At 46.9% G+C, this 57671-nt stretch carries 50 protein-coding genes and 1 pseudogene (2 of these 51 cut by a window edge); 27 read left to right on the top strand and 24 right to left on the bottom strand.

Annotated features, from left to right (window positions below; all coding sequences use genetic code 11):
* The 6 genes from add to glnA all read right to left on the bottom strand — a co-directional run.
* Positions 1-794: the 5' portion of an adenosine deaminase gene (gene add, locus CCZ37_RS00300; RefSeq protein ID WP_094499477.1), read on the bottom strand. The gene continues 211 nt to the left of window position 1, outside the view; 794 of the gene's 1005 nt are visible here — the first part of the coding sequence; its start codon is at positions 792-794; its stop codon lies off the left edge, out of view.
* A gap of 91 nt (positions 795-885) precedes the next feature.
* Entirely contained in the window at positions 886-3435 is a 2550-nt protein-coding gene (gene gepA, locus CCZ37_RS00305) for a phosphodiesterase GepA (RefSeq protein ID WP_479688295.1), read from the bottom strand.
* Positions 3436-3540: 105 nt separating this feature from the next.
* Positions 3541-4944: a nitrogen regulation protein NR(I) gene (gene glnG / locus CCZ37_RS00310; RefSeq protein WP_010319739.1), complete on the bottom strand. Its 1404-nt coding sequence runs from the start codon at positions 4942-4944 to the stop codon at positions 3541-3543.
* A 39-nt stretch (positions 4945-4983) separates the two neighbouring features.
* Positions 4984-6030 carry a nitrogen regulation protein NR(II) gene (gene glnL, locus CCZ37_RS00315; RefSeq protein ID WP_094499479.1) on the bottom strand — a complete coding sequence of 349 codons (1047 nt, stop codon included), beginning with the start codon at positions 6028-6030 and terminating at the stop codon, positions 4984-4986.
* Positions 6031-6164: 134 nt separating this feature from the next.
* Positions 6165-6722: a DUF4124 domain-containing protein gene (locus tag CCZ37_RS00320; protein ID WP_244187273.1), complete on the bottom strand. Its 558-nt coding sequence runs from the start codon at positions 6720-6722 to the stop codon at positions 6165-6167.
* Between the two features lie 172 nt (positions 6723-6894).
* Positions 6895-8304: a glutamate--ammonia ligase gene (gene glnA, locus CCZ37_RS00325; protein WP_017043509.1), complete on the bottom strand. Its 1410-nt coding sequence runs from the start codon at positions 8302-8304 to the stop codon at positions 6895-6897.
* A gap of 500 nt (positions 8305-8804) precedes the next feature.
* Between glnA and typA the strand changes: the two genes are divergently transcribed.
* The 4 genes from typA to CCZ37_RS00345 all read left to right on the top strand — a co-directional run bounded on the left by typA (position 8805) and on the right by CCZ37_RS00345 (position 13085).
* Entirely contained in the window at positions 8805-10628 is a 1824-nt protein-coding gene (gene typA, locus CCZ37_RS00330) for a translational GTPase TypA (protein WP_094499481.1), read from the top strand.
* 193 nt (positions 10629-10821) lie between these two features.
* Positions 10822-11676 carry a virulence factor BrkB family protein gene (locus tag CCZ37_RS00335; protein ID WP_425275057.1) on the top strand — a complete coding sequence of 285 codons (855 nt, stop codon included), beginning with the start codon at positions 10822-10824 and terminating at the stop codon, positions 11674-11676.
* Complete coding sequence (gene dtd / locus CCZ37_RS00340) at positions 11648-12082, top strand: D-aminoacyl-tRNA deacylase (protein ID WP_010319745.1); 435 nt, start codon at positions 11648-11650, stop codon at positions 12080-12082. The genes CCZ37_RS00335 and dtd overlap by 29 nt, the downstream gene beginning before the upstream one ends.
* A gap of 70 nt (positions 12083-12152) precedes the next feature.
* Complete coding sequence (locus CCZ37_RS00345) at positions 12153-13085, top strand: bifunctional GNAT family N-acetyltransferase/hotdog fold thioesterase (protein WP_010319746.1); 933 nt, start codon at positions 12153-12155, stop codon at positions 13083-13085.
* Here CCZ37_RS00345 and CCZ37_RS00350 read toward each other — a convergent pair.
* The 4 genes from CCZ37_RS00350 to hslR form a co-directional block, all read right to left on the bottom strand.
* The gene (locus CCZ37_RS00350; protein ID WP_094499482.1) at positions 13046-14974 is read right to left on the bottom strand and encodes an AsmA family protein; all 1929 of its coding nucleotides are present in this window, start codon (positions 14972-14974) and stop codon (positions 13046-13048) included. The genes CCZ37_RS00345 and CCZ37_RS00350 overlap by 40 nt on opposite strands.
* A gap of 107 nt (positions 14975-15081) precedes the next feature.
* Positions 15082-16710 (bottom strand): phosphoenolpyruvate carboxykinase (ATP), encoded by a 1629-nt coding sequence (gene pckA / locus CCZ37_RS00355; protein WP_010319748.1) that lies wholly within the window; start codon positions 16708-16710, stop codon positions 15082-15084.
* Between the two features lie 336 nt (positions 16711-17046).
* Complete coding sequence (hslO, locus tag CCZ37_RS00360; protein WP_010319749.1) at positions 17047-17922, bottom strand: Hsp33 family molecular chaperone HslO; 876 nt, start codon at positions 17920-17922, stop codon at positions 17047-17049.
* A 31-nt stretch (positions 17923-17953) separates the two neighbouring features.
* A complete protein-coding gene (gene hslR, locus CCZ37_RS00365) occupies positions 17954-18340 on the bottom strand; it encodes a ribosome-associated heat shock protein Hsp15 (RefSeq protein ID WP_010319750.1) in 387 nt (128 codons plus the stop codon).
* A gap of 328 nt (positions 18341-18668) precedes the next feature.
* Here hslR and gspC point away from each other — a divergent pair, with 328 nt between their 5' ends.
* The 12 genes from gspC to CCZ37_RS00425 are packed head-to-tail and all read left to right on the top strand — an operon-like array spanning position 18669 to position 29907.
* Entirely contained in the window at positions 18669-19580 is a 912-nt protein-coding gene (gene gspC / locus CCZ37_RS00370; RefSeq protein WP_422641337.1) for a type II secretion system protein GspC, read from the top strand.
* 38 nt (positions 19581-19618) lie between these two features.
* Positions 19619-21649 (top strand): type II secretion system secretin GspD, encoded by a 2031-nt coding sequence (gene gspD, locus CCZ37_RS00375; protein ID WP_094499484.1) that lies wholly within the window; start codon positions 19619-19621, stop codon positions 21647-21649.
* The gene (gspE, locus tag CCZ37_RS00380; protein ID WP_010319323.1) at positions 21646-23145 is read left to right on the top strand and encodes a type II secretion system ATPase GspE; all 1500 of its coding nucleotides are present in this window, start codon (positions 21646-21648) and stop codon (positions 23143-23145) included. Before gspD ends, gspE begins: the two co-directional genes overlap by 4 nt.
* Positions 23145-24365, top strand: coding sequence for a type II secretion system inner membrane protein GspF (gene gspF, locus CCZ37_RS00385; RefSeq protein ID WP_010319322.1), 1221 nt, complete (start codon positions 23145-23147; stop codon positions 24363-24365). Before gspE ends, gspF begins: the two co-directional genes overlap by 1 nt.
* Positions 24366-24415: 50 nt before the next feature.
* Positions 24416-24859 carry a type II secretion system major pseudopilin GspG gene (gene gspG / locus CCZ37_RS00390; protein ID WP_010319321.1) on the top strand — a complete coding sequence of 148 codons (444 nt, stop codon included), beginning with the start codon at positions 24416-24418 and terminating at the stop codon, positions 24857-24859.
* 34 nt (positions 24860-24893) lie between these two features.
* Entirely contained in the window at positions 24894-25472 is a 579-nt protein-coding gene (gspH, locus tag CCZ37_RS00395) for a type II secretion system minor pseudopilin GspH (protein WP_010319320.1), read from the top strand.
* Positions 25456-25818, top strand: coding sequence for a type II secretion system minor pseudopilin GspI (gspI, locus tag CCZ37_RS00400; protein ID WP_017045697.1), 363 nt, complete (start codon positions 25456-25458; stop codon positions 25816-25818). Before gspH ends, gspI begins: the two co-directional genes overlap by 17 nt.
* The gene (gene gspJ / locus CCZ37_RS00405; RefSeq protein ID WP_010319318.1) at positions 25805-26458 is read left to right on the top strand and encodes a type II secretion system minor pseudopilin GspJ; all 654 of its coding nucleotides are present in this window, start codon (positions 25805-25807) and stop codon (positions 26456-26458) included. The genes gspI and gspJ overlap by 14 nt, the downstream gene beginning before the upstream one ends.
* Positions 26445-27464, top strand: coding sequence for a type II secretion system minor pseudopilin GspK (gene gspK / locus CCZ37_RS00410; protein ID WP_094499485.1), 1020 nt, complete (start codon positions 26445-26447; stop codon positions 27462-27464). The genes gspJ and gspK overlap by 14 nt, the downstream gene beginning before the upstream one ends.
* Entirely contained in the window at positions 27433-28644 is a 1212-nt protein-coding gene (gene gspL / locus CCZ37_RS00415; RefSeq protein WP_094499486.1) for a type II secretion system protein GspL, read from the top strand. The genes gspK and gspL overlap by 32 nt, the downstream gene beginning before the upstream one ends.
* Before the next feature lie 10 nt (positions 28645-28654).
* A complete protein-coding gene (locus CCZ37_RS00420; protein WP_094499487.1) occupies positions 28655-29152 on the top strand; it encodes a type II secretion system protein M in 498 nt (165 codons plus the stop codon).
* Complete coding sequence (locus tag CCZ37_RS00425) at positions 29149-29907, top strand: type II secretion system protein N (protein WP_010319314.1); 759 nt, start codon at positions 29149-29151, stop codon at positions 29905-29907. Before CCZ37_RS00420 ends, CCZ37_RS00425 begins: the two co-directional genes overlap by 4 nt.
* Positions 29908-29988: 81 nt before the next feature.
* On the opposite strand, the gene cysQ is transcribed toward CCZ37_RS00425, so the two are convergent.
* The 4 genes from cysQ to CCZ37_RS00445 all read right to left on the bottom strand — a co-directional run bounded on the left by cysQ (position 29989) and on the right by CCZ37_RS00445 (position 32930).
* Positions 29989-30816: a 3'(2'),5'-bisphosphate nucleotidase CysQ gene (gene cysQ / locus CCZ37_RS00430; RefSeq protein WP_094499488.1), complete on the bottom strand. Its 828-nt coding sequence runs from the start codon at positions 30814-30816 to the stop codon at positions 29989-29991.
* Between the two features lie 24 nt (positions 30817-30840).
* Positions 30841-31386: an ADP compounds hydrolase NudE gene (gene nudE / locus CCZ37_RS00435; protein ID WP_010319312.1), complete on the bottom strand. Its 546-nt coding sequence runs from the start codon at positions 31384-31386 to the stop codon at positions 30841-30843.
* A 155-nt stretch (positions 31387-31541) separates the two neighbouring features.
* Positions 31542-32129 (bottom strand): Fe-S biogenesis protein NfuA, encoded by a 588-nt coding sequence (gene nfuA / locus CCZ37_RS00440; protein WP_013855425.1) that lies wholly within the window; start codon positions 32127-32129, stop codon positions 31542-31544.
* A gap of 99 nt (positions 32130-32228) precedes the next feature.
* Complete coding sequence (locus tag CCZ37_RS00445; protein ID WP_094499489.1) at positions 32229-32930, bottom strand: phosphoribosyltransferase family protein; 702 nt, start codon at positions 32928-32930, stop codon at positions 32229-32231.
* Positions 32931-33076: 146 nt separating this feature from the next.
* Here CCZ37_RS00445 and bioH point away from each other — a divergent pair, with 146 nt between their 5' ends.
* Together bioH and CCZ37_RS00455 are read left to right on the top strand one after the other, a co-directional pair.
* Positions 33077-33841 carry a pimeloyl-ACP methyl ester esterase BioH gene (gene bioH, locus CCZ37_RS00450; protein ID WP_010319309.1) on the top strand — a complete coding sequence of 255 codons (765 nt, stop codon included), beginning with the start codon at positions 33077-33079 and terminating at the stop codon, positions 33839-33841.
* 172 nt (positions 33842-34013) lie between these two features.
* Positions 34014-34484, top strand: coding sequence for a hypothetical protein (locus CCZ37_RS00455; RefSeq protein WP_010319308.1), 471 nt, complete (start codon positions 34014-34016; stop codon positions 34482-34484).
* A 167-nt stretch (positions 34485-34651) separates the two neighbouring features.
* Here the strand turns inward: CCZ37_RS00455 and CCZ37_RS00460 are convergent, their stop codons facing one another.
* Positions 34652-36982: a Tex family protein gene (locus CCZ37_RS00460; RefSeq protein WP_094499490.1), complete on the bottom strand. Its 2331-nt coding sequence runs from the start codon at positions 36980-36982 to the stop codon at positions 34652-34654.
* Between the two features lie 343 nt (positions 36983-37325).
* On the opposite strand from CCZ37_RS00460, the gene greB reads away from it, so the two are divergent.
* On the top strand, positions 37326-37808 hold the full coding sequence (gene greB / locus CCZ37_RS00465) for a transcription elongation factor GreB (RefSeq protein ID WP_010319306.1): 483 nt from the start codon (positions 37326-37328) through the stop codon (positions 37806-37808).
* A gap of 48 nt (positions 37809-37856) precedes the next feature.
* Here the strand turns inward: greB and CCZ37_RS00470 are convergent.
* A pseudogene (locus tag CCZ37_RS00470) lies at positions 37857-37964 on the bottom strand (AbrB family transcriptional regulator); the annotation flags it as partial.
* 98 nt (positions 37965-38062) lie between these two features.
* Positions 38063-38413, bottom strand: coding sequence for a GlpM family protein (locus CCZ37_RS00475; protein ID WP_010319305.1), 351 nt, complete (start codon positions 38411-38413; stop codon positions 38063-38065).
* A gap of 181 nt (positions 38414-38594) precedes the next feature.
* Here CCZ37_RS00475 and CCZ37_RS00480 point away from each other — a divergent pair, with 181 nt between their 5' ends.
* The 3 genes from CCZ37_RS00480 (at position 38595) to envZ (ending at position 41807) form a co-directional block, all read left to right on the top strand.
* Complete coding sequence (locus CCZ37_RS00480) at positions 38595-39305, top strand: tRNA (adenine(22)-N(1))-methyltransferase (RefSeq protein ID WP_208613920.1); 711 nt, start codon at positions 38595-38597, stop codon at positions 39303-39305.
* A 397-nt stretch (positions 39306-39702) separates the two neighbouring features.
* Positions 39703-40422, top strand: coding sequence for an osmolarity response regulator transcription factor OmpR (gene ompR, locus CCZ37_RS00485; protein ID WP_010319303.1), 720 nt, complete (start codon positions 39703-39705; stop codon positions 40420-40422).
* An 80-nt stretch (positions 40423-40502) separates the two neighbouring features.
* Positions 40503-41807 carry a two-component system sensor histidine kinase EnvZ gene (envZ, locus tag CCZ37_RS00490; RefSeq protein WP_094499492.1) on the top strand — a complete coding sequence of 435 codons (1305 nt, stop codon included), beginning with the start codon at positions 40503-40505 and terminating at the stop codon, positions 41805-41807.
* Positions 41808-41908: 101 nt separating this feature from the next.
* On the opposite strand, the gene CCZ37_RS00495 is transcribed toward envZ, so the two are convergent.
* From CCZ37_RS00495 to gmk, 5 genes are all read right to left on the bottom strand, one after another.
* Positions 41909-43300 carry a uracil-xanthine permease family protein gene (locus tag CCZ37_RS00495; RefSeq protein WP_094499493.1) on the bottom strand — a complete coding sequence of 464 codons (1392 nt, stop codon included), beginning with the start codon at positions 43298-43300 and terminating at the stop codon, positions 41909-41911.
* 232 nt (positions 43301-43532) lie between these two features.
* Entirely contained in the window at positions 43533-45611 is a 2079-nt protein-coding gene (gene recG / locus CCZ37_RS00500) for an ATP-dependent DNA helicase RecG (protein ID WP_094499494.1), read from the bottom strand.
* A gap of 204 nt (positions 45612-45815) precedes the next feature.
* A complete protein-coding gene (gene spoT / locus CCZ37_RS00505; protein ID WP_094499495.1) occupies positions 45816-47936 on the bottom strand; it encodes a bifunctional GTP diphosphokinase/guanosine-3',5'-bis pyrophosphate 3'-pyrophosphohydrolase in 2121 nt (706 codons plus the stop codon).
* A gap of 39 nt (positions 47937-47975) precedes the next feature.
* Positions 47976-48248: a DNA-directed RNA polymerase subunit omega gene (rpoZ, locus tag CCZ37_RS00510; protein ID WP_094499496.1), complete on the bottom strand. Its 273-nt coding sequence runs from the start codon at positions 48246-48248 to the stop codon at positions 47976-47978.
* Between the two features lie 103 nt (positions 48249-48351).
* Complete coding sequence (gene gmk / locus CCZ37_RS00515; RefSeq protein WP_010319297.1) at positions 48352-48975, bottom strand: guanylate kinase; 624 nt, start codon at positions 48973-48975, stop codon at positions 48352-48354.
* 391 nt (positions 48976-49366) lie between these two features.
* Here gmk and CCZ37_RS00520 point away from each other — a divergent pair, with 391 nt between their 5' ends.
* Entirely contained in the window at positions 49367-50041 is a 675-nt protein-coding gene (locus CCZ37_RS00520; RefSeq protein ID WP_157729191.1) for a 7-cyano-7-deazaguanine/7-aminomethyl-7-deazaguanine transporter, read from the top strand.
* 105 nt (positions 50042-50146) lie between these two features.
* Here the strand turns inward: CCZ37_RS00520 and gppA are convergent, their stop codons facing one another.
* Positions 50147-51640, bottom strand: coding sequence for a guanosine-5'-triphosphate,3'-diphosphate diphosphatase (gene gppA, locus CCZ37_RS00525; RefSeq protein WP_094499498.1), 1494 nt, complete (start codon positions 51638-51640; stop codon positions 50147-50149).
* Between the two features lie 7 nt (positions 51641-51647).
* The gene (gene rhlB, locus CCZ37_RS00530; RefSeq protein WP_026027733.1) at positions 51648-52958 is read right to left on the bottom strand and encodes an ATP-dependent RNA helicase RhlB; all 1311 of its coding nucleotides are present in this window, start codon (positions 52956-52958) and stop codon (positions 51648-51650) included.
* A 111-nt stretch (positions 52959-53069) separates the two neighbouring features.
* Between rhlB and trxA the strand changes: the two genes are divergently transcribed.
* The 4 genes from trxA to ubiD all read left to right on the top strand — a co-directional run.
* Complete coding sequence (gene trxA, locus CCZ37_RS00535) at positions 53070-53396, top strand: thioredoxin TrxA (protein ID WP_010319293.1); 327 nt, start codon at positions 53070-53072, stop codon at positions 53394-53396.
* A 199-nt stretch (positions 53397-53595) separates the two neighbouring features.
* Positions 53596-54855 (top strand): transcription termination factor Rho, encoded by a 1260-nt coding sequence (gene rho, locus CCZ37_RS00540; RefSeq protein WP_010319292.1) that lies wholly within the window; start codon positions 53596-53598, stop codon positions 54853-54855.
* Between the two features lie 108 nt (positions 54856-54963).
* On the top strand, positions 54964-55959 hold the full coding sequence (locus CCZ37_RS00545; protein ID WP_094499499.1) for a hypothetical protein: 996 nt from the start codon (positions 54964-54966) through the stop codon (positions 55957-55959).
* A 77-nt stretch (positions 55960-56036) separates the two neighbouring features.
* Positions 56037-57671, top strand: partial view of a 4-hydroxy-3-polyprenylbenzoate decarboxylase gene (ubiD, locus tag CCZ37_RS00550; RefSeq protein ID WP_094499500.1) — the 5' portion only. It continues 222 nt past the right edge of the window; 1635 of the gene's 1857 nt are visible here — the first part of the coding sequence; its start codon is at positions 56037-56039; its stop codon lies off the right edge, out of view.

Below are 57671 nucleotides of genomic sequence, written 5' to 3' on the forward strand. Positions count from 1 at the left end.
TGTTTTATAGGATGATGAGCAAGAGAGTTTACTGTGCTCGTTTGGAAGTTTGACGTTAGGCAAGACTCAATTCCAATACGATGTTTGGCAAGATAATCCATTAGCTTAGAGTCATGGACGGCTTTTACTCCGTGTCCAATACGTTCTGCACCTAGCTCTTTAATTGCCTGCCACATACTCTCTGAGCCTGCAGCTTCGCCAGCGTGTACTGTAACTCTTAGCCCTGCATCTCGTACTTGTTTAAAGTGAGAAATAAATCGCTCGCCCGGCTGCCCAAGTTCATCGCCCGCCAAGTCGACTGCAACAATGTGCTGCTTTTGTGTCAAAATGGCGTCTAGCTCCTGCTGACAAGCATCGGTGCCAAAAGTGCGGCTCATAATCCCTATTAGGTTGGCCTGAATACCAAAGTCTCGAACGCCCGCTTGTATCCCATCAATTACCGCTTCAACAACGCCAGCGATAGGTAGTTGATGTTTCATCGCCATATAGTAAGGAGAGAATCTCAGCTCGGCATAATCAATTTGAGCATTTAAGGCATCTTCGACATTTTCGTAGGCGACTCTTCGGCAAGCATCGAGATCACCCAATACGGCAACTCCCCAATCAAGTTTTGATAAAAAGGCGACCAATGATGGTTCTGCTTCGACGATTTGTACATGAGGTGTGAGTTCTTCTATGTTGCCAGCTGGCAGCGCTACACCAAATCGTTGCCCTAGTTCTAAGATAGTTTTGGTTCGAATGTTGCCGTCAAGATGGCGATGCAAATCAGTAAGCGGTAGATTTTTAGTTATCATTATGTTTTTCCGAAAGTGTGTATGGCATCAAGTATAAAAATCAATGTGGCCAGTGTCAGCTAGCAAAGAGTATTAAATCACCCAATTCTGTTTATTTGGCTTTTATGTTTACCATATCTGTTGACCATTCGTTAAAAGGGATGGCTTTACTAAACAGAAAGCCTTGCCCCTGAGTGCAGTTAAGCATGGTTAGGAGATGGACTTGCTCTTTGGTTTCAATACCTTCTGCTACAATTTCGACATTAAACCCACGAGTCATGTTGATGATTGCCGCAACGACTGAGCTACTGAGATTTGTCTGTTCGAGCTGCGATACAAACGCCCTGTCTATTTTTAGACAATCGAATGGAAGTTGATGTAAATAAGAAAGGGAGCTGTATCCGGTACCAAAATCATCTATCGCGATATGGATGCCCAGCTCTTTGAGTTTGTTCATGTTTGCTAAAATAACTGGGTCGTTATCAACAATTCTTGATTCTGTGATCTCTAAAGCGAGATTATTGGGTTCAAGCCCCGTTCTTTCCAAAGTCGCTATGAGTTCATGAACAAACTGAGGTTGAGATAGCTGGTTCACTGAGAGGTTGACGTGCATTTTAAACGTCGATCCCCATTTACCCATCTTGATGCCTTGCATCGTGTCGAAACACGCTTGATACAAGATTTGCTCACCAATCAGGCCAATAAAGCCGCTTTCTTCCGCGATAGGAATGAATGCCAAGGGGGGAATGATATCACCGCTTGGTGTTACCCAACGCGCCAAAGCTTCTGCTCCTATGATATTTCCCGTTGATAAATCTACAATCGGTTGATAATACGGAACATACTCTTGGTTCTCAATGGCAAGCTTAATTTGAGTGAGCATTTGCGTGCGCTTACGAGAAACATCGTCCATTTCTGGAGAGTAATAGCAGATTCTTGAACGATCTTGTTTGGCGTGGCTGAGCGCGATGCTACCATGACGTAACCATAGCGTCATAGTATTGAGTGTGTCACTAGGGAGTACTATGCCAATAGAGGCATTGACGACCACTTTTTCATTGTGCATCGAAAATGGAACGGCAAACATTTGTAATATACTGTTAGCCGCGGATTGGGCTTCATTCTTTTGCTGTAAAGAGGGGATGTAAATAGCGAATTCATCACCACCTGTACGGGCAATACATGAGGTGCTTGCAAATAGTGTGCGTAATTTTTCAGCAATAATTTGTAATAGTAGGTCACCTTGCTGATGCCCCAAGCTGTCATTAATATCTCTGAATTTATCGATGCCGATAAGCAGTAGGCTGCCATTCAGTTGATTTAATTGACTAGAGTTATCAATTAAACCTTCACGGCTATAGAGCTTGGTTAGGGAATCGTAGATCAATTGGGAATGCAGTGCTTTAAATGAGGCTTTTAGGTTATTGGCCATTTCATTGAATGAATAAACCAGCAAACTCGTCTCATAAATATTGCCAGCTTTCGGCATGTTACTTTCCCAATCCCCTTTTGCTAGATGCTGAGCAGCAGCAGCGGTAGCGGTAATTGGAGTGGTGATTCGATTAAAGGCAATGAGTCCTATGCCGATGCCGATAAGGCTGACAATGCCGCCAATAATCCAACTGTTTTGTTGGTTTTCTGGCAATTGACCAAGTAGATCGGTTTCTGAAATCGAGATGCCAATAAACCACTCGATACCATGTTTATCTTTAAAGGAAGTGAGATGATTAAAATAGCGGGTGCCATCAACTACCGTTTCGAATTTGTTGAGTGTTGCTGACAGCATTGTTTCATGGCTATCAATATAATGTGCACTGGCTTGGATTACTGGGTTGGCATTTTCGATGGCCAGTAGTCGTTCTCCTTTTGGTGATAGTACTGTCCCCCAAGAGACAACTGTGCTGGTATTGGAGTGAGCCACCAACCTTTTTTCTGGATCAATAATATACACGTTGGCATTAGTTTTCTGTTGCAGTGAGGCCAGAAACGCATTGAACGTATCGATTTTCACATCAGTCACCAAAACACCGATGAATTTGCTCGTAGAGAAAACGGGTGCTAAAGCAGAGAGTGTGATCTCTTGGCGTTCATCAACATTAGTGTAGATTGGCGACCAACTTGGGCTTAAACTTTGTGCAACTGGAGTATACCAGGGGCGAGTTCTTGGATCATAATCGGCAATGGTGGAGCGAATATCTTGATTGATGGTTTTCCCTGAGTAGATCACCAAGTTTTGCTGAGTTCGATTATCTTTCACCATTAAGGTAAAACTATCGCCAATCTCTTTGCGAAAGCCCACGTACTCTCCCTGAGCGCCACCAAATCCGATCGCATCAATTTGTTCTAGCGATCGGTAAAGCGTCTCAAAACTGGTAAGTAGGTATCCTTCTATCTTACTGACATCACCCGCGGAATAGAACTGACTAAAGCCAATGGTATGACTTAAGGCGAGGCTGGCTTGAAAGGGTTCATCGAGAAAACTGATCAGTCGCTGCTCTACATTGGCATTTAATGATGAAAGCTGTTTGCTGCTAATGTCATCAACCATCTCTTCATAACTGTATTTTTGTACACCCACAATCACTCCAATCGTTATGAGGAAAATCATAACAAATGGTAGAACAACGGCTGTTTTCAACGTTATTTGATTCGTAAATGACATGTCGTGTCTTCTGCATCCATACAAAATATCGGTAAAACACGCAAGGTGGTGGGTGATTGCATTGTGCCAGAAAGTGAATCACTACACCTGATCATTAAAAAATTATCAGTAAAGTTCTTTTAACTTCCTTGTCAACGTATTGCGCCCCCACCCAAGCACCTTAGCTGCGTCTTGTTTGTGACCATTGGTATGATGAAGTGCTGCTTCCAGAAGTATACGTTCAAATTCAGGAAGTGCATAAGAAAGCAGCTCTGTTTCTCCTGAAGCTAATGAAGATTTAGCCCAACTTGCGAGTTGTTGTTGCCAACTTATAGCACTATCAAAGTCACTATTTTTCTTTTCCGACAATAATTCGGAAGGAAGATCACTGGGTAGCACCTCGCTGCCACTGGCCATTACCGTCAACCAACGGCACATATTTTCAAGTTGTCGTACGTTTCCCGGCCATTCAAGACGATTCAAAATTTCAATGCTTTTAGGATGTAGTGTTTTCATTTCTACGCCTAATTCTTTTGCTGCAGAGGCGAGAAAGTGCTTAGTCAGTTTTTCTATATCTTGGCTTCGCTCACGCAGCGCTGGGATATGGATACGAATGACATTGAGGCGGTGGAAAAGATCGTCACGAAACTTTCCTTGATGAACGAGCTTTTCTAAGTTTTGGTGAGTGGCGGCGACAATGCGGACATCCACTTTGATTGCTGAATGCCCTCCTACGCGGTAAAACTGACCATCGGCTAAAACACGCAGTAGCCGAGTTTGAATGTCGAGCGGCATATCGCCAATTTCATCTAAGAACAGGGTGCCCCCATTAGCCTGCTCAAAACGCCCTTGGCGGATACTATTTGCGCCAGTGAATGCACCTTTCTCATGGCCAAACAGTTCAGACTCGATGAGATCTTTTGGAATTGCGGCCATATTGAGTGCAATAAACGGTTTTTGGGCGCGTGGGCTATGGCGATGAAGCGCGTGAGCGACTAACTCTTTTCCGGTTCCTGATTCACCATTGATCAAGACTGAGATTGAGGAACGTGATAAACGGCCAATCGCCCGAAATACCTCTTGCATTGAAGGGGCTTCTCCAATGATTTCCGGTGTACTATCAACGCCAGTCTGTTGATTGGATTGTTCTTTGCGCTGCTCCTGACTATGCGCAATGGCACGTTCAACCAAGGTGAGGGTTTCATCGACATCAAAAGGTTTAGGCAGATACTCAAAGGCACCTTTTTGATAGGCATTCACCGCCGCATCAAGATCTGAGTGGGCAGTCATGATGATGACGGGCAACTCAGGAGATCGTGAATGAACTTGGTTTAGCAGCTCAATACCATTCATGCCCGGCATGCGAATATCGGAAACGAGCACATCGGGCGTTTCTCTTTCTAGCGCCAGTAACACACTTTCGGCATCGGAAAACGTTTCGCATTTTATGTTGGCTGATGAGAGCGTTTTTTCCATCACCCAGCGGATCGAGCTATCATCGTCCACCACCCAAACGTATCCTTTACTCATAATGTTTATTCCTTAGCAGCAAACCCAATCTGACATCGGTCAAATGGGTAAATAAATAGTAAATGTGGTTCGACCTGGCCAGCTTTCAACATCGATTTTTCCATTGTGCTGATCGATCAGGTTCTGTGAGATAGAAAGCCCCAGCCCTGTACCACCTTCACGGCCGCTGACCATGGGGTAAAACAGCGTGTCTTGTAATTCGATAGGAATACCTGGGCCGTTATCGCTGATTTCGATGCGTGCCACTAACTTATGGCGCTGTCCGTGAATATTGGCTTGGTGCACTGTTCTGGTGCGAAGTGTGATTTTACCATGCGGATCATGAGATAAAATCTGTGCCGCATTGCTGACGATATTCAGTAATGCCTGCTCGATTTGATCGGTATCCATCAAAATATCGGGCAAGCTGGGGTCATAATCTCGTTCAATCACCAAATGTGTGCTGGCTTCTAACTCAACCAATTGACGGACTTTTTCCAAAATTACATGGAGATTTTCAGAGCACTTCTTGCCCGGTTTTTGTGGGCCGAGTAAACGGTCAACGAGCGCGCGCAGTCGATCGGCTTGTTCAATAATAATTTGGGTGTACTCAGTGAGACTGTGATCCGGCAACATCTTTTCTAACAGTTGCGCTGCGCCGCGTAGCCCACCTAATGGATTTTTAATTTCATGCGCCAGCCCGCGAACTAAGAGTTTTGCCGCTTGCTGTTGCGCGTGCTGATTGAGCTCTTGTGTTAACCGTCGTTGTTGGCCAATTTTGCGCATTTCGACCAAAAGCATCAGCTCGCGTTGCCAAGATATAGGGCTCACGGTCACTTCCAGCATCAGTGGCTTACCATCGACCACAAACGTAACATCGCTATCAGTAATACTTTGGCCACTTTGCAACGGCTGAGAAAGCAGCGCTAAATCTAGCGAAGCGTGCTGGATGAGTTTTGACAGTGGTTGGTTGATAATTCGCTTAGCACTTTGAGAGAAGAGTTGTTCAGCCGCTGGATTGGCATAACGAATACAAAGAGACTCATCGAGCATCAAGGTAGCGGTAACGATATTATTTAAAATCGTTTGGCTTAGCTCACAATTCACATTTTCATCCTTGTCCGTGTTCCCAAATGATGCGATGCACAACTTTGGTGCATCGCATGGCTAAGTATGGCGCATCGGTGTCAGAAGAAAAAGTGAAACCTGTTGTTATATCGAGCTTATTGGCGAAGAGTTCATCACTTGATGCTGGCTCGATGTAAATGCACCGTCACAGGGTTAGACGATGCAATAATCTTGCCGTTTACAACTACTTGAATTAAAAAGCGATGCGTTCCTCTGTCTAGATTTTTCAGCGTCCAAGTAGGTTGAGTGGTGGGGGCGCCATAGGCCTTGTCATTCATGACCAATTGCAACTGTTCATTGACGGTTAAGTTGCGATTGAGCTCGGCGTTGATTGAAATAACGCCCGCATTGCTGCGTAAGGTTTCATCCTCAGCCGGAGAGTGAATTGCAATGGTCAGCGGTTCCATTTTGTTGATATTGGTTGCGGATTTTTCCAGTGGCAGCTCTTTGGTGAGGTTAGTGACGGGGTGAGAGGTTTCAAAGGTTGGCTCAGGCGCATCGGCCTGAAAATCAGGAATCGAAATTTGCTTTGCTCCCTTATCTTGTGGGACATCGCTAAGATGCAACACGCCGTTCGCATCCACCCACGTATAGACGTTTTGTGCAATTGAAGTCGCGGAATAAAGCATGATGATTGTTAGGAGTAAAGTTCGGATCAGATTCACAGTCATCCCCCTATATAGAGATGTTTTCACGTTAAGGGTATCGGCTTTTGAGTGCCGTTATTGTTGTAACGCTAATGTTACGACGTCCGGAATTAACCCCAAATATGAAAAAGGCTCACCTGCGAGGCGAGCCTAATAAATCCGTAACCTAAGTTACATTTTGTACTAAAGCTAAGAATTATACCGAGTAGTACAATTCAAATTCTAGTGGGTGAACGGCCATGTTGACGCGTTCTACATCTTTTGCTTTTAGCGTGATGTATGAGTTGATGAAATCATCAGAGAATACGCCGCCAGCGGTCAGGAATTCGCGATCTTCATCCAGTGCTTTCAGTGCCACTTCAAGTGACTCGGCTACTTTTGGAATCTCAGCGGCTTCTTCTGCTGGTAGGTCGTACAAATCTTTATCCATCGCCTCTCCTGGATGGATTTTGTTCTTGATACCATCAAGACCAGCCATAAGAAGAGCGGCAAACGCTAGGTATGGGTTCGCTGCTGGATCTGGGAAACGAGCTTCGATACGACGTGCTTTCGGGCTTGGTACCACTGGAATACGGATAGACGCAGAACGGTTACGAGCCGAGTAAGCTAGCATTACCGGTGCTTCAAACCCAGGGACAAGGCGCTTGTACGAGTTTGTTGATGGGTTAGCAAATGCGTTGATGGCACGCGCGTGCTTGATGATACCGCCAATGTAGTAAAGCGCTAAGTCAGATAGACCGCCGTACTTGTCACCAGCAAATAGGTTTACACCATCTTTTGCAAGAGATTGGTGAACGTGCATTCCTGAACCGTTGTCGCCAACAAGAGGCTTAGGCATGAAGGTTGCTGTTTTACCAAAGGCGTGCGCAACGTTGTGCACCACGTATTTGTAGATTTGGATCTCATCGGCTTTCGTGGTTAGCGTATTAAAGCGAGTGGCGATTTCGTTTTGACCTGCGGTCGCTACTTCATGGTGGTGAGCTTCAACGACGAGGCCCATCTCCTCCATGATCAAACACATGGCTGAACGGATGTCTTGTGATGAGTCAACCGGTGCAACAGGGAAATAACCCCCTTTCACACCAGGGCGGTGACCTTTGTTACCACCTTCAATTTCAGCGCCAGTGTTCCAAGCCGCTTCGATATCATCAATTTTGAATGAGGCACCAGACATATTGTTGGTGTATTTCACGTCATCAAAAAGGAAGAACTCTGGCTCTGGACCGACAAGAACGGTGTCTGCGATCCCTGTTGAACGCATGTAATCTTCTGCGCGTTTTGCGATAGAGCGTGGGTCACGATCGTAGCCTTGCATGGTTGCAGGCTCTAGAATGTCACAACGAATGTTAAGTGTTGCGTCTTCTGTGAACGGGTCAAGAACTGCACTTGATGCATCAGGCATCATCACCATGTCAGACTCATTGATTCCTTTCCAGCCAGCAACGGATGAACCATCGAACATCTTACCTTCTTCGAAGAAGTCTGCGTCGACTTGATGAGCAGGAATAGAGATATGTTGCTCTTTGCCTTTCGTGTCGGTAAAGCGCAGGTCAACAAACTTAACTTCGTTTTCTTGGATCAGCGATAGAACGTTTTCTACTGACATCTTGGATAACCTCCAGTGTTATTAAAGCGGTAATGGCCCGAATCGAATTGAAACTAGCATTGATTAATTTCATTCTAAACTTATTAATCGATGCTGTTTCTAACAAAGCTAAATTCGTGCCAATTAAATTAATCCTTTAATTTCAAGTGCTTTGGTTGTTCTTTGTCGAATTTAAATGCTTCTCTGCACCAAAAGGATCCTTGTTTGCACTATTTTGGTGCCTTGAGTTTTATGTTGCACCATTAACTACCAAAGCGCACACTATTCAGCCTAGGTTTACTAGGCTTGTCAATGCTGATTTAGTCCATTTTGATGCAATTTGTTTTAAAGCAAGTAGCGGACTAAGCTTGTGGTGAGCGAAAATCAGCGCGATAGATCACATATTTCTAGGTTTTTCGCCAAAATCTGGTACATTATTGACCGTTTTTTTAATCAAGTTCTATGCTCGTTGCGGCCTCATGCCGAAGCGAGTTACTCCCTTAATAAGTGAAGCAAAATCCATGGCTACTCCACAGATTGATAAATTAAGAAATATCGCGATCATCGCACACGTTGACCACGGTAAAACAACGTTGGTTGATAAACTGCTGCAACAGTCAGGTACGTTAGAGTCTCGCGGTAATACGGAAGAGCGGGTCATGGACTCGAACGATATCGAGAAAGAGCGCGGTATCACTATCCTTGCAAAAAATACAGCCATTAACTGGAATGATTTCCGTATCAACATCGTAGATACTCCAGGACACGCCGACTTCGGTGGTGAAGTTGAGCGTATCATGTCAATGGTTGACTCTGTTTTGCTGATTGTTGATGCGGTTGATGGCCCAATGCCACAAACTCGCTTCGTAACACAAAAAGCCTTTGCTCACGGTTTGAAACCAATCGTTGTTATTAACAAAATTGACCGTCCTGGTGCTCGCCCTGATTGGGTTATGGATCAAGTGTTCGACCTGTTCGACAACCTTGGTGCAACAGATGAGCAGCTCGACTTTAAAGTGGTTTATGCTTCTGCACTGAACGGTTGGGCGACACTTAACGAAGGTGAAGTTGGCGAAAACATGGAACCTTTGTTCCAAGCGATCGTTGACAATGTAGAGTCACCACAAGTTGACCTTGATGGCCCACTACAAATGCAAGTTTCTCAACTTGATTACAGCTCTTACGTTGGTGTTATCGGTGTTTGTCGTGTGACTCGTGGTAGCGTAAAAGCGAACCAACAAGTAACAGTTGTCGGCGCTGATGGTAAGAAACGTAACGGTAAAGTTGGTACAGTTCTGGGTTATCTTGGCCTTGAGCGTAACGAAGTTGAACAAGCTAACGCTGGCGACATCATTGCGGTAACAGGTTTAGGTGAGCTGAAAATTTCAGACACCATTTGTGACCAAAACTGTGTTGAAGCCATGGTGCCGCTATCCGTTGATGAACCGACAGTGACCATGACTTTCCAAGTCAATACCTCACCGTTTGCAGGTAAAGAAGGTAAATACGTGACTTCACGTAATATCCTTGAGCGTCTGCAAAAAGAGCTTGTTCATAACGTAGCATTGCGTGTTGAAGAAACCGACAACCCAGATCGCTTCCGCGTTTCAGGTCGTGGTGAACTTCACCTATCAATCCTGATTGAGAACATGCGTCGTGAAGGCTTTGAGCTTGCGGTTTCTCGTCCTGAAGTTATTTTGAAGGAAGAAGACGGCCAGAAAATGGAACCGTTCGAAACCGTAACGATCGATGTGATGGAAGATAGCCAAGGCGGCGTGATGGAGAAAATCGGCCTACGTAAAGGTGAGCTGACGAATATGACTCCAGACGGCAAAGGCCGTGTGCGTCTTGATTTCATGATGCCTTCTCGCGGTTTGATTGGTTTCCAAACAGAATTCATGACCTTAACCTCAGGTTCAGGTTTGCTTTATCATACGTTTGATCATTACGGCTTACACAAAGGCGGTAACATTGGCCAACGTAACAACGGCGTGTTGATCTCTAACGCGACAGGTAAAGCGTTGACTTACGCTCTGTTCAACCTACAAGAGCGCGGTCGCCTATTTACTGAGCACGCAGATGAAGTGTACGAAGGCCAAGTGATCGGTATCCACAACCGTTCTAACGACCTAACAGTGAACTGCTTGAAAGGCAAGCAGCTGACAAACGTTCGTGCTTCTGGTACCGATGAAGCGCAAGTATTGTCACCTGCAATCAAGTTTACACTTGAGCAAGCACTTGAGTTTATTGACGACGACGAACTAGTTGAAGTGACTCCACAGAGCATTCGCATCCGTAAACGTCATTTGACTGAAAATGATCGTAAACGTGCAAGCCGTGGCTAATACCACCATGGTATAAGTTAACGAGGTAATCTAAGGGCGAGGAGTGTACTTCTCGCCTTTTGCTTATCTGCAACATAGCCAGTTTTAGGTATAGAATGGTGATTGATGATAAAAATAAGCAGGGAGAAGGCATTTGAAAATCAAAAAGCTTGGCAAACAATGTTTACTGTTTACGCGTTATTTACTCAGCCGGATGGATCATGACCGCGTCAATGTTAATGCGGGCTATTTGGCTTATATCACGTTGCTGTCGATCGTACCTATGCTTACCGTGCTGTTATCAATTCTCTCCTCATTTTCTATTTTTGCCAATGTCGGTATGGTTATTCAAGATTTTGTGATCACCCATTTTGTGCCTGCCGCAGGCGATGTAGTGCGAGAGGCGTTGCTCGAATTTATCGCGAATACAGGTAAGATGACGGCTGTAGGCGGCGCCTTTTTATTCGTTGCAGCTTTAATGCTGATTTCCAATATTGACAAGAATTTGAACTACATTTGGCGGGTTAAAAATAAACGGCGCATGGTGCTCTCTTTTTCAATGTATTGGATGGTTCTTACGCTCGGGCCAATTTTAGTCGGCGCGAGTATTGCGGCAACCTCGTATATTACCTCACTCAAGGTTATTGACAGCGAAGCACTCTCCGGTGCTTATAATTTGTTGCTGCGCTGGCTACCTTTTATTTTGTCATTCTCTGCTTTTGTCGGTTTGTACCTGCTGGTGCCGAATAAAAAAGTGCATCTTTCACACGCCTTGGTCGGGGCAATGGTGGCGGCTATTTTATTTGAGTTCAGTAAAAAAGGGTTTGCTGCTTATATTACTCAGTTTCCCTCCTATCAACTGATTTACGGCGCACTGGCGGCGATCCCTATCCTGTTTGTGTGGGTCTACTTATGCTGGATGATTGTGCTCGTTGGGGCGGAGGTGACGGCGACTTTGGGTGAAAAAGAGCACTGGAGCAATGAGCAAGAAATGCTAAACTCATTGCCTATCTCCGAGCAAATGATAAAGGGAAATCAGAGTGATAGCGTTGATCCAGAGAGTGAGTGAAGCGGCGGTACGTGTTGATGGAGAAGTGGTTGGCGAAATCAATCAAGGCTTACTGGTGCTACTTGGGGTCGAAAGAGATGACGATGAGGCAAAGGCCAAACGTCTAGTCGAACGTGTGACTCAGTACCGCGTGTTTGAAGATGAAGAGGGAAAAATGAACTTGAACGTGCAACAAGTGAACGGTCAGGTTTTAGTGGTGTCTCAATTTACATTGCCAGCCGATACCAAAAAGGGGACGCGTGCCGGATTTTCAAAAGGTGCACACCCTGCTGATGCTGAGCGTCTGTATGATTACTTTTCGGATTTGTGTGAGCACCTTTTGCCAACTCAGCGTGGCCGTTTTGCACAAGATATGAAAGTCTCGCTGATTAATGACGGCCCAGTGACATTCTGGCTTCAGGTTTAATAAAGAAATGGATAGAGCCTCCTTCGTTGGGATCTCGCGGAGTATGAGGCTGTGATTTAGGGATAACCAAATGTTTAAACTGATTACGCCAAGTACCGACAACCAATTGAATAAATACTACCATTTTCGCTGGCAAATGCTGCGTGAGCCATGGCATCTACCGATCGGCTCGGAGCGCGATGAGTACGATGGCATGAGCCATCACAGGATGATTGTCGATGGTCGTAACCGACCGATTGCCATTGGTCGTTTGTACATTACGCCAGATTGCGAAGGACAAATTCGCTATATGGCGGTCAAAAGTAGCCGTCGTAATAAGGGTATGGGCTCTTTGGTGCTGGTGGCGCTAGAGTCGCTAGCTCGTCAAGAAGGGGCAAAGCGCCTAGTGTGTAGCGCCCGTGAAGATGCGATTGCATTTTATGAAAAGAACGGCTTTGAACGCCGGGGCTCGCTCAATGATGAACGTGGTCCGGTTCGACATCAACAAATGGTCAAGCCGCTTGATCCCATGGCCAATGTGATTCGCAAACCTGAATGGTGTACTGAACTGCAAGAACGCTGGGCAACTCACATTCCTATCAGCGAAAAAATGGGCATTAAGGTGACTCAATATACGGGCTACCAATTTGAGTGCAGCGCTCAGCTTAACCCTAATTTGAACCCACACAACACCTTATTTGCAGGCTCGGCATTTACCCTCGCTACCTTAACCGGATGGGGAATGGCGTGGCTATTGATGCGTGAGCGAAGCCTGAATGGCGATATTGTTTTGGTTGATAGCCGTATCCGTTATCGTCAACCTGTGATACATAACCCTTTAGCCTTCACTTCATTGGATGGCATCAGTGGAGATTTAGATCGCTTAGCCAGTGGACGCAAAGCGCGCATCGTCGTTAATGTTACTATCACTAGTGGTGGCCAACCTGCGGTCGAATTTACGGGCACCTATATGTTGATCCCCAATTACAAGGCATTATTAGCCGCCGCATCATGGTCTGAGTAAGTGTCGGCATCGCATGAATAGGCTGTGCGCTGCGTATCATGAAGCAGCTCAAAGTGCATTTTACGACACTTTTGTTGAAGGTTGAGGTTAATTTCCCCTTGACCCAATTCGACTAAATCCACGTGACCATCAAGGTTTGCCTTGAGCGTCTTTCCAACCAGCGGCGTCGTATTTATTACAATCCGACCTCTGTCTGAGCGAATAGCTAAACCTTCGAGCGTAAACGGCTCATGGCTGAGGTTCTGCTCAGGATCGCTTAGCGTCAATACGCCTTGTCGAATATTAAGCGTTGCTTCGCCAGCGAGGGAGTGGGCGAAGGTGGCGTAGTCTCCGGCGAGACCGTTGAACTGCGCTTCTAATTCACTGATCCCCTCTATGCTAAAGGGAAGCTGAGTGACTTTATTGAGCACTGTTAATGGTAGCCCATCGGCATGAATGTTGGCCTGCCAAGGCTGACTTAACGTTTGGAAATTCCAACGCGCAGTGGCATCGATATAGCCGCTTTCTAAAGGCATGAATAAACGATCTAGGTACCATTGGCCTTGCTCGCTACGCATCTCAACCACACTTTGTGTGCTCAACAGTGAATCATAGCTGGCACTGTTTGCACTGATGTTCAGCGCACCTCGCCACAGTCCTAAATGTCCCTCTTTCACAAGAGTCAGATGTTGGCCTTTGGCGTAGACACCAGATAATTGCCAATAAGGTGGCACAACTAATTGAATGAGTTGGCTATTAGCGATGGTGAGTTGCTCTATGATGAGGTTATCAACCCACGGCCAATGCTGGCTCAGCGAAGTAAAATCATCCTTATTCTCGCTTACCCATTTTACGCCACGAATAGTGAGCTGTTGCAGTGATGCTGAGGTCGGGGTAATAGCTCCTGACCATTGAATATCACCTTGTTTAAATTCACTACTGAAATCCTCAACAATGAGTACTTCCGGCTCGGCACGCAGACTAAAAATAGGCTCAATCCATTGTTGACCTAGCCAAGTTGCATCGTCGGCTCGTAGCGAGAGTTTGCCTTGTTGCTGCTGCCAAATATTGGCGTGTGGATAAATGTTCTCCAGCGAAATGTCGACGTTACGCAAGCTGATGTCCGCAAGCTCGATCTGACTGTTCAAAACATCTAAGCTATTGATATGGTTTATTTTGTCAAAGATCTGAAACCAACCCGATTGGCGTAAGGAGTGCCTCATCTCTCGGCTAAGATTGAGTTTTTCCAGTGTCACATTGATCAGCGACCAACCTTGAGGATACTGCTCGGCTTGACCCGAAATGGCCGCTCCGCGCCATGATAACGAGAGCCCATAGACGGTGCTGTTTTCAGGTTTGTAATCCATATCGAGCAGTAGATTATTTAGCGCCTCTCCTTGCCAATACCATTGTTCGACAGAGAGTTGTATCTCGCCGAAAGGTAGGCCCGTTGAGTCATCCAACCAATATGGATTTTTAATCTGCAGGTTAACGCCACGCGCGACCCAGCCTTGTTGAGCGATGTCGGCGTGATTGAGCGCGATTTGGCTAACCGAAATGGGCCATGATCGCAAATCGGTAGGAAGGCCATTTTGTAGGTTGATACCACGGAGAAGGATACTATCAACGGCGATTTTTTGGTCGCGAATGAGCTGTGGGCTGAGCCAAATATCGGCTTGCTCTATCGGTATGTACTGCTTATTTTGCCGCAGCGTTAGTTGGTTGAACTGAAAATGCAAAGGATACTGATATTGAAGAGATTGAAACCTCACGTTTCCTTTTGAAAGCCGTTCAACGAGAGTTTGAGCAACAGGAGTAGCATAAGAGGTATGTAGCAGCGCAAACATACCCAGCATGAAAGTGAGAAATAGCGCAATGATCGCAATCAGCAATGCCAAAGCCTTGTTCATGGTGTCCCTACTCGTGAATTGTTATCTGTGACAGAGTGAAACAAATTGCCTCACGCAGCAACAAAAAAAGCCCCTTTTAAAAGGGGCTTGGTAGTGACTTATCAGTTTTAGTCGAGTTGTGGACCTGCGGCCACTAATGCTTGACCTTCTGCGTTATCAGTATACTTGGCAAAGTTATTGATAAAGCGCGAGGCGAGATCTTCGGCTTTGCTTGTCCATTGTAGAGGATCGACGTAAGTATCGCGCGGGTCGAGGATTGCAGGATTCACATCGTGTAGTGAGGTTGGTACTTCAAGATTGAAGATTGGAATATGTTTGGTTGCTGCCTTCTCAATAGAGCCATCCAAGATAGCGTCAATGATGGCGCGGGTATCTTGGATCGAGATGCGTTTACCGCTACCGTTCCAACCTGTATTAACTAAGTAAGCTTCGGCGCCCACAGCTTCCATACGTTTTACTAGCACTTCGGCATATTGTGTTGGGTGGAGCGTTAAAAACGCTGCACCAAAACAGGCTGAGAAGGTTGGTGTTGGTTCGGTGATGCCACGTTCAGTACCCGCTAGTTTTGCCGTAAAGCCAGACAAGAAGTGATACTTGGTCTGTTCTGGAGTCAATTTAGAGACTGGTGGTAGCACACCAAATGCATCAGCGGATAAGAAGATCACTTTATTGGCGTGACCACCTTTCGATACGGGCTTAACGATGTTCTCGATGTGGTAGATAGGATAAGAAACACGAGTGTTTTCGGTTTTAGAGCCATCATCAAAATCAATCGAACCATCACGACGCACTGTGACGTTTTCCAGTAGTGCATCACGGCGGATCGCGTTATAGATGTCAGGCTCAGCTTCTTTGGATAGCTTGATGGTTTTCGCGTAGCAACCCCCTTCAAAGTTAAACACGCCATCATCATCCCAGCCGTGCTCATCGTCGCCGATTAATGCGCGTTTAGGATCAGTAGAGAGTGTGGTTTTTCCTGTACCAGACAGGCCAAAGAAAATCGCCACATCGCCCGCTGTACCCATGTTGGCTGAGCAGTGCATTGAAGCAATACCTTGCAGTGGAAGGAAATAGTTCATCATTGCGAACATTCCCTTCTTCATCTCACCGCCGTACCAAGTGCCGCCGATCAACTGCATCTTTTCCGTTAAGTTAAACACGGTGAAGTTTTCTGAGTTCAGGCCTTGCTCTTGCCATTTGTCATTGGTGCATTTGGCACCATTCATGACCACAAAATCAGGTTCGAAGTTGGCTAGCTCTTCTTCTGTTGGGCGAATGAACATGTTTTTGACAAAGTGCGCTTGCCACGCCACTTCAGTAATGAAGCGCACGCAAAGGCGCGTATCTGCGTTAGCACCACAGTAACCGTCAAGAACGAATAGACGCTTACCTGAGAGTTGACGACCAACCAATGTTTTCAGATCATTCCACACTTGTTGGTTAATCGGTTTGTTATCGTTTTTCGCTTGTTCAGATGTCCACCACAGAGTGTCGCGTGTGGTGTCATCTTTGACAATGAATTTATCTTTTGGTGAGCGGCCAGTAAAAATGCCAGTATCCACGGCTACAGCGCCAAGTTCAGTGACGATGCCTTTTTCGTAGCCTTCAAGGTCTGAGCGAGTTTCTTCGGCAAATAACAGCTCATAGCTTGGGTTACGAACCACTTCTGCTACGTTGGTTATTCCGTATTTGGTCAGGTCTAGTTGTGCAGCCTTTGTATGTTCCATGACGGTCATAGGTGCTCCTTGTAAGAGATTTTGTAGGGATTTTGTAATAATTTTTGTAATTGTTATCTGCTCACCATGCTAGCAACGGGTGGGTGATAAAACAGGGACGCAGCTCAAAAATCGCCCATGATACTCCTGTGGTTTTAGGTGTCCCGTCACATATTGGCGTAACTATTTTATCGCGTACGCAAACCTTTGCGCTAGATCAATAAGATTAATACTTTTAAAAAAATAAGTACGACATTCTGTTTGCTTTAGGCTTGATTTTACTAGGTTTTGATCACAAAAAAGCCAGCATAAAGCTGGCTCTGATACGTTTTTTGCGTGCTTGTTAATTCATGCAAATTAATGAATTGTGTCACTTCCTGAGGAGGCTTGTGCGTAGAGTGTTGCGATTTCAGCTTCTTCAAATGAGTAGTTGGTACCACAGTAATCACAATGTAAAGAAACGGATCCTTCAGACGATAAAATGTCGTAAATTTCCTCTTTGCCTATTGTGATGATGGCCGCCCCACTGCGTTCACGTGAACAACCACAATGAAATTCGACGGGTTGTGGGGTGAACAGCTGAACTTTCTCTTGGTTATACAGGCGATACAACAGATCGGTGGCTTCTAAGGTGAACAGCTCTTCATTTTTTACGGTGTTAGTTAACTGCTCTAAGTGCTCAAAATCATCGGGCGTACCCGTTCCATCTGGAATGGTTTGCAACAACATACCAGCGGCACAGGCTTTTCCATCTTGCTTACCAATGCGTATCCAAAGGCGTGTTTTCAACTGTTCAGAGCGGATGAAGTAACCTTCCAGCACTTCCACTAAGTTATCACCCTCTAAACCGACCACACCTTGGTAGCGCTCGCCTTTTTTGGGCTCGATAGTGATAACTAAATGGCCTTTACCCATCAAAGTGTGTAGGTCGGCATCATCGGCAATATCGCCTTTCCAGCGTGCGACACCACGCACTTTCTGTTCATTATCGCCATTGATAACGACTAAGGAAACTGGGCCATTGCCTTGCAGTTGCATGGTAATTGAGCCTTCAAACTTTAGCGTTGCGGTTAGCAAGGTCGTTGCGACGAGCAGTTCGCCCAAAAGTTTTTGTACTGGGGCTGGATATTCCTGGCTCGAAAGGATGTGTTGATACGCGTCGTCTAACTGTACCAACTCGCCACGTACAGATAGATCTTCAAATAAGTAGCGATTTAAAATGTTATTTGCCATTTAGCTATTTCCTCGGAACATGGTCCAGCTTTTATTGATGTTTGAATTTAATGATGTCACGACGCTCTTTTTTGTCTGGTCTGCGTTCGGGGCTTGGATTGTGTGCGTTGAGCTTACGTTGCTCGGCATGATGGGCACGTTTGGCGATGCTTGCTGCGGTTTCCGAATACAGGGTTTGTGCTTCTGGCGCGCTGCGCCTTTGCCCTAACAGATTGATCACAGTGACGATTTTCTCTTCTTGGCCTTGGCGCAAGGTAATCGTTGCCCCAAGCTCGACGATTTTGCTTGGCTTGGTGCGTTGGCCATTATAATGGACTTTACCACCATCGACCATACTGCGGGCGATCGAGCGCGTTTTATAAAATCGTGCTGCCCATAGCCATTTATCTAATCTTATTTGCTCTGTCGCAAAACTCATACTACAAATGTGCCTCAAAGGGAGTTAGTCTTGTACGTTTTATGGCCTTTACAATGGTGTTTTGGTTCCAGATTTTCAAGCTACCCGACAAAATAATGTCAGTAAAAAGGACGATAATGTCTCTTATGATATATTAATGTGTTTTTATAGCGCCATCTTATATATTCGTTCTATTCATATGGAACCCTAGTTTTAAATGGAAGCATAGTTTTAAATGAAAGCATAGTTTGAGGCTAATCAGCAGCTTTCCGTTTGGCTAACGGCTCGTAAATGTGAAACATCATAATTGAAGTAAGACAAATATCAGTGAGGACATCTTTTGAGGCAAATCGATTTTAGCAGTATGACCTCATCTCGCTTATGGCAAGCAGGTTTGCTACAAAAAATACCGCAATGGCAGAAACAAATCAGCCAATTTATTGCCTTAGTATTGCTGATCATATCGGCTTGGATTCTGGGAAAAATGGTGTGGCTGATGCAGCAAAACGCGGTTGATATAACGCCTTGGTCTCCAAGAGCAATCGCATCAACGCCGAATGCGGTGCGTTCGCTTGATCTCTCTTCTTTACAACAAGGAAGTTTATTTGGTCGCTATAGCGAGCAGAAGGTCGAAGCCGCACAGCCTGTGGTCAAAGATGCACCTAAAACCAGCCTTAGCTTATTATTGGTTGGGGTGGTGGCGAGCAATGAACCGAGTAAGAGTCTAGCGGTAATCGCAAACCGTGGCAGTCAAGCGACCTATGGTGTTAACGAAGTCATTGAAGGGACTCGTGTCAAATTGAAAGCGGTGTTCAATGATCGTGTCATTATTGATAACTCGGGGCGCGATGAAACCTTGATGTTGGATGGAATTGACTATCATAAACCGAGTGTGGCAAGGCCTGAGCGCGTTGTTGCATCGAATGTGCGTGGTAATAACCCAGCGTCTGCAGAAGAGAAGTTGGATGATATTCGCGCCGCTATTGCCAGCAATCCGCAAGAAATCTTTAAATATGTGCGCCTGTCGCAAGTGAAACGTGATGACAAAGTGCTTGGATACCGAGTGAGCCCCGGGCAATCTCCTGAGCTGTTTGAGTCGGTAGGGCTACAAGATGGCGATGTCGCAATCGCGCTAAATGGTCAGGATTTAACGGACCCAGACGCCATGAATAAGATTTTTCAGTCAGTCTCTGAGTTAACCGAAATGAACTTAACAGTCGAAAGAGACGGGCAATCCCATGACATTTATATCCAATTTTAGACAGACTGATGCATGAGCATGAGTTTAGGGAGTAAGACGTGAAGCATTGGTTAAACAAAACGACATGGTTATTGATGGGTGGCTTGTTGTCATCGCCGTTAGTCATGGCAAACGATTTTAGTGCCAGCTTTAAAGGCACCGATATTCAAGAATTCATCAATATCGTGGGCCGTAATCTTGAAAAAACAATCATTGTTGATCCTTCAGTTCGGGGGAAGGTCGATGTCCGCAGCTATGACACGCTTAATGAAGAGCAATACTACAGCTTCTTTTTGAATGTATTGGAAGTGTATGGTTTTGCCGTGGTGGAGATGGACAACGGCGTGCTCAAAGTGATCAAGTCGAAAGATGCCAAAACGTCTGCGATTCCTGTGGTTGGCGATGAAGGAAAAGAGAACGGTGATAGCGTGATCACGCGCGTTGTTGCGGTGCGGAATGTTTCGGTACGAGAGCTTTCACCTTTGCTGCGCCAGTTGATCGATAACGCAGGAGCGGGCAACGTAGTGCATTATGATCCGGCGAACATCATTTTGATTACAGGCCGTGCTGCGGTCGTCAACCGTTTAGCCGACATCATCAAACGAGTTGACCAAGCCGGTGACAAAGACATCGAAGTGGTGGAACTGAGTAATGCATCTGCCGCTGAAATGGTGCGTATTGTGGAGGCATTAAACAAAACCACGGATGCCAAAAATACCCCAGAGTTTTTGCAACCTAAGCTGGTGGCCGATGATCGTACCAATTCGATTTTGATCTCAGGTGATCCTAAAGTTCGTGAGCGCCTAAAGCGATTGATCACTCAGCTTGATGTCGAAATGGCGACCAGAGGTAATAACCGCGTCATTTACCTTAAGAATGCGAAAGCGGAAGATTTGGTTGATGTGTTGAAAGGGGTGTCTGACAACTTGCAGGCCGAGAAACAGTCTGGGCAAAAAACAGGGCAAAGTTCACAACGCACCGAAGTGATGATTTCAGCACATGCGCCGACCAATTCGTTAATTGTTACCGCCCCGCAAGACATCATGAAAGAACTAGAAGATGTGGTTGCGCAGTTGGATATTCGTCGCGCTCAGGTATTGATTGAAGCGCTGATTGTTGAAATGGCTGAAGGGGATGGCATCAACTTAGGCGTGCAATGGGGCTCACTCGACAACGGCTCTGTGATTCAGTATGGCAATGCGGGCGCGCCAATCGGTAAGGTAATGATTGGTTTGGAAGAAGCTAAAGATACCACCACCAGTAAAGCGGTTTATGATTCTGATGGTAATTTCTTGCGCAATGAAAACACCACTACCAAAGGGGATTACTCTACTTTGGCGTCAGCGCTCGGCGCGGTCAATGGTGCAGCCATGAGCTTAGTGATGGGCGACTGGACGGCCCTTATCAGCGCCGTGTCGAGTGACTCCAACTCGAACATCTTGTCATCACCGAGTATTACCGTGATGGATAATGAAGAAGCCTCCTTCATCGTGGGCGAAGAGGTACCTGTTTTAACAGGTTCGAGCGCGGGCGCAAATAACGATAATCCTTTCCAAACCGTAGAACGCAAAGAGGTCGGTATCAAGCTGAAAGTGGTACCACAAATCAACGAAGGCGACTCAGTTCAATTGAAAATTGAACAGGAGGTATCCAACGTATTAGGAGCGAATGGTGCTGTCGATGTCCGTTTTGCAAAGCGTCAATTAAACACATCGGTCATCATTCAAGACGGGCAAATGTTAGTTCTGGGGGGGTTGATTGATGAGCGCGCGGTCGAAAGTGAATCCAAAGTCCCACTATTAGGCGATATACCGGTTTTAGGCTATTTGTTCAAATCGACCAGTACCCAAGTTGAGAAGAAAAACCTGATGGTCTTTATTAAGCCGACCATCATTCGTGATGGCATGACGGCCGATGGCATCACTCAGCGTAAGTACAACTACATTCGTGCTGAGCAGCTCTATAACGCTGATCGTGGTTTGAAGCTGATGGCGAACGACAATATCCCTGTGCTGCCCAAGTTTGGTGATGACCGTACCCATTCTGCGGAAGTACAAGCCTTCATCGAACAAATGGAAAAACAGCAATGACCGAAGTTTTGTCGCAACCTCACTACCGTCGTTTACCGTTTAGCTTTGCCAATCGTTTTAAATTGGTATTAGAGCTGGTAGAAGACAACGAGCTGCCGACGTTATTTTATGTCGCACCGCTGGCTATCGAATCATTAGTCGAAGTGAAACGAGTCGTGAAACAGCCGCTCAACTTGGTTGAAATTTCACTGGCCGAATTTGAAAGTAAGCTGACCCAAGCTTACCAACGAGACTCGTCAGAAGCGCGACAATTAATGGAAGATATTGGTGCTGACAGTGATGATTTCTTCTCATTAGCCGAAGAGCTGCCGCAAAATGAAGATTTGTTAGAGTCAGAAAACGATGCGCCCATCATCAAATTGATCAACGCCATGCTTGGCGAAGCGATCAAAGAGGGCGCGTCGGATATTCACATTGAAACCTTTGAGAAAATCTTGTCGATTCGTTTTCGTGTCGATGGGGTACTGCGTGAAGTGTTAGCGCCGAGTCGTAAATTAGCGCCGTTGCTGGTTTCACGCGTCAAAGTAATGGCTAAGCTTGATATCGCTGAAAAACGTGTACCACAAGATGGACGCATTTCATTACGCATTGGCGGTCGAGCGGTCGATGTTCGCGTGTCCACCATGCCTTCGTCTCACGGTGAGCGTGTGGTGATGCGTTTGCTAGATAAAAACGCCACGCGCTTAGATCTGCACAGTCTAGGAATGACGGCCGCCAACCACGAAAGCTTCCGTCAATTAATCAAACGACCGCATGGCATTATTTTGGTGACGGGTCCAACCGGTTCAGGAAAATCCACCACCTTGTACGCTGGCCTGCAAGAACTCAACAGCAACGAGCGTAATATTTTAACCGTTGAAGACCCGATTGAGTTCGATATTGATGGTATCGGCCAAACTCAAGTCAATCCTAAAGTGGACATGACTTTCGCGCGAGGATTACGTGCTATTTTGCGTCAAGACCCGGATGTGGTCATGGTTGGGGAAATTCGTGATTTAGAAACCGCGCAGATTGCAGTGCAAGCGTCTTTAACCGGACACTTGGTGATGTCGACTTTGCACACCAATACCGCCATCGGTGCGATAACACGTTTGCGCGATATGGGAATTGAACCCTTTTTGATCTCATCATCGCTGCTTGGCGTATTGGCACAACGCTTAGTGCGCACCTTATGTCCAGATTGCAAAGAGGCCTACCAAGCCGACAATGAGCAGAAAAAACTGTTCAATTGTAAGAAAAAAGAGTCGCTGACACTGTATCGTCCGAAGGGTTGTGACAAATGTAATCACAAAGGGTATCGAGGCCGAACGGGTATACATGAATTGTTGCTGATTGATGATGAGGTACAAGCCTTAATTCATAGCGAAGCTGGAGAGCAAGCGATTGAAAAAACGGTGCGCGCGAAAACACCAAGCATTCGCGATGACGGGCTCGATAAAGTGCTGAAAGGCATTACCTCACTTGAAGAAGTGATGCGAGTGACGAAGGAAGCATAATGGCGGCATTTGAATATAAAGCGCTCGATGCCAAAGGCAAACAAAAGAAGGGTGTTATTGAGGGGGACCATGCTCGGCAGGTTCGCCAGCGCTTAAAAGAGCAAGGGCTTATACCGATTGAACTCATTGAGACGCAAGCGAAAGCGGCTCAGCGTGAACAATCGCCTTTCAGTTTTAAGCGCGGTATCAGTACACCGGACTTAGCGCTCATTACTCGCCAGTTATCCACTTTAGTGCAATCGGGTATGCCACTGGAGGAGTGTTTGAAAGCGGTATCTGAACAATCGGAAAAGCCGCGCATTCGCAACATGCTGGCCGCTGTTCGCTCCAAAGTGACCGAGGGTTATACCTTGTCAGACAGCTTGGGTGATTATCCACATATCTTTGATGACCTGTTTCGTTCGATGGTTGAAGCGGGCGAAAAATCAGGCCATTTGGATTCGGTGCTTGAGCGTTTAGCGGACTATGCTGAAAATCGCCAAAAAATGCGTTCCAAGTTACAACAAGCGATGATTTATCCGGTGGTGTTGGTGGTGTTCGCGGTGTGTATTGTGGCTTTTTTGCTGGCGGCTGTGGTGCCTAAAATTGTCGGACAATTTGTCCAAATGGGGCAAGAATTACCGAAGTCGACTCAATTTTTACTCTCCTCAAGTGATTTTATCCAGCATTGGGGTGTCCAATTGCTGGTGCTATTGGTGATCTTGATTTATCTCGTCCGATGGTTGCTAAGCAAGCCGAATTTGCGCTTGAAGTGGGATAAAAAAATCATCGGCATGCCGTTGATTGGCAAAATCACTCGCGGCCTCAACACCGCGCGTTTTGCGCGAACCTTGTCGATTTGTACCTCCAGTGCGATTCCTATTTTGGATGGGATGCGTGTGGCGGTGGATGTGATGTCCAATAAATACGTCAAGCAACAAGTATTGTTGGCGGCTGACAATGTTCGCGAAGGGTCGAGCTTGCGTAAAGCGCTTGAGCAAACCAAGTTATTTCCACCGATGATGCTGCATATGATCGCCAGTGGTGAACAAAGTGGTGAGCTCGAAAGTATGCTGACGCGCTCGGCCGATAACCAAGACGCGAGTTTTGAATCGACGGTCAACATCGCATTAGGTATTTTTACCCCGGCACTGATTGCATTGATGGCTGGGTTGGTACTGTTTATCGTGATGGCGACCTTGATGCCGATTTTAGAAATGAATAATTTAATGAGTCGTTGATCATGACTGAATTCTGCAATGATCACGGCCAAACTATGTTGGAGATTGGAATGAGAACAAAAACAAATAAACAGTCGGGCTTTACTTTGCTTGAAGTGATGGTGGTTGTAGTTATTTTGGGTATTTTGGCGAGTTTTGTGGTGCCTAATTTGCTCGGTAATAAAGAAAAAGCTGACCAACAAAAAGCGATTACCGATATTGTCGCACTCGAAAATGCGTTGGATATGTATAAATTAGACAACAGCGTGTACCCAACGACAGATCAAGGCTTAGAAGCGCTAGTGACCAAACCGTCGAATCCTGAGCCACGCAACTACCGCGATAACGGTTATATTCGCCGTTTGCCAAATGACCCTTGGGGCAACCCTTATCAATACTTAAGCCCTGGTGATAACGGTACGATTGATATCTTCACGCTGGGTGCTGATGGTCAAGAAGGCGGCGAAGGCGCCAGTGCCGACATAGGCAACTGGAACATGCAAGATTTCCAATAAGAGAGAGGGCGGCCTTAGCCGCCCCATTTATCTGATGCTATCTCAACGCGGTTTTACCCTACTCGAAATACTGCTGGTGCTCGTGCTGCTCTCGCTCAGTGCTGTGGCCGTTATATCGACGCTACCTAGCACGAACAACGATGATGCGAAACAGTACGCGATGAGCCTTTATCAGCGTCTACAACTGAGCAATGAAGAAGCCATTCTCAGTGGCAAAGATTTTGGTTTGCGGGTCGATGAAAAAAAATCGCATCTGGTTTTCCTATCGATGGAGGACAAGGGATGGCAGCCACTAGAGAGCAAGAAAATGGCTTCACAGCTCCAACTGCCTGAGGGATTATCTCTCCAGTTTGAGCTGGGAGGAAACACATGGAAAAACGATGATCGACTCTTCAAACCGGGCAGTCTGTTTGATGACGATAAGTTTGCTGATGAAGGCGAGCAAAAAAAACAATTACCACCACAAGTGTTTATTTTATCAAGTGGTGAGCTGACGCCTTTTGTCCTGAGCATCCACCTTAATCAGCAAGATGCAGAGCAAGGCTGGCGAGTGGTAGTGAAAGAAAACGGGGAAATCACGCTGTTCGCTCCGGGAGATGCGATCGATGGGTAAACAAAAAGCGATGACGCTGTTAGAAGTCTTGGTGGCGCTGGCTATTTTTGCCACCGCTTCCATCAGTGTGATTCGTTCGGTCAGCCAACACATCAATACCGTGAGTTATTTGGAAGAAAAAGCGTTTGCCGCCATGGTGGTCGATAACCAGATGGCGCAAGTGATGCTTACTCCTCAAAACGTACAAGCGAAAAATGGCAGTGAAGTATTGGCGGGTCGAACCTGGTATTGGAAAGTCACTTTAGTACCCACTGCGGATAATTTATTGAAAGCTTTTGATGTCAGCGTGGCTAGTGAAAAAGAAGGATCACCTTTGGTGACGGTGAGAAGTTATGTCGCCAAATAAACAAAGCAAAGGCTTTACCCTGATTGAAGTGCTGGTGGCGATTGCGATTTTCGCCAGTTTGAGCGTTGGTGCTTACCAAGTATTGAACCAAGTCCAGCGCAGTAATGAGATTTCAGCCCAACGTAGCCAACGTTTGAATGAATTGCAGCGTGCCATGGTGTTAATGGATGGCGATTTTCGGCAGATGGCAACGCGTCAATTTCGCACCAATGGTGAAGAGCCAAGTCAACAGATGCTGATTTGGAAAGAGTACTTGCTCGACTCTGATCAAAAAGGAGTGCTGTTTGCACGCTTAGGTTGGCATAACCCACAGCAGCAATTTCCACGCGGGGAAGTCACTAAGGTCGGCTACCGAATTAAAGAGGGCGTGTTAGAGCGTATATGGTGGCGTTATCCTGATACTCCCGCAGGGCAAGAAGGGATTATCACGCCATTGTTACATGATGTTGAGTCACTGTCGCTGCGCTTTTATAACCAAGCTCAATGGAGTGAAGAGTGGAGTGATGGCTTGAAAATCCCACAGGCGGTGGCCGTGAAATTGGCGCTGAAAGATTATGGCGAGATTGAGCGTATCTACCTTACTGCTGGTGGTGGCATCAATTTGACTAATAAAGAGGCTGATAATAATGGCGCACCCTAATCGAGCCCAACGTGGTGTGGCGTTAATCGTTATCTTGTTGTTGTTGGCGATTATGGTGTCGATTGCCGCAACTATGTCCGAGCGTTTATTCACACAGTTTCAAAGGGCGAATAATCAAATTAGTTATCAGCAAGCCTATTGGTATAGTGTGGGCAGTGAAGCTTTAGGCAAAGTTGCTATTGAGCAGAGCTACAAAGACAGCGAAACGATTAACTTAAGTCAACCTTGGGCGATGAAAGAGCAAACGTATCCATTGGATTACGGCACTCTGAAAGGGCGCATCCTTGATAAACAGGCTTGTTTTAACCTGAATGTACTCTCGAGAGCCAGACCTGCGGCAGGGAGTGTCGAAAAACCCTATTTGGTGCAGGTGTTGCAACGGTTATTGGAAGAGCTTGAGGTTGAAAGCTATCAAGCCGAAGTGATTGCCGATTCGGCTTGGGAGTATATTGATAGCGACTCAAACGTACAGTCCTCTTATGGCGTAGAAGACAGCCATTATGAATCAATGTCTCCTGCTTATCTGGCGGCGAATAGTTTACTTGCGGATAGCAGTGAGCTGCGCGCGGTTCAGCAGGTGAGCGGGGATGTAATGAATAAAATAGCACCTTATATCTGCACTCTCCCCACTGATGATTGGCGTTTGAATATCAATACCTTGGCCCCCGATCATGCCAAGTTATTGGTGGCGATGTTCAGCCCGCATTTAAGTGAAGGGGATGCAAAAAACTTACTCGAGAGCCGACCATTTGATGGCTGGGCTTCGGTAGACAATTTTCTCGCAGAGGCCGCATTGGCTGCTGTGGAGAGCAAAGTGAAAGAAGAAGCGAAACAGTACTTAGCTGTCGATAGTGCTTATTTTGAACTGGATGCTCAAATCTTGGTTGATGACTCGCGAGTTCGTATTCGCAGTTTATTGTTTAGTGATAATAGAGAAACCGCAACGGTCATACGCCGTCGCTTTGGAGGGATCAGTGAGCGAGTTTCTGACCGTTCGGCTGAGTAGTCAACAAGACGCTGAAATACCTTGGCTGGTGTGGTCAACACAGCAGCAAGAAGTGATTGCCAGCGGTGAAATATCCGGATGGGAGCAGCTATCTCAGCTCTCTAGCTATGCAGCTGAACGCGCCACGATTGTGCTGCTTGCTGCCAGTGATTTAGTACTGACTGAGGTCGCGATTCCATCAGGGGCGGCTCGTCGTTTAGAGTCAATGTTGCCTTATCTAATCGAAGATGAGATCGCACAAGATGTGGATGAGCTGCATTTTTCAATTTTGCATAAAACCGCTTCCACTGCTTACGTTGTCGGGGTGGATCGTGCTTGGTTGCGTACCCGCTTAGATGAGCTCAAAGCCGCGGGTTTTGACGTGAAAAAGGTATTACCGGATGTGTTGGCTATCCCTGCATCAGAGGGGTTGTCGGCACTGCAGATCGGCCAAGAATGGTTAATCCGTAAAGGTGAGTATTTAGGGGTGAGCATTGAACCGCAGTGGTTAACGCTGTTTAGTGCTTCAGAATGGGTCAAGCAAGAGGGGCACTATTTACCGCTAGAGGCGTATACCCCGCTCCCTGAGCTGACACTGGCTGAAGGACAACATTGGCAACAAGCCGAGCCTCATTTAGTCATGGCGCTGCTGACTCAGCAAGCGATAGCGAGCAAGGTGACTTTACTGACGGGAAGTTTTAAAACCAAGTCCTCGTTTTTGAAGCATTGGCAAGTATGGCAAAAATGCGCATTAGCGGCCGCGGTGTTGATTGTAATTTCAACCAGCCACCATCTTTTGCAAGCAGGGCACTACGAAGCGCAAGCCGATGCTTATCGAGCGGAGAGTGAACGTGTTTTTCGCGCGGTTTTCCCTGATAAACAGAAAATACCCACCATCAGTTACCTGAAAAGACAGATGAACGATGAAGCCGCTCGACTCTCTGGCGGCGGAGCTAATGGGGCGATGCTAGAGTGGTTGTCGAAACTACCCAGTAGTGTCGGCAGCGTACCGAATATGCAGTTGCAAAGTGTTAAATACGATGGTAATCGGGGTGAAATTCGTCTTGAAGTTCAAAGCAATGATTTTGAAAGCTTTGAACAAGCGCGCCTTAAATTGGAAAAGCAGTTTGTGGTTGAGCAAGGGCAGTTAAACCGCTCGGGTTCTGTAGTCAATGGTACCTTCATACTGAAAAGCCAGTGAGGTTAGTGACATGAAAAATAGCCTGAGCGCACTTCAACAACGATGGGTGGCCTTTTCACCCCGTGAACAAAAATTACTGTTAGGTGGTGTGTCGCTGTGTGTGGTTGCGATCATTTATTGGGGTGTTTTAGCGCCACTTAATCAGAAAGCTGAGCTTGCGCAAGCCCGGATTATCAGTGAAAGACAATTGCTTAATTGGGTGACGGATAAGGCTGATGCTATTATTCAATTGCGCGCACAAGGTGGCGTGGTAGCAACGGCGCAACCGCTCAATCAAGTCATCTCATCAAGTGTGCAGCGTTTTCAAATTGAGCTTATTCGTATTCAACCGCGTGATGAAATGATGCAGGTTTGGATACAACCACTTCCTTTCTCTAAATTGGTGGATTGGCTTGCCTTTCTAAAAGAGCAGCAAGGTGTCGATGTCGAGTTTATGGACATCAACCGTGCTCAGCAAAGTGGCGTTGTCGAAGTAAAACGCTTACAACTGAAGCGAGGTGGTGAGTGAAAAAGAAATTGCTCTATAGCGGGTTCCTTGTCATGGTTTTTCTCATCAGTGTGGTCGCGCATATTCCTGCCTCCTTGGTGATGAATCAACTCTCCTCTTCCGAAGTCATGCGTGTCACTGGTGTTGACGGTACGGTGTGGTCTGGTAGTGCTCAACAACTGTTTTGGCAAGGGCAAAATGTCGGCGATCTCAACTGGGACATCCAAGTATTGCAACTGCTGATGGCCAAGTTTGAAGTGGCGGTACGCTTTGGGCGTGGTGGTGATATGGGGGTTCGTGGCAAAGGCAATCTTGGCCTTGGGTTTGCTGGCCCCTACGCGGACAAGGTTGTGGTTTCTGTCGCGGCTAATAAATTAGCGGCGCTGTTTCCTCTGCCTGTGCCAGTGACTTTTCAGGGGCAAGTCGAATTGTCGCTAAACCATTACCGCTATGATAGCCCGTGGTGTGAATCTGCCGAAGGCTCACTTGCGTGGACCCATGGCCGAGTTGACTCACCTTTAGGAGAGCTCTCGCTTGGTCCGGTAGTGGCAGATCTGCAATGTCAAAGCAATCAGATGACATTGAACGGCCAGCAAAACAGTGAGCAAATGAGCAGCGAGTTTGCCCTGCAGTTGCAACCAGACATGAGTTACAGTGCAAAAGCGTGGTTTAAACCTGAAGCGCAATTCCCACCCGAAATGGCGGAGCAATTACAGTGGATTGGAGCGCCAGACAACCAGGGTAAATATCAGTTTAATTATCAAGGCCAGCTTTGATTGGTTTTTTAACCGTCATCATTTCATACCCCCAATAAAAATGCTGAGTCTATTGCTCAGCATTTTTATTGGTAATGGCCGTTATGGTTTGACTTGTAAAATGGTATTCCAAGGCAAATCAGCATCCCCTAACACAATAAAGTTGGGGTTTTCTAACGTTTCACGCTCATTGTAGGACAGCGGTTGCAGTTGCGTGTTAAGGATGCGTCCGCCCGCCTCTTCTACGATGCATTGCGTGGCGGCGGTATCCCATTCACCGGTTGGGCCGAGACGCAAATAGCAGTCGACAGCACCTTCCGCGACTAAACACGCTTTCAGCGCTGCCGAGCCCAGCGGCACTAACTCATAATTCCATGCGCTGCTCATGCAACTTGTAATACGGTTAATATCTTGGCGGCGACTGATCGCAATCGCAATGGATTGCCCAACGGTTTCGTGCTTGTGTGTTTCAATACGCAAGCTTTCAGACATGTCGGGGATCTTCCATGCGCCTTTGCCTGCGTAGGCGTAGTAGGTCACGCCAGAAACGGGCCCATAGACGACGCCCATCACTGGTTGGTTCTCTTCGATCAGTGCGATAATGGTGGCAAAGTCGCCACTGCGCGCAATAAACTCTTGCGTACCATCAAGCGGGTCAACCAACCAGTATCGCTGCCATTGGCTGCGTTTTTCTAGGCTAATGTCCGCCGCCTCTTCCGACAAAACAGGAATATTGGGCGTGAGTTCACTCAGTCGTTCGCAGATCAGTTTATGCGCAGCAAGATCAGCACTGGTGACTGGGGTGTGGTCACTTTTGGTGAACGCTTCGTAGTTTTTCTTCTCATAAATATCGAGAATCAATTGCCCGGCAGAGCGAGCGATTTCAATTACGTCAGGCAGTAAGTAAGATAAATTATTGGCTGTTGGCATCATCAATCCTATAGCTCTACTTTGTTATTTTAGGCTGCGCAGAGCAAGCAGTAGTGCGGTAATGCTTCGGGCTTCACAGAAATCGAGGTGAGTCAGTAGCTCTTCTGCTTGGGCCAGAGGCCAGCGAATGACCTCTAAAGGTTCGGGTTCATCGCCTTCCATTACTTCTGAGTATAGATCTTGTGCTAAGAAGAGTGTCATTTTGCTCGAAAAGTAAGAGGGGGCAAGTACCACCTCTTTTAAGGGGGTTAAGGTGCTTGCGCCAAAACCAATTTCTTCTTTGAGTTCACGATTTGCTGCTTGTTGCGGGCTTTCTCCTTGGTCAATCAAACCTTTAGGGAATCCGAGCTCATAGCGTTCAGTACCAGCGGCATACTCTCGAACCAGCAGTAAATCTCCTTGTGCCGTTACTGGCACCATCATGACTGCATGCCGGCCGCTCGGTTTCATTCGTTCATAGGTACGCTGTTCGCCGTTAGAAAAGCGTAAATCTAATGATTCGATGGTAAAGAGGGTCGATTGAGCTGCCGTTCTTTGAGCTAAAATTTCGGGCAGTTTTTTGGTTGGCATACACTAATTCCCGTAAGGCAAATGACTTTTCTAACTATATGAGAAAATGACCTTAATTGAAAAGGACTTGAGCGCGGCAAATGATTTTAAGTATAAAAAAGCCGAGAATCGCATCTCGGCTTCGTTTTTCTGTAATCCACGTATCTAGCGAGTCACTAGTAGTAAGAGTGCTCACCACGATCGTGTTCAGTGGCATCGCGAACCGCGGTTAATTCGCCTTCAAATTGTTGAAGCAGTTCTTTTTCAATGCCTTCTTTGAGGGTGACATCGACCATTGAACAACCGTTACAGCCGCCACCAAAGGCGACAATCGCAATACCATCTTCGGTGATTTCAACCAAGCTGACATGACCACCATGGCCAGCTAACTGCGGGTTAACTTGAGTTTGAATCGCGTATTCCACACGTTCAATCAGGCTTGCGTCATCAGACACTTTACGCATCTTCGCATTCGGAGCTTTAAGTGTCAGTTGTGAACCCATTTTATCAGTGACGAAATCGATCTCTGCGTCTTCTAAAAACGGCAAGCTCAGTTCATCGACATACGCAGAAAAACCTTCAAAGGCAATTTCAGTATCAGTCGCTTCCACTGCCTCTGGTGGACAGTAAGAGACGCCACACTCTGCATTTTGAGTGCCTGGATTGACCACAAAAACTCGGATGTTAGTACCATCAGGCTGTTGCCCAAGCAACTTGCCGAAATGGGTTTGGGCTGTTTCGGTAATAATAATAGAATTTGACACGACGAATACCTGAGTAAATTTATAGGTTATTATTTGCCATTCTACTCCTGAAACACGGCGGATCCAGTCCTTTTTACGCGCTAAATAAAACCGTGTTGGTTAATCTTTAGGTTCAGGAGTGCGGCATATGCAGTAAATATCAATCCTTTCGACACCGACTTCAAGCAGTAATTGACAGATTTGCTGCACGGTACTGCCCGTGGTCACTACATCGTCAACAAGTGCAATGTGCTTGTGCGTGGGAAGGTGCCGTAGTGTGAATGCATGTTTGAGATTTTTTTTGCGCTGTAATTTAGAAAGCCCTTGCTGCTGGGGCGTTGCGCGATTGCGTTTGAGCAACTGGTTATCGCAGCTAGCCCCCAGTTGTTGACTTAATTGAGAGGCAAGTAGTGCACTTTGATTGAAGCCGCGTTTTAAGCGCCGTTGCCAGTGCAGCGGAACGCTAGTGATGAGCGGGGCGGGAGTATCAACCCTTGGGACAAGCAAGGCACTCAAATGGCGAGATTGCCAAAATTGCCCTTCATATTTAAGTTGATGAATGGTGTGATTGAGCGGAAAAACATAGTCACCGACACAGTATAAGCGTTGCCAAGGCGGAGGGTTCGTTAAACATTGCCCGCATTGAGGCACGCTGATAAGCGTTGGCAGGCCGCACTGTTGGCAGCGAGGTTGTGGTGCAAAATAGGTTAGGCAGGTCTTGCACCAAGACCCAGTTTGGTGAGTTTCAATCGGTAAACGACACAGTAGACACTGACGGCTTACCAAGCGAGTGATGGTTTTTTGAACCCAATGCGATAACATAACTCAACCAAAGTTGTGAAACGAAGTGTGGTTATACTCTTGCAACTTAAATCAGTCTTTGTGTTGACCGTGATTGCAAGTGAGTGAGTGTATGATCGGTGTTTTTTCAGCGAAGAAGTGTGAATTTAGTCGGAGAATTTGTGAGCATGGCCACAGCGTTATATTGGCAAGCCTCAGGCGAGGGCGATGATCTTGTCTTGGTGCACGGTTGGGGGATGAATGGTGCGGTATGGCAGCAGGCGGTCGATGTGCTTAAAGGACATTTTCGTGTACACGTGGTTGATTTGCCCGGTTATGGTCACAGCGCTGCTAGCCACGCCGCTGATCTAGAAGAGATCGCGCAAGCGCTAATCATGCAAGCGCCTAAACAAGCCATTTGGGTCGGTTGGTCTTTGGGTGGGTTAGTGGCGACTCATATGGCACTGCATCACCCAAGTTATGTGAGCAAATTGGTCACTGTGGCGAGTTCTCCTAAATTTGCGGCACAGAAACCGTGGCATGGCATTCTCCCTCAAGTGCTCAGTGCCTTTACTGAACAGTTAATGGACGATTTTCAGGCTACTGTTGAGCGCTTTATGGCGCTGCAAGCGATGGGCAGCCCTCAGGCAAAGCAAGATGTGAGATACCTAAAACAAGCGGTGTTATCACGGCCAGCGCCGAACCCACAATCATTGTTAGCGGGTTTGGTCATGTTGGCCGAGGTGGATTTGCGCCAGCCGTTGACAGCACTCTCGATTCCCATGCTTCGTCTATATGGTCGGCTTGATGGTTTGGTGCCGGTTAAAGTGGCGCAAGAGTTACAAAAAACCTTGCCCAATAGCGAGCAGTACATTTTTGGCAATTCTTCCCACGCACCGTTCATCACAGAACTGGACGATTTTTGCCAGCAGCTCATCGCTTTTGCACGTTAACGTATTGATACACATACATGTCTACCTACAGGGTCAAGCCGTTGGGTACAAATGTTAAATTAAGAATAAATTTGCTAAAAGTTTGAGCAGTCTGGTCGATATAAAGTCTAACCCAGTAGTGCTGAGCGAAAGCAGGTCTATCGGGGCGGGCGATACTGAGGAGGTTTCGGCTATGATGGTGTCACCAACGAACGTAAGTGTGCCACTTATCGCCCCATCGGTTAATGTGCAAACGGAACAGGCCGCGCGTGATAATCGGATCCGCGCCCCTGTGATGCCAACCGTCGAACTGGCTAAAACCAACGCGGAACGTAAGGTAAAAGCGGATGATAAAAGACGAAAACAGTCGTCATGGGACCCTTCAGAGCACCCAAGCTATGAGGTTGGCACCGAATACGCAACATCGACTTCTTATCAAGAGGAGCAGAAAAGCGAGCTCGAAAGGCTGTTTGACTTGCTCGCTCTCGCCACCTACAGCAAGGATCAAGGTAAAGGCTATACGATGCGGTTTAGGCTACCTAAACACATTATTGATGCTGCGATAACTGAAGGCAAAATGGCGCGCCGGCGAACTGTAATTAAGTACTATTATGGTCACGCGGTTGCACCCAATACACCTTCTGAAGTGATTGCGGTGTTGTAGGTCGATGAATACGGCCTATCGCGATAAATAAAATCCCCACTTAGGCGTTTGCCACAGTGGGGATTTGTGTTTTTTGCGGCTCTGGTATAAGCGACGCGGTTAGGTGCTTTTCACTGTGATTCGTTTATCCAGTAAGTTACGCATATCCAGTAAGTTACGCATCGCCGCTATTTTTTCGCTTTAGCAAAGGCGGCGGCGAAAGCTCCACCCATTGCCGCGTTTTGTTGTGGCTCTTCACGACGGCGTTGCGATTGGCTACTATTTTGATGCGAACGCGTGTTGCCACTTGTTGCGCCAGAGCGTTGGCTGCGGTTATCTTGCCCCGGCTCATCGTTTAAGCGCATCGAGAGTGCAATGCGTTTTCGCTGCACATCGACTTCCATCACTTTGACTTTGACGATGTCGCCTGCTTTCACCACTTCACGCGGGTCGGCAATGAAACGATCAGTCAGCGCAGAGATATGCACTAAGCCATCTTGGTGAACGCCAATATCGACAAAAGCACCAAAGTTGGCCACGTTCGATACCACGCCTTCCAAAATCATCCCAATTTCCAGATCTTTCATTTCAGTCACGCCGTCAGCAAAGGTCGCGGTCTTAAACTCAGGGCGTGGATCGCGGCCCGGTTTATCGAGCTCTTTGATGATATCAGTGACAGTCGGCAGGCCGAAATGCTCGTCGGTATAATCGACGGCGTGTAAATTGCGCAAAAACTCACTATTGCCGATCAGTGCTTTGATCTCTTTGCTATTTTTTTCGGCGATGGCTTTCACCACTGGATACGCTTCTGGGTGAACCGAAGAGGCATCGAGTGGATTTTTACCATCCATAATGCGTAAGAAGCCCGCACATTGCTCAAATGCTTTTGGCCCTAAGCGCGCGACTTTTTTCAATGTAGCGCGTGAGGCGAAGCGTCCATTTTCATCCCGATAATCAACGATGTTTTGCGCCAGTGCGTTAGACAAGCCAGCCACGCGTGTTAACAGCGCGGCAGAGGCGGTATTCACATCCACGCCGACCGCGTTGACGCAGTCTTCAACAATCGCATCTAAGCGTTTGGCGAGCATCGACTGGCTGACATCGTGTTGGTATTGGCCCACACCGATCGATTTCGGATCGATTTTCACCAGCTCGGCAAGTGGGTCTTGCAGGCGGCGAGCAATCGACACCGCGCCGCGTAGCGACACATCCATATTGGGGAACTCTTTGGCCGCCAGTTCAGAGGCTGAGTAGACCGAGGCCCCTGCTTCGCTGACAATGATTTTCTGCACTTTCAGGTTGCCGCGCTTAATGACATCGGCGACAAAAGTATCGGTTTCGCGCGATGCGGTACCGTTACCAATCGCAATCAAATCAACGTTAAATTGACGTACCAACTGTTCAACAATTTTCGCTGATTTGTCATGTTGGTTATGCGGCTGATGCGGATAAATCGTCTCGGTCGCCAGTACTTTACCCGTGGCGTCCACTACCGCAATTTTCGAACCCGTTCGCAAACCAGGATCCAAGCCGAGAGTGGCGCGTGGGCCAGCCGGTGCGGCCATCAACAAATCTTTTAAGTTGGTGGCAAACACTTCAATCGCTTCGATTTCGGCACGCTCTTTCATTGCGCCCATCAGTTCGGTTTCCATGTGCATTGACACTTTAATGCGCCACGCCCAACTGATCACTTGCTTGCGCCACCCATCGGCAGGGGCGCTGCTTAAGTGAATGCCATAGTGTTGCGCAATCAGCGTTTCGCAATACGATTGGCGCACGCCCTCTTCTTGCTCTGGGTCGGCATTCATGCTCAAGCTTAAAAAGCCTTCATTGCGGCCGCGAAGCATGGCCAATGCTCGGTGTGAAGGCACTTTACTGAGCGTTTCATTATGCGCGAAGTAATCTTTAAATTTCTCCCCGGCTTGCTCTTTGCCTTCGACCACGCGAGAGACCAATTCGGCACTGCGCGTCAAATGACGGCGCACTTTGTCCAGCAAGTTGGCATCTTCAGCAATACGTTCCATTATAATGGCGCGTGCACCATCCAGTGCTGCTTTGATATCACTGATCCCTTTCTCAGTGCTCACATAGTGTGCGGCCTCGGTTTCAGGGTCGGTTTGCGCTTCATTCCACAGCTTGTCTGCCAGTGGTTCAAGCCCTGCTTCAATCGCAATTTGACCTTTAGTACGACGCTTAGGTTTGTAGGGTAAATAGAGATCTTCAAGGCGAGTTTTACTATCCGCTTGGTTGATCTCTTGTGCCAGCTCGGCGGTGAGCTTGCCTTGTTCTTGAATCGATTTCAGAATGGTTTGGCGGCGATCATCGAGCTCGCGCAGATAGGATAAACGGCTGTCTAAGGTACGCAGTTGGGTGTCGTCTAGCCCACCCGTGACCTCTTTACGGTAACGGGCGATAAAAGGAACGGTGTTTCCGTCATCAATAAGTGTGACAGTCGCTGTCACTTGCTCAAGACGCACATTTAGCTCTTGTGCGATCAATTTGCAGATAGCTTGGCTCATCCGTGGTTTCTCTTTTGTAGTTCAGTAGCACCACCACTCAGGGTGGTTTGAATAGGGTAACTATTGGGGCACGTTAGACTTATTTCTAGTCTAACGGCGCGCTGTTATGAGATTAGTGAGATAACCTTCTACCCGATTGTGCCAAAGAGGTCACGTAACGCGTGTGATTTTGATGTCATTTTTCAGCGTTGGCAGCGCTAAAACCGAAGATGAGTTTGGTGGCTAAAGATAAGTTCAGTCAGTTGGTGCCGAGCGAAAATGACAGTATAGTAGCAAGCCATCGTGATGAATGTATAACCCGCGGCTACCTTGAATGTGCGGCGCTGTGTAATGGGAAAAGATCTTGAAGACCAAACTGATTACCCGTGAGGGCTACAATAAATTAAAGGCAGAGCATGACCATCTTTGGCATGAAAAACGGCCAGAAATTACCAAAATAGTCACTTGGGCTGCTGGCCTCGGGGATCGCTCTGAAAACGCAGACTACACCTTTAATAAGCGTTTACTGCGGCAAATTGATCGCCGAATTCGTTTTTTGAGAAAATTTTTACCGGAAGTGACGATAGTTGATTATTCGCCTCAACAAGAGGGGAAAGTGTTTTTCGGTGCTTGGGTGGAAATTGAAAATGAAGCGGGTGATGTAAAGCGCTTTCGCATTGTGGGCCCAGAAGAGATTTACGGTGACGCGAAAGATTACATCTCCATCGATTCACCGATGGCGCGTGCTCTGCTGAAAAAAGAGGTTGATGACGAGGTGCAAGTGCCCACGCCCACAGGGATCAAAGAGTGGTTTATTAACTCGATTGAGTATGAAAAAGGGCAGTGAACGGAGTATTCGGTTCAAAATATTCCTCGGTCGCTCATTTTAGCCATCTCACTTGCTTCGCAATGCCTCTAACGGTTTGTTCAGCACGGCGGGTAGCGAGTAGAGCAGCAGTAGGGCGTGGTTGATCATGACAAACGCGGGGTCCATGCCCTGCAGTGCGGTGGCAAATACCACCGATTCTCTAGCACTTCAGGTTGTAGTGTTTGCGTTTGGCTTTCTCCGGTGTCGATATGACCGCTGGCAATGATGATGGTTTAGGCTATCGCAGGGTTTAAACGCGTCCAACCGACCAGTAATAACGCAGCAAAGGCCAACCAAACTAAAGTAGCGCACACTAGTGTACTGGTGAGGGGCAGCCGGTAACTGAAATAGTATACTGCCAACAGGTATGCCGCATACGGGATAAGCGAGTAAAGGCCAAACAATGCGGTGGTGCGTAGGTCTTCCATTGTGCGTTCGGTGCCGACAATGTAATGCGCAATCAGAGCGAAGGTAGGAAACAGCGGTACAAGACCAGAAATAAAAAAGCTTTTGCTTTTAGAGAGCAGGGCAATGATTAACACTGCAAGCGCACCAAGTAGGCACTTGAAAAACAGAGCCGCCATGACATGTCCTTTTGTCAGAATAGGGTAAGTGTTGCCCACTATAAATCACTCACTGAATAAGTAGAAATGCTCATTGGCGGGTTTGTTATTTTCTCTGCAACATTTCTTCAAATCCAAGTAAAATGGCCGCCACTCTTTTTATTCTGCGGCATGTTGTATCATGCGGCTTGGTTGGGCAAAGATGAAATTAGGAAAACGGCTCACGCAACTAGTACAGCAGATTAACTGCCATTACGATCATATTTGGGATGGTTGTTGTGATCACGGTTTGCTTGGCGCGGCGTTACTGAAGCGCTGTCCAAATAGCGTGGTGCATTTTGTTGATATTGTGCCAGCGTTGATTGAAAAGGTGACGCTCGATTTAACGCGCCATTTCCCTGCAACGGCGGCGTTACCGCGCTGGTACACCCACTGTCTTGATGTGCGCGATCTGCCGCTTGATAGCTATTCTGGCTCGCATTTGGTGATCATCGCCGGGGTTGGCGGTGATTTAATGAGTGAATTCATTGCTGCGCTGGTTGAGCGTTATCCACACCTTGTATTGGATTTTCTGCTTTGTCCTGTGCATCATGGTTACACCTTACGTGAACAGTTGATGACACTGGGTGCGAGATTAAAACAGGAACAGTTGGTGGAAGAAAATCAACGGATTTATGAGCTTTTGCACCTGCAGATTAATTCGTCTAAAGCACAAGATGAAATACCCAAACCATCTCCACTTAGTTTGGTTGGCAGCGCGATCTGGCAAGTGGCCAATGATGAACAACAGATGATCGCCCAGCGTTATCTGACGCAATTGCAACAGCATTATCAGCGTAAAGCACAAGGCGGCGATGTTAGCGCGCAGAAGCGTTGGCAAGCCTATCAGCAGGTTAATATCACTTCTCAGTAGACTCTGGTTCTACTTTGGTAAATTAAGGCATACATTTAATGTTAGCGATAAATCCTCATTAACAGGCGTAATGACTCTGATGGTCCACCACCCTTTAATCTTTTAGGGGGAATAGTTGCCTGAGAAGATACATGATGGGTTTAGCATTGATCAAAACGAGTATCACTCGAGCACTTATATTGCCTTTGGTTTAGGCTATCGCTATTGTTTTAGTCGCTTTGACAAAGAGGTTAACGGATGAGTGACGTGATTGCCGTTTGTATCTAATAATCATGAATCATGCGTGCTAAAAGACATAAACGTTAACAATTCTTTGCATGATTTTAGTCGCAACGGTGTTACATTTTACTCGCTCGGTTTGATATTGGCTTGAGTTCAGAATTAGGTGGGATCTCAGATGCAAGAAAACTATAAAATTTTAGTGGTGGATGATGATGCGCGTTTACGTGCATTGCTTGAGCGTTACTTGTCAGAGCAAGGTTTTCTGGTGCGTAGTGTCGCTAACAGCGAACAGATGGATCGTCTGCTCACTCGTGAAAACTTCCACCTAATGGTGCTTGATTTGATGTTGCCGGGTGAAGATGGTTTGTCTATTTGCCGCCGCTTGCGTAACGCCAATAACATGTTGCCGATTTTAATGCTGACCGCTAAAGGCGACGAAGTGGATCGTATTGTTGGCTTGGAGGTGGGTGCGGATGATTACTTGCCCAAACCGTTTAACCCGCGTGAACTACTGGCGCGAATCAAAGCCGTGCTACGCCGCCAAGTGATTGAAGCCCCCGGCGCGCCAAGTGCTGAAGAATCGGTGGTTGAGTTTGGTGAGTTTCGCCTGAATTTAGGTACCCGCGAAATGTTCCGTGGCGATGAGCCAATGCCGCTCACTTCCGGTGAATTTGCCGTATTGAAGACCTTAGTCACCAATGCGCGTGAGCCGATGTCGCGTGATAAGTTGATGAATATGGCAAGAGGGCGTGAATACTCCGCAATGGAGCGCTCGATTGATGTACAAATCTCGCGTTTACGTCGCATGCTTGAAGTGGATCCAAGCAAACCACGCTATATACAAACGGTGTGGGGCTTAGGTTACGTTTTTGTTCCAGATGGTAAAGAGTCTTAAATTTCAATCAGCTCCTATCGGTTAACCGACAGGAGCTTTTTTGTCGCCTTTTTGATAGTACGTTCATCGCAGGTTTTCCTATGCGCATTCGCAGTTCCTTTACTCAATCGATTTTGCTCTTCTTCTCATTGCTGATCGCCAGCCAAGCTTATTCTTATTACGCCGTATTTAACTATGCCTTGATGCCCAGTTTGCAGCAGTTCAATAAGATTTTGGGCCATGAGATCAACCTAATGCTGGATGACGCGGCGAACAATACATCGGAGCTGGGGATGGACGCCTTACAGCGCCGCCGAGTGTTAGAGCAGCTGGGCGTCACCATTCATAGTGAAGAGAGTGAGATGGCCCAAGAGTATCATGACGCCATCAGCATTGATTTGATGAGCGAGGAGATGAGTAATGAGCTCGGCTCGCTGACCGATGTGCGGATGATTTTGGGTAAAGAGAGTTATATTTTATGGATGAAAGTGGACTCTTTTCCGGGTTCATTAATACGCATCCCTCTCTCTGAGCTGCAAAAAGAGGATTTTGCGCCACTATTTCACAATAGTTTGGTGATGGCGTTACTGATCGTCTTAGGGGGATGGTTGTTTATTCGTCTGCAAAATCGTCCCTTAATTGCCTTAGAAAAAGCCGCCAAAGCCGTTGGCCGAGGTGAGAACCCGCCGCCATTGCCGCTCAAAGGCGCTTCTGAAATTCGCGCGGTGACGTCGGCGTTTAATCAAATGTCGAGAGGGATCCAAGCGCTTGAAGAGGATCGCTCATTATTGATGGCGGGGATCAGCCACGACTTACGCACGCCGCTGACCCGCATTCGTTTAGCAACGGAAATGATGTCTCCAGAAGAGAGTTATCTCGCCGAAGGGATCATCAGTGACACAGAAGAGTGTAACCAGATCATCAGCCAGTTTATGGACTACCTTAAACCGGTCAATAAACAGACCTTTACCGCCGTTGATCTCAATGAGATCGCCAATGATGTTGCTACCGCCGAAGGGGGCTACGAGATCAAAATCGATGTCGAACTGCATTTACCAATGCAGCCAGCCTTTGGCAACCCGATCGCCATTAAACGCGCGGTGAGCAACTTAGTGGTGAACGCCATTCGTTATGGTAATGGTTGGGTTAAGGTGAGTACGGGCAGTACCGCAGATAACAAAATGGCTTGGGTTTGTGTGGAGGATAATGGCCCGGGTATTGATCCTAGTCAAGTGAGCAAAGTGTTTGAACCTTTTACGCGTGGTGATACCGCGCGTGGTAGTGAAGGCACAGGGCTTGGTTTGGCGATAGTGAAACGGATTGTTAGCCAGCATCATGGCAGCGTTGTGGTGAGTAACCGCAGTGAAGGTGGCCTCAAAGCGCAACTGAGCTTCCCGACCAAATAGGCTTAGTCACTCAATAACACAATGGGCTCAACTGAGCCCATTGTGTTTACGGTTTATGCCTTTTCGGCTACTGACCGAAGTTTTTGAGCACATCCATGCGATCAGTTGGTTTTGATCTCTTCGAGTCCCTCTTCGCGTGGCAATTTTTCTGGCAGCAGCAAGTTGAGCAAAATGGCGGTGATACCGCCAGCCGCTACGCCGGATGAAAAAATGCTCTTAATGAACTCGGGCATAAATTGCAGAATCTCTGGCTTTTGCGCAATGCCTAACCCCATCGAAAACGACAGCGCCATGATTAAAATCGCGCGGCGGTCGAGATCCACTCGGGAAATAATCCGCACACCCGCGGCTGCAATGGTGCCGAACATGACGATGGTTGCACCGCCAAGTACCGGTTCAGGAATCAATTGTACAAAGCTTGCCACGCCCGGGAACAGGCCGAGTAACACCAACATGGCGGAAATAAAGTAACCCACATAACGGCTGGCAACCCCGGTGAGCATAATCACGCCATTGTTTTGGCTAAAGGTCGAGTTGGGAAAACTGTTAAAGACCGCCGCCAGCGCTGAGTTCAAACCATCAGCCAGCACACCACCTTTAATGCGCTTCATGTAAATCGGCCCTTTGACGGGCTCGCCCGACACTTCAGAAGTGGCGGTGATATCACCAATCGCTTCCAATGCGGTGATCAAGAAAATCAGTACCAGAGGAATAAAGAGTGACCAATCAAAACCTAAACCAAACTGCATAGGTATTGGTAGGGCAATCAGGGCAGTTTCACTCAGTGAATCAGTGTTCACCATTCCCATCAAGTAGGCCATGATGTAACCGACGAACATCGCAATCACAATCGATGCTACGCGAATGTATGGGTTACTTGAGCGGTTGAGCAGCACGATAAGTCCAAGCACGGTTCCCGCCAGTGCCAGTTTGTCTAAGCTGCCAAAAGTGCCATCGCTGAGCGCAGCATAGCCGCCACCCATAGAAACTAAACCGACTTGTACCAGTGTTAAGCCTATCAGGGTAACCACAATGCCCGACACCAGCGGCGTGATCACGCGGCGCGCGTATTGCAGCACTCGTGATAATAGGATTTCAGCAAAAGAGGCGACTAAAATGGTGCCAAAGATCGCCGCCATCATAGTGCTGATATCTGCACCACCCGCTTTTAATGACAAGCCTGCGCCAATAATTGGCCCAAGAAAGTTAAAACTGGTGCCTTGGATAGAAAGTAAACCAGAGCCAATTGGGCCAATGGTGCGGATCTGGATAAAGGAGGATAAGCCAGAGGCAAACAGTGACATGCTGATGATGGTGTTGGTCTGCTCGGCAGAAACACCAAGTGTTTGGCAAATAATGAGCGAAGGGGTGATGACCGCAACAAACATGGCTAGCAAATGTTGTGAAGCGGCGAAAATGGTTTGGGGTAGCGGTGGCCTATCGTTGAGTTGATAAACCAAATCAGACTTACGCGAAGCGTTGTGGATAGTCATACTGTTTTCCTAATGGTGCGTTGTTGTCTTAGCGTTCGCTGAGTGGGAGCACTAAGTGGAGCAGACACGTCATCTGTGATTGCTGTTAATCAGAATCTGCTCGGACTGGATAAGTGAGTAGTTCACTAAAAAAAATTGGCGAAATTATAGAGGGTTTACGCAAGAAAGCAAACGTTTGCTTTCTTGCGTAAGTTTGCTGTGTAAGGGAGAGGAGAATACAGAACGAGCAATCTTATGCCTTGGCGTAGATGTCCTTCTCACCTAACCAGCGATCGATAATGGCGGTCGCATGGCTTGGATAATGGTCGTGTAAGTAGCGAGCAATGCGCTGTACTTCAGGAATTAAACCTTGGTCACGGACTAAATCCGCAATTTTGAAATCCGCAAGGCCGGTCTGTTTGGTACCAAGCAGCTCACCCGGCCCACGAATTTCTAAGTCTCGCTGAGCAATTACGAAACCGTCATTGCTCTCACGCAGTACACCCAAGCGTTTTTGCGCGGTTTTCGATAGCGGCGCATGGTAGAGCAATACGCAATGGCTGGCGACAGAGCCTCGCCCTACGCGGCCGCGTAATTGGTGCAACTGTGCTAAGCCCAAACGCTCAGGGTTTTCGATGATCATCAAGCTCGCATTCGGCACGTCAACGCCAACCTCAATCACCGTTGTGGCAACCAGCAAGTGCAGTTCATTGTTTTTAAAGGCTTGCATCACCGCTTGTTTTTCGCTCGGCTTCATTCGGCCATGCACCAAACCGATTTTGACATCGGGCAGAGTGCGTTGTAGCTCTTGCGCTGTGTCGGCGGCAGCTTGCGCTTCTAGCACCTCAGACTCATCAATCAAAGTACAGACCCAATAAGCCTGTTTTCCTTCACTCAAACAGGCATGACGCACACGCTCGACGATATCATCACGCTTTGTATCTGGGATTGCGACAGTTTGAATGGGCGTTCGTCCCGGTGGCAGTTCATCAATAACAGAGGTTTCTAAATCAGCGTAAGCGGTCATCGCTAAAGTGCGTGGGATCGGCGTTGCGGTCATGATCAACTGGTGCGGATATGCGCCTTGCTTCGCCCCTTTCTCACGCAGTTCTAAACGCTGGTGGACGCCAAAGCGGTGTTGTTCATCAATGATGACGAGCGCAAGGTGATGAAATTCAACTTGTTCTTGGAAAAGAGCGTGAGTACCCACTATCATTTTTGCCTCACCGTTGGCAATGCGAGCCAGTTCTCTTTCTTTCGCTTTGCCTTTTAATTTACCCGCCAGCCAGCCGACTTGGATGCCCATTGCTTCAAACCAGTTGGCAAAGTTAATTGCGTGCTGCTCGGCCAGCAATTCCGTCGGTGCCATTAATGCTACTTGATAGCCATGTTCGATAGCACGTGCGGCGGCTAATGCAGCGACCAAGGTTTTCCCTGAGCCCACATCACCTTGTACTAAACGCATCATGGGGTGAGCTTGTGCCAGATCGGCTTCGATCTCTGTCACAACACGTGTTTGTGCTTTAGTGGGAGAGAAAGGCAGTTGTGCAAGCAGTTGTTGCTTGAGTTTGCCAGACCCAGCCAGCGGCAATGCGATATCTTGCTGGCCTTGATGGCGTACAGCCAGCATCGAGAGGTTTTGCGCCAACAGCTCTTCCATAATTAAGCGAACCTGCGCCGGATGTTTCCCTTCATCAAACCGTTGCAGGTTAATGCCCGGTGGCGGCCGGTGAATGATGTGCAGCGCTTCAGAGAGCGTAATTTGGTGATCATACAACCCGGCAGGCAGCAATTCTTGTACGGCGGCTTTGTCGAGTAAACTTAATGCTTGATCAGTGAGTGTGCGTAGCGTGAGTTGGCGCAGGCCATCGGTTGTTGGGTAAACGGGGGTTAAGTTAGCTTCGACATCTGGCTGTTGCTGAGGAGCATAAAATTTATAATCAGGATGAACAATTTCAAGGCCGAATCCACCACGTTTAATTTCACCGTAAGCGTGCACTAACTTACCTTCAGCAAAATTGTTTTTCATCCCAGCAGTAAAGTTAAAAAAACGCAGCGTAATGGTGCCGTTACCGTCGCTTATTTTTACTGTGAGCATTTTGCGTTTGCCAAAAACCGTATCCACCGCCATGACTTTACCTTGCACAGCGGCCCAAAGCCCGGGATGCAATTTAGCGATAGGGTAGATCCGTGTGCGGTCTTCATAACGTAAAGGGAGATGGAACAGCAGATCTTGCACACTGATTAAGCCAACCTTTTCCAGTTTTTCAGCCACTTTAGCGCCCACGCCAGAGAGTGAGGTGAGAGGAATCGCGGACAGTAGCTGTGACATAACAGGGCTCATTAACAGTATCGTTATGTATTATTCAACCATCGAACTGTTTTTTTGTACAGCATAAAATCATGTAATGGTCGATAAGCGGCAGGCCATCGGCTAATTTGAATAGTGACGTCTAAAATGCAAGATGAGGTAGGGTCGGAAAATACAAAACCCCATGAGTGGTTAGCCGCAAGGGGTTTTATTTATTTGGATAGTTTAATTTTTCCGGCGTCGCACTTTCAGCGCATGAGGCATCACACGAATTTTTTTCATGATGTTTGCTAAGTGAATGCGATCTTTGGTGGTCAGCAGCACAGTGACAGTATACAAACGTCCATCACGTTCTTCGGTGGAGAGGCCATGAATGTTGGATCCCGTTTTCGAGATCACATTGGTCAGTTCCGCTAACGCACCTTGGTGGTTTTGCATGTCCACTTTCAGTTCGGTGATGAACTCTTGGTCGTAATCTTTAGACCACTCAACCGCCATGTAACGATCCGGCTCTTTTTGGTAGCCACGAACATTAGGGCAGGTTTCACGATGCACCACTAAACCACGGCCCGGTGATACGTGCGCAATGATGTGATCGTCTGGGATGGGGTGGCAACAGTTAGCAAACGTGAGCAAAATACCTTCAGCGCCGCGGATCGGCAGTTTCTTTTTCGGTTTGCCATCATTGCTTTCCACTTCGGTCAGCTCATCAGCATCGCCAAGCAGACGACGCGCAATGACAATACTCATCAATTCGCCTAAACCAATCGCTGCCAACAAATCATCGACAGTGGTCATTTTAAGCTCACCAATCACGTACTTGATGTTTTCTTCGCTGATGTCATTCAGCGATAGATCGCCCAGCGCATGATTGAGCAAACGACGGCCAAGTGTGATTGACTCTTCACGGCGCATGGTTTTGAGCACTTGACGTATCTTAGTACGAGCGCGAGACGTCACCACATAGTTGAGCCAAGCGGCATTAGGGCGAGCCCCAGGTGCGCTGATGATTTCAATCGTTTGGCCGTTTTTCAGCGATTTACTTAACGGATAAGGGTTTCGATCAACACGAGCTCCAACACAGGTATTGCCGACATCGGTGTGCACCGCGTAGGCAAAATCAACCGCAGTCGCCCCGACAGGCAGCTCAACGATGCGGCCTTTGGGTGTGAAGACGTAGATTTCATCAGGGAAAAGATCTGACTTAACGTTCTCAATAAACTCAAACGAGTTACCGGCGCTTTGTTGTAGCTCAAGTAGGCTTTGCATCCAGCGCTGTGCTTTAATTTGCGCGGTGGTGCCAGTGCGTTCGCCATTACCTTTGTAAGACCAATGAGCAGCCACGCCTTTGTCGGCCATCTGTTCCATGTCTTCAGTGCGGATCTGCACTTCAACTGGAACGCCGTGTGGGCCGACCATTGAGGTATGCAAAGACTGGTAGCCGTTCGCTTTGGGTACGGCGATGTAATCTTTCATACGCCCCGGGCGAGGTTTGTACAAGCTATGAACTTGGCCTAACGCACGGTAACAGGTATCTGCAGTGTCAACCACGACTCGAAAAGCGTAGATGTCCATAATGGTGTGAAAGCGCTGCTCTTTGGTTTTCATCTTGTTATAGATAGAGAACAGGTTCTTTTCACGGCCGACCACGCGTGCTTTCAAACCGAAATCTTGCAAGCGGCCTTCAATTTCACTGTGGATGCGTTGGATCATCTCTTTGCGGTTACCGCGAGCGGATCTTACCACCTCTTTCAATACGCGATAACGATTAGGGTACAGCGCTTCAAAGCCAAGCTCTTCTAGCTCAGTCTTGATGTTATGAATCCCTAAGCGGTGGGCAAGAGGTGCGTAAATCTCCAATGTTTCACGGGCAATACGGCGCTTTTTATCCGGGCGCAATGCGCCAAGGGTACGCATATTGTGCGTGCGGTCAGCCAGTTTGATAAGAATAACGCGAATGTCTTGCACCATAGCGAGCACCATCTTACGAAAGTTCTCGGCTTGTGCTTCTTTACGATCGCGAAATTTCAATTTGTCGAGTTTGGAAACACCATCCACCAATTCTGCCACGGCGTGACCGAATTGAGTTTCAAGGTCTTCTTTCGTTACATCGCAATCTTCGATGACATCATGTAATAACGCAGCTTGTAGCGTTTCTAAATCAAGGCGCATATCGGCCAAAATGCGAGAAACGGCAACAGGGTGAATAATGTAAGGCTCGCCACTAGAACGGGTTTGCCCTTCATGGGCTTCACGTGCGACCACATAAGATTGACGCAGAGCCTCAATTTGAGGCTCTGTTAGGTATTCTTGGACAACGTCTTTAAGGCTATCAAATAGATACAAATTATAGGCCCGGAAGGTTGTTGAATTTGAATAGCGAAATTAACGGTTGTGAGCGATGCTGCTTACGGCGGCTAATTCTGCGGCTTCTTGCTCTTGTTGCTCTTGGCGCGCACGGGCATCAAGTACATCTTTCGTGATAAGACCTTCTTCGATTTCGCGCAGGGCGATAACCGTTGGCTTATCGTTCTCTTCTGGCACCAATGAATCTTTACCGCCAGTTTGCATTTGACGAGCGCGGCGAGCCGCAATCAGAACTAGGTCGAAACGATTGCCCACTTTTTCAACAGCGTCTTGAACAGTTACGCGTGCCATGAGAACTCCAAATAGTTAACTAAAAATTTTTAAATGACGAGAAAGTATACAGTCTAATCTTTGTTTATACTAGCGATAGACTTTGCCTTGTTTGAGCGGGTGATTATTCCGCCAGTAGCGCGTTGAGCATGCTGCTATATTTAGCAGCTTGCTTGTCTTGCTTCAATCGTTCAGCACGTAAAATGGCCCTGAAATCCATTAATGCCACATCGAAATCATCATTTATGATGACATAGTCGTATTCGGTGTAATGCGAGATTTCAGCTTGAGCTTCATTCATACGTTTAGCAATGACGGCTTCACTGTCTTGACCACGAGCATTCAAGCGGCGTTCCAATTCTTCTTTTGAGGGAGGAAGGATAAACACACTTTTTGCATCCGGCATTTTGTCGCGTATTTGACGCGCGCCTTGCCAGTCAATATCAAGAAAAACGTCAATGCCTTTGTTGAGGTTATTTTCAATCCATACCTTAGAGGTGCCGTAGTAGTTGCCAAATACTTCAGCATGTTCGAGAAATTCACCTTTAGTAATCAACTCTTCAAACAGCTCTTTTTGCACAAAATGGTAGTGAACACCATCTTGTTCGCCCGGGCGCATGCCGCGTGTGGTATGTGAAACAGAGACTTTCATCGCATAGGTTGGGTTGGTTTCCAACATCGCAGAGATCAAGCTTGATTTGCCTGCACCACTGGGTGCAGAGACGATATAAAGAGTACCTTTGCCCATCTGTTCTGTTCCACGTTAGGTTAGGATTGAATGCTGATATTTGCGTCTATCAACATGTTAAAAGATAGCACTGACCCAGAGAGTTTCATCCTAGAAAATGAAAATAAGGCCAGAAAAAATGGAGGCGAAGAGTAGCACGTTCTCATGGATGTCTACAACAAAAAGGTCGGCCTTTAGCGGTGAAAGGGGAATTTTAAAACGGTGATATTTTCTTCAATGGGTAAACGTTTGCTCTTATTTCAAGGCTTGTCGAGGGGTTTTATTGCTGTATAATCGCCCGCCGCTGAGCTCGTGATTTGAATATGATCGCGTGGTAAGTCTATAAATTAATGCAAGACTAATTCTTCGATTTGGGTTCCCTCGCCCCCAAAACAAACTAAAAAGGTACACAATGAGTTATTTTACCCTTGCGCAGCAGCGCAAAGCTTTGGCACTTTTAGTGCTATTTCATTTGATCATTATTGCATCAAGCAATTATCTGGTTCAGCTGCCCTTTACTGTATTCGGTTTACATACCACTTGGGGCGCGTTTACTTTCCCATTCATTTTTCTGGCAACGGATCTCACTGTGCGTATTTTTGGTGCAGCCTTGGCTCGTAAAATCATTTTCTTAGTGATGTTACCTGCTTTGATTGTTTCTTATGCACTCTCGGTGCTATTTTTTGAAGGTCAATTCCAAGGGCTTGCTCAGCTTCATGAGTTTAATCTGTTTGTTGCTCGTATTGCGATTGCCAGTTTTATGGCGTATTTGCTAGGGCAAATTATGGATGTGCATGTGTTTAATCGTCTGCGCCAGATGAAGCAGTGGTGGGTTGCGCCAACATGTTCTACGTTATTTGGTAATGCATTAGACACGGTCGCTTTTTTTGCGATTGCTTTCTATCAAAGCCCCGATCCGTTCATGGCTGAACATTGGACCGAAATTGCTTTGGTTGATTATGGTTTTAAACTGGTGATCAGTTTAGGCCTGTTTGTGCCGATGTACGGTGTGCTGCTCAATTACTTGATCCGCAAGCTGACAGCGGTCAACCCTGATTTCCGAGCCGTTGGGATCAATGCTCAGTAGTTGAAACGTTCAGTGGTGGAGTAGTAAGCCATTATACTAGGAAGATAGCAAATCAAAGCCCGAGCAAGTGCTGCTCGGGCTTTTTCATGTGTCTGCATCTTATAACTATGATGGGTCGATAATGAGTGGCCAACCAATGTCGCTTTGACGGTTTGCTTCAATATCCAGCTCGGCGGTGGTGAGAGGATTGGCCGCTAACCATTTGGCGGATAACCGAAGAGTCAGTTGGTCACCTTGAGCTTGTAATGTAAATTTAGGCTGTAGTGCCTCGTTACGACGATGGCTGAGCAATACGGCAAGGCGCAGTAAACGTAACACCCGCTTGGCGCTGTTGCCCGACAAAGCGTACTGCTCTGGCAATGAAGAGAGCTGCTCGCGATAACGACGAGCAATTTCGCCTAGAAAGTGTTTCTGTGCACGGGTATAGCCGGGTAAGTCGAGGTTTTGTAACAGGTAGGCGCTGTGTTCACCGCCTTTTTTTAAATCAATCGCTAACCCTATTTCATGCAATTGTGCAGCAGTAGTGAGCAGCATTTCAGCTTGCGGTTCCGCAATCCAATCTTCCCCCCCACACTGTTTGAGCAGCGATTGGGCAAGTTGAGCCACTTGCTTGGCGTAGTCAACATCAATTTGATATCGCACCTGGACGCTATTGATGGTACGCGTTCGAATGTCATCTTGGCGCAGCTCTTCGACCATTTCATACACTAAGCCTTCACGCAATGCGCCGCCAGCTAAAGTCATCGATTCAATCTCGAGCAGTTCAAAGATGGCAATTAAAATCGAGAGGCCACTTGGGAAAACTAACGCTCGCTCTAAAGTTAATCCTTCAATATCAAGCTCTTCCAAGTGATCGGCGAGCATCGCTTGTTTTTGCAAGCGTTTTAGTTTGGTATGAGTGATCACCTCATCCATCCCTTGCGCCAGCATAATCTCTTGCAACGCTTGTACTGTGCCACTGGCACCCACGCACACATCCCAACCTAACTGTGAGTATTGTTCAAGGATAGGCGCTAACGTCTGTTTTGCAGCGTCAATCGCTTGATTAAAGTTAGCCGCGTTAAGCTGTCTGTCTTTAAAATGGCGCTCAAGCCAAGTGACGCAGCCCATTTTTAAACTGGTTAACGCTTTGGCATCGAACCCTTCACCAATGATGAGTTCAGTACTGGCCCCACCAATATCGACAACCAAGCGTCGTCCTAAGCCACCTGAAGTGTGCGCCACTCCTTTGTAGATAGTTGCCGCCTCTTCTTCACCGGAAATTACCTGAATGGGGTGGCCGAGTATTTGGTTGGCTTGAGTTAAAAACAGTTCAACGTTGGTGGCTGTACGCAGTGTGGCAGTGCCAACAATACGGATATTGCTGGCGGGTATATCTTGTAGTCGTTCCGCAAATAAACTGAGGCAGTCCCATCCTCGCTGCATCGCTTCTTGGCTAAGAGCGTTGTTATCATCTAACCCGGCGGCCAAGCGTACTTTGCGCTTTATTTTGGCCATCGTTTGTACACTGCCATCAATATGACGCACGATGAGCATATGAAAACTGTTCGACCCAAGGTCGATGGCAGCGTAGAGCGGCGAGGAGACGGCTTTACTCATAAATGGATTACGAACCCTTATTACTTTGATGCGGTTGACGTGGGCGACGACTTTGTGGCTTACGGTTGCCAGTACGAGGGCCATTATTATTAGTACGGCGCTGCTGAGGATTACGAGAACGCAGACGAATTGGCGGTGGTAAGTCTTCAATCAACGCCGATGCATCGTAATCAGAAACAGGAACCGCGTGCCCGGTATACTCTTCAATCGCGGTTAGGTTAATGGCGTACTCTTCACAGGCAAAACTAATCGAATGACCACTCTCTCCTGCGCGACCTGTACGACCAATGCGGTGCACGTAGTCTTCACAGTCATCAGGTAAGTCGTAGTTGAATACGTGTGTGACTTGAGGAATGTGTAAGCCTCGCGCTGCCACGTCGGTTGCAACAAGAATGTCGACATCACCGGTAGTGAATTGCTCAAGGATCTTTTCACGTTTCTTCTGCGGTACATCACCCGTTAGCAGGCCGACACGGTGCCCATCTGCAGCTAAATGACCCCAAATAGAGTCGCAGCGGTGTTTTGTGTTGGCAAAAATGATGGCGCGATCTGGCCAGTCTTGTTCTATCAGTGTCTGTAATAGCGCCATCTTATGTTCGTTAGACGGGTAGAACAGCTCTTCTTGGATGCGATGGCCAGTTTTTTGTTCTGGTTCAACAACCACGTGCTCAGGGTTATGCATGTGCTCGAACGCCAACTCTTGAACGCGATAAGAAAGCGTGGCTGAAAACAGCATGTTCAGGCGCTCTTTAGGTTCTGGCATACGGCGAAACAGAAAACGAATGTCCTTGATAAAACCAAGGTCAAACATGCGATCAGCTTCATCCAGCACAACTGCTTGAATATTATTCAAGTTAAACACGTGTTGTTTGTAGAAATCGATGATACGTCCTGTTGTACCGATCAATATGTCGACACCATCTTGCAGCTTAGACAACTGCTTATCGTAGCTTTCACCACCGTAAGCCAGCGCAGCTTTGATACCGGTACTGGCAATCAGAGGTTCGGCGTCGTTATAAATTTGAATCGCTAACTCACGAGTCGGGGCCATAATAATGGCACGCGGCTGCGTCGGTTTTCGCCCTTCATGTTCAGGGGTTGTTAGTAAGTGGTTAAAAGTAGCAGCGAGAAACGCAAGCGTTTTACCAGTCCCTGTTTGGGCCTGGCCTGCAATGTCTTGGCCGGTGAGCAGTACCGGCAACGCCAAGGCTTGGATCGGGGTACAGTAATCGAACCCTTTTTTTTCCAATCCTTCAACAACTTGAGGATGTAATCCCAAATCGGCGAACTTTTGCTCTGTGATATGTGTCTTTTTCATCGCCATAGAATATCAGCTTAAGCTTGCAATACGAAAGTAAATACATTCCAATAGAGCATCTATTTACTGGTTAGCTTATAATCAGTGCAGAAAAACATATTGGAGTGGAAGATGAGCGATAAGATTTTGCAGCTTACAGATGATGGTTTTGAGAACGATGTAATCAAAGCTGCAGGCCCTGTTCTTGTTGATTTTTGGGCAGAATGGTGTGGTCCTTGTAAGATGATTGCGCCAATTTTGGATGAAATCGCTAGCGAGTACGAAGGCAAACTGACTATCGGTAAATTAAATATCGACCACAACGCAGGTACTCCACCTAAGTTTGGTATTCGTGGCATCCCAACCTTGCTGCTGTTCAAAAATGGCAACGTCGCTGCAACGAAAGTTGGTGCGTTATCAAAAACTCAATTGAAAGAGTTTTTGGACGCAAACCTATAACAGGTATCGCAAAGCCGTACATTTTCTGATGCACGGCTTTGTTTTTTTGAAAAGAAACAAACTCTAGACTAGGCTATTATTTAGTGCTAGTTTATCGCACGTTAATTAGACAAGTGTTCACTTCTTGGTCGATCCTGAGACCAAAATCCATCTTAACTAGAAAATAGATCCTATTTTGACTAAACAAGTATCCACCACAATGAATCTAACAGAATTGAAGAACAGACCTGTGTCTGATCTTGTGAAGCTTGGTGAGAGCCTAGGCCTCGAAAACCTGGCGCGTCTAAGAAAACAAGACATCATCTTCTCCATCCTAAAAGCGCACGCAAAAAGTGGTGAAGATATATTTGGTGATGGGGTCTTGGAAATTCTTCAAGACGGTTTTGGTTTCTTACGTAGCGCCGACTGTTCATATTTAGCTGGCCCTGATGATATCTACGTATCACCAAGCCAAATTCGCCGTTTCAACTTGCGCACCGGTGACTCAGTATCTGGCAAAATCCGCCCACCAAAAGAAGGCGAACGTTATTTCGCATTGTTAAAAGTTAACACCGTTAACCACGACAAACCGGATAATGCACGTAACAAGATTTTATTTGAGAACTTAACTCCACTACATGCCAATGAACGTATGATCATGGAGCGTGGTAATGGCTCGACAGAAGACATTACGGCACGAGTTCTAGACCTTGCCTCTCCGATTGGTAAAGGCCAGCGTGGTTTGATTGTTGCTCCGCCAAAAGCGGGCAAAACCATGTTGCTACAAAATATCGCGCAAAGTATTGCTAACAACCATCCTGATTGTGTGTTGATGGTGCTACTTATTGACGAACGTCCTGAAGAAGTAACGGAAATGCAACGCCTTGTGAAAGGCGAAGTGGTTGCTTCTACGTTCGATGAGCCAGCTTCACGTCACGTACAAGTGGCAGAAATGGTGATCGAAAAAGCAAAACGTTTGGTTGAGCATAAGAAAGATGTGGTTATCCTGCTTGATTCCATCACACGTTTAGCACGCGCTTACAATACTGTGATCCCGTCATCTGGCAAAGTCTTGACTGGTGGTGTGGATGCCAATGCATTGCAACGTCCTAAGCGCTTTTTTGGTGCGGCTCGTAATGTAGAAGAAGGCGGTAGTTTAACGATTATTGCGACGGCACTGGTTGATACCGGCTCTAAAATGGATGAAGTTATCTACGAAGAGTTTAAAGGTACAGGTAACATGGAATTGCACCTTAACCGTAAAATTGCGGAAAAACGTGTCTTCCCTGCTATCGACTTCAACCGCAGCGGTACTCGTCGTGAAGAGTTGCTTACTAAGCCTGATGAGTTACAAAAAATGTGGATTCTGCGTAAGATCGTTCACCCAATGAGTGAGAGTGACGCAATGGAATTCTTAATTGATAAGCTCGCGATGACGAAAACCAATGATGAGTTTTTTGATGCGATGCGCCGTCAATAATAGACGCTAAGTTTAGTATGACCAACGCCACCGTTTATCGGTGGCGTTTTTGTTTGCATTTGACCCATTAACCTTCCACAATAGGCTAAATGTTACAAGGAGGTTAAAATGCAACAAGGAATGTTGTCGTCGCTTCTCCTCTCGCTATTTTTATTTTGTGCGTGGCCAAGTGCTGCCTCTATAGAAATAACGTCTGATACAGCTCAGAAATGGCTTCAGGAAGAACAAATTCGCCATAAAAGTGCAGAGCTATTGCAGTACGCGGTACATGATGAATTTGATTCTTTGCGCTTTTCATTACAACGTTTAGCGCTATTGCCGCAAGAAGCCGTACGTTTCCTGTTGCTGCAAAAAATCGAGCAGTTGGATCTCACGCTAACGCCGAATATGGTGATCTTCATTGAAGAGCAGCAAGCGCTTGCACCCACTTATCAAGTTGTCGAAAAAGAACAAGGCTATGAATTCTCCACCCCAGCTTTTGACTCTTCTGCGATAGCCAGCCGTTTATTAAAGCGTTGGCGGCAGGAACAAACCACTCTCGATTTCTTGGTGAAGGCCGTACGCCAAGAGCTAGTATTGAAAACATGGCTGTCAGGGACTCAATATCAAGTAAAAATTCGCGAAACATTACTGATCCGCGAGTTAGATACACTATCCCCAGATGCTCTATCTGCCCTCACAGAGCAACTGACATCAGAACCAGTGACCGGATGGTTGCCTTCCACACAAGTGATGGTTCGATTAGCTCAGGTTAGTGAAGATCCTAAAATCTATAAACTCCTGTGGCTGATGCGGGTCGATTTCTCCATTCAGCAGGAACTCACACGATTAGCCAGCGTGAGCGATGAATTTGCGATAAAACAGATCATGGCTGCCAGCGAAAATCCGAGTTTAAAAGTACAAGCGATTAAGGAGTTAGTTCGCATCAGCCCCATGCGTCCTGATATCCGCGACTTTCTGATAGCCAAAATGTCAATCAATGAAGAGGTCAATTTAGTAGCCACTGCTTTGGTCGAGCAGGGACACAGCAGTTGGCTAAAGGATTTACTGGTGAGTAATTCTCAGGTGAAAAGCCGTGGTATTTTACAAGCCCTCTCTCAATAACCCTATGAAATTTGGGGATCGTTAATGGGTTGTTTTTGTTATACTGCCTGCAGTTTAATCAGCGATGTAGTAGGCCTATGAGCTTTAAGGATTTACGTGAATTTGTTGACCATCTGGAAAAAACAGGCCAACTAAAACGCATTACTTGCCCGATTGACCCTCATTATGAAATGACGGAAATTAGCGATCGCACTTTGCGTGCCGCAGGTCCTGCTTTGCTATTTGAAAACCCGATCGGTTATACGGTTCCGGTGCTCACTAACTTGTTTGGCACCGCAAAACGCGTCGCGATCGGCATGGGGCGTAAAGAGGTCCAAGAGTTAAGGGAAGTCGGCAAATTACTGGCTTATCTCAAAGAGCCCGAGCCACCGCAGGGCTTCAAAGATGCTATCGATAAATTGCCTTTATTTAAGCAAGTGCTCAACATGCCAACCAAACGGCTACGCAAGGCTCCTTGCCAGGAGATCGTTTGGCAGGGCAGCGATGTTGACTTAGATAAAATTCCGGTAATGAGTTGCTGGGCCGATGATGTGGCACCCCTTCTAACTTGGGGGCTGACCATCACTAAAGGGCCAAACAAAAAGCGACAAAATCTCGGAATTTATCGTCAGCAGAAGCTTAGTAAAAACAAAGTCATTATGCGTTGGCTGGCGCATCGTGGTGGTGCTCTAGATTTAAGAGATTGGATGGACACTCATCCCGGAGAGAATTTCCCAGTTTCAGTGGCTTTTGGTGCTGATCCTGCAACCATTCTAGGCGCGGTGACACCAGTGCCAGATACGCTTTCTGAATATGCTTTTGCGGGATTGTTACGAGGCAGCAAAACAGAAGTGGTTAAATCGCTCAGTAATGATCTAGATGTGCCTGCTAGTGCGGAAATTGTGCTGGAAGGCTACATAGATCCAAACGAATATGCTGACGAAGGGCCTTATGGTGATCACACGGGTTACTATAATGAAGTTGAAAAGCATCGTGTCTTTACGGTTACGCATATCACAATGCGCAGCAATCCTATCTACCATAGCACTTATACCGGACGCCCACCTGATGAACCCGCTGTGCTTGGTGTTGCGTTAAATGAAGTGTTTGTACCTATACTCCAAAAACAGTTTCCTGAAATCGTCGATTTTTATTTGCCGCCGGAAGGTTGTTCTTATCGAATGGCGGTAGTGACGATGAAAAAGCAATACCCAGGTCATGCAAAGCGAGTCATGATGGGAGTTTGGTCGTTCCTTCGCCAGTTTATGTACACTAAATATGTGGTGGTGTGCGATGAATCAGTCGATGCTCGTGATTGGAATTCAGTTATCAATGCAATGACAACACATATGGACCCAGTGCGAGATACTTTATTTATCGAGCATACACCGATTGATTCACTTGATTTTGCCTCTCCAGTGGTGGGGCTGGGCTCCAAAATGGGCTTAGATGCTACCATTAAATGGGATGTTGAGAGTGACGGTACAAGACAACAATCGTCACCATCAACGGCTCCTCAGATCAAAGCTGAGCATTTGGATCAGCTTAGAGCACAGCATTCTGAGATTGTTGATATCTATTTAGTGCCATTTTCTAATGATGGTTTCTTGATTGTATCCATGAACAAAGCGTTCGCTGGTCAATCTCAAGAGCTGTTAAAAAAGATATGGGCATTTTTAGAGACATTTTCAAACCTGAAGTTTGTTGTGCTCTGTGATGATGATGTGAATATC

Origin of the sequence: Vibrio qinghaiensis (genome assembly GCF_002257545.1) — a bacterium.
Lineage (GTDB): Bacteria > Pseudomonadota > Gammaproteobacteria > Enterobacterales > Vibrionaceae > Vibrio > Vibrio ordalii.

Bases quoted from the DNA above. Each gene is read 5' to 3' on its own strand.
- CCZ37_RS00350 (WP_094499482.1), bottom strand. From the start codon at position 14,974: ATGAACAAGGCTTTGGCATTGCTGATTGCGATCATTGCGCTATTTCTC.
- gspI (WP_017045697.1), top strand. From the start codon at position 25,456: ATGCGATCGATGGGTAAACAAAAAGCGATGACGCTGTTAGAAGTCTTG.
- CCZ37_RS00520 (WP_157729191.1), top strand. From the start codon at position 49,367: ATGAGTTATTTTACCCTTGCGCAGCAGCGCAAAGCTTTGGCACTTTTA.
- gspE (WP_010319323.1), top strand. From the start codon at position 21,646: ATGACCGAAGTTTTGTCGCAACCTCACTACCGTCGTTTACCGTTTAGC.
- gspH (WP_010319320.1), top strand. From the start codon at position 24,894: ATGCTATCTCAACGCGGTTTTACCCTACTCGAAATACTGCTGGTGCTC.
- trxA (WP_010319293.1), top strand. From the start codon at position 53,070: ATGAGCGATAAGATTTTGCAGCTTACAGATGATGGTTTTGAGAACGAT.
- rho (WP_010319292.1), top strand. From the start codon at position 53,596: ATGAATCTAACAGAATTGAAGAACAGACCTGTGTCTGATCTTGTGAAG.
- CCZ37_RS00445 (WP_094499489.1), bottom strand. From the start codon at position 32,930: ATGTTATCGCATTGGGTTCAAAAAACCATCACTCGCTTGGTAAGCCGT.
- CCZ37_RS00545 (WP_094499499.1), top strand. From the start codon at position 54,964: ATGCAACAAGGAATGTTGTCGTCGCTTCTCCTCTCGCTATTTTTATTT.
- CCZ37_RS00480 (WP_208613920.1), top strand. From the start codon at position 38,595: ATGAAATTAGGAAAACGGCTCACGCAACTAGTACAGCAGATTAACTGC.
- hslO (WP_010319749.1), bottom strand. From the start codon at position 17,922: ATGGCAAATAACATTTTAAATCGCTACTTATTTGAAGATCTATCTGTA.
- nudE (WP_010319312.1), bottom strand. From the start codon at position 31,386: ATGCCAACCAAAAAACTGCCCGAAATTTTAGCTCAAAGAACGGCAGCT.
- gspJ (WP_010319318.1), top strand. From the start codon at position 25,805: ATGTCGCCAAATAAACAAAGCAAAGGCTTTACCCTGATTGAAGTGCTG.
- CCZ37_RS00460 (WP_094499490.1), bottom strand. From the start codon at position 36,982: ATGAGCCAAGCTATCTGCAAATTGATCGCACAAGAGCTAAATGTGCGT.
- CCZ37_RS00320 (WP_244187273.1), bottom strand. From the start codon at position 6,722: ATGACTGTGAATCTGATCCGAACTTTACTCCTAACAATCATCATGCTT.
- glnA (WP_017043509.1), bottom strand. From the start codon at position 8,304: ATGTCAGTAGAAAACGTTCTATCGCTGATCCAAGAAAACGAAGTTAAG.
- gppA (WP_094499498.1), bottom strand. From the start codon at position 51,640: ATGAGTAAAGCCGTCTCCTCGCCGCTCTACGCTGCCATCGACCTTGGG.
- CCZ37_RS00335 (WP_425275057.1), top strand. From the start codon at position 10,822: ATGGATCATGACCGCGTCAATGTTAATGCGGGCTATTTGGCTTATATC.
- gspG (WP_010319321.1), top strand. From the start codon at position 24,416: ATGAGAACAAAAACAAATAAACAGTCGGGCTTTACTTTGCTTGAAGTG.
- gspF (WP_010319322.1), top strand. From the start codon at position 23,145: ATGGCGGCATTTGAATATAAAGCGCTCGATGCCAAAGGCAAACAAAAG.
- gepA (WP_479688295.1), bottom strand. From the start codon at position 3,435: ATGTCATTTACGAATCAAATAACGTTGAAAACAGCCGTTGTTCTACCA.
- CCZ37_RS00455 (WP_010319308.1), top strand. From the start codon at position 34,014: ATGATGGTGTCACCAACGAACGTAAGTGTGCCACTTATCGCCCCATCG.
- cysQ (WP_094499488.1), bottom strand. From the start codon at position 30,816: ATGCCAACAGCCAATAATTTATCTTACTTACTGCCTGACGTAATTGAA.
- glnG (WP_010319739.1), bottom strand. From the start codon at position 4,944: ATGAGTAAAGGATACGTTTGGGTGGTGGACGATGATAGCTCGATCCGC.
- typA (WP_094499481.1), top strand. From the start codon at position 8,805: ATGGCTACTCCACAGATTGATAAATTAAGAAATATCGCGATCATCGCA.
- CCZ37_RS00345 (WP_010319746.1), top strand. From the start codon at position 12,153: ATGTTTAAACTGATTACGCCAAGTACCGACAACCAATTGAATAAATAC.
- CCZ37_RS00495 (WP_094499493.1), bottom strand. From the start codon at position 43,300: ATGACTATCCACAACGCTTCGCGTAAGTCTGATTTGGTTTATCAACTC.
- rhlB (WP_026027733.1), bottom strand. From the start codon at position 52,958: ATGAAAAAGACACATATCACAGAGCAAAAGTTCGCCGATTTGGGATTA.
- hslR (WP_010319750.1), bottom strand. From the start codon at position 18,340: ATGAGTTTTGCGACAGAGCAAATAAGATTAGATAAATGGCTATGGGCA.
- gspK (WP_094499485.1), top strand. From the start codon at position 26,445: ATGGCGCACCCTAATCGAGCCCAACGTGGTGTGGCGTTAATCGTTATC.
- gmk (WP_010319297.1), bottom strand. From the start codon at position 48,975: ATGGGCAAAGGTACTCTTTATATCGTCTCTGCACCCAGTGGTGCAGGC.
- bioH (WP_010319309.1), top strand. From the start codon at position 33,077: ATGGCCACAGCGTTATATTGGCAAGCCTCAGGCGAGGGCGATGATCTT.
- pckA (WP_010319748.1), bottom strand. From the start codon at position 16,710: ATGACCGTCATGGAACATACAAAGGCTGCACAACTAGACCTGACCAAA.
- CCZ37_RS00475 (WP_010319305.1), bottom strand. From the start codon at position 38,413: ATGGCGGCTCTGTTTTTCAAGTGCCTACTTGGTGCGCTTGCAGTGTTA.
- envZ (WP_094499492.1), top strand. From the start codon at position 40,503: ATGCGCATTCGCAGTTCCTTTACTCAATCGATTTTGCTCTTCTTCTCA.
- rpoZ (WP_094499496.1), bottom strand. From the start codon at position 48,248: ATGGCACGCGTAACTGTTCAAGACGCTGTTGAAAAAGTGGGCAATCGT.
- CCZ37_RS00420 (WP_094499487.1), top strand. From the start codon at position 28,655: ATGAAAAATAGCCTGAGCGCACTTCAACAACGATGGGTGGCCTTTTCA.
- recG (WP_094499494.1), bottom strand. From the start codon at position 45,611: ATGTCACAGCTACTGTCCGCGATTCCTCTCACCTCACTCTCTGGCGTG.
- ompR (WP_010319303.1), top strand. From the start codon at position 39,703: ATGCAAGAAAACTATAAAATTTTAGTGGTGGATGATGATGCGCGTTTA.